The following is a 57671-nucleotide window of genomic DNA, read 5'->3' on the forward strand; positions in this document are numbered from 1 at the left end:
AGTCTTCACAAATAATGGTTTCTAAAAGTATAATTATTACCTTATTTGTGATATTACTATCTTATTCCTGTAAACGTAACGAGGAAGCAACCAATCGCCTTTTTGTTGAAAACGCTACAACTGATACAATCTTTTTGGCGAATAAGTCACACACTGGCTATGTTCTTTTTTCTCCATCCGAATGTAAGGAATTTGCCAGTTCATATCAGCATTCAATATCGGAAATTATAGCCCAATATTACGATGGTGTAAAAGTCTACAAACTTGCTAACCCCACTTCCGACAGCATATTAATTTATGATGAGGGAGGAGTACATCAATACTATATTGAGGCTATGCCAAAAGTTACATGGTCACCACCATTAGTTTCATTACCACACGAAAACCATAGTTTCTTTAATATAAATTCTTGGGTCATTACAAAAGGAGGACTTGATGATGAATGGGATATTGCAACTTTTACTATAACTGAAGATGATTTTAAATAAAACTTTCAAAATCAGCTTTCTTGCGTATAGGTAAGTCATTACTAATTACACAAGTGGAATGCCTTATTCCGGTAGTGGTACACAGAAAACTTATTTATGAATAGAGAAATGAAAACACCTAATTTTGTACATCAAAAAAACCGATGAATCTAAACTCATCGGTTTTTATATAATTCAGTCAACTTATTTCAGGACACGACATCTATTTCTTTCTTTTCTTACTTCTATCATCTCCCTTTTTCTTATCGCCTTTATCTTTCTTCTTTTCTTTATTGTGATTTACCATCGAGTCTCCCACGTATTCAATATGATATCTATTGTCATGCCTGTGGTCAAAAGCATCAAAAACCTGATCCAAGTATTTTGATTCGATTTCAACAAAAGAAAAATTATCCATAATATCAATATGCCCGATTCTCATATCCCTGTTTTTAACGGTATCATTTAATACACCGATAATTCTTTGCGGCACAGTACCGGTTTTTCTTCCTAAGTTTATTTTAATAGTTGAGAAAGTTCCGGAATATTGTTTGTTGTTTTTGTCTCTGTCTCTGTCTCTGTCTCTGTCTCTGTCTCTGTCTCTGTCTGGTTTCTTTCTATCTCTATTGTCTTTTCTTGATTTATCAGAAGATCTTGACCTTCTATCCGAAGAATCTTCTTTCTCATCTACATTCAAATCGGGAGCATTTCTATAGTAATCTAAGAACCTGTTAAATTCAACAGAAACAAATCTTTGAATTAATTCTTCTTTGGAAAGCCATTCCAATCTTTTGTAAATTTCAGGTAAAAACGGAGCAATCTCCTCTTCATTAGACATATCAACATTTTCCATCTTGTTGATTATTTGGAAAAGTTGCTTTTGACAAACTTCTTTACCATTAGGAATTCTTGCTTTTACAAATTGGGTTCCGATGATTTTTTCAATTTGCTTGATCTTATGTTTTTCTTTCAGATTGATGATCGCTATTGATATACCGTTCTTATCGGCTCTTCCGGTTCTTCCGCTGCGATGAATATATTGCTCGGTTTCATCCGGCAAGTTGTAATTAATAACGTGGCTGAGGTTAAAAACATCCAATCCGCGTGCTGCAACATCAGTTGCAACAAGCATTTGAATATTTTTATTTCTGAATTTGTTCATTACATGATCTCGTTGAGCCTGTGATAAATCACCATGTAAGGCGTCTGCATTGTAACCGTCCTTAATTAAAGCATCTGCAACTTCCTGAGTTTCTATCTTCGTTCTGCAGAAAACAATTGCGTAAATGTTAGGATAATAGTCGGCAATTCGTTTCAATGCGAGGTAACGATTTTTAGCATGAACTAAATAGTAAAAATGCTTAACATTTTCCGCCCCTGAGTTTCGTGTTCCTATTGTAATAATTTCGGGATTCATCATGAAACTGCGGGCGATTCTTTCAACCTCCGAAGGCATTGTAGCGGAAAATAACCAGATATTTTTATTTTCGGGAGTTTCTGCGAGAATTGCATTTAAATCTTCCTGAAATCCCATGCTGAGCATTTCGTCGGCTTCGTCAAGAACAACATATTTTACTTTCGAAATGTCAATAACTCTGCGTCTTAATAAGTCTAACATTCTGCCTGGAGTTGCAACTATTATTTTGGCAGCTTTATGTATTGCTTTAATCTGATTTTCGATACTTGCACCGCCATAAACCGGAACAATGCTGGCATTATCAATATATTTCGAATAATTGATGAGGTCATTTGTTATTTGAACGCATAATTCGCGTGTAGGGCATAGAATAATAGCTTCTGTATTTTTAGTGGAAAAGTCTAATTTTTCCACTAATGGTATTCCGAAAGTAGCGGTTTTACCGGTTCCTGTTTGTGCAAGGGCAACAATATCAAGTTCGTTTTCTAGAAGTATAGGCAGGACTTTAGCTTGTACAGGCATAAGCTTTTCGAAGCCTAGATCGTATATTGCCTGCAATATTTCATCTTTGATGCCTAATTGGTTGAATGAATTCATAAACGGCTGCAAAGATAGCAAAATTTATGATTTAAAGCATTCTAAATATTTTATTGTCTCTTTGATATCATTTATAGTTAGGTCAATCGTATGACCCGCCATAATTTTCTTTGGGTTGAGTTTTATATAATATTTTAAACTTTCGATATAGGCGTTAACATTAGGAGATTCAATAAAAATCTGTGGTTTTTCAAGATTATCGCCGGCGAATAAGATTTTTTCTTCGGTATCAAAAACCGAAATGCAATCATCCGTATGCCCCGGACTATAAAAAATAATTATATTATCTTCCGGAAAATAGAGTTTATTTTCAAAAGTTGTGTTAGGTAAGACTTTTACTAATTTACCCAAAATATACTCTTTATTTTCTTCATACATTTCATCCCATTTTTCCTCGATTAATTCGGAACAAAGTTTATGGGCAACAATTTTGCTTTTCTCAAAAGCAGAATTACCCCAAATATGATCCCAATGGAAATGGGTATTTATGATTATGTTTTCATTTGAGTTTCTATTTGAAATGTCGTTGATGATCTCAGTCATATAATCTTTACCACAAAATGTATCAATAATAAAGTTATGTTTCGGTGCAAAGATTATATATACATAGGTTAAAAAATCCGGAATTTCATCAAAGACATAGGCAGTAATTTTTGTTGAAATAATTTTTTGTTGCATATCTAGAATCTTTTTTTGTGATAATCGAATTCTTGATTGTTGCGAAAAAGATTAATTTTATCAGCAAGATTAATTATATTAATATATCCATTTTCGAGAAGCAATTTTCGAGCATCATTTTTATCATTACAACAATCTACAAGCATTACTTCAATATCAAATCCGAATTTCAACAACCAACCCCGGGCCTTATCGTCATTATCAATAGCATAATCCAAAGCCGAAAGTTCCGGATAACCGTTTTTTAAAAGCCAATCGTTTGCTTGGGTGCTTCCGCGAATTGCACTTGAAAAGGCTGCTAATTCCGGATAACCATTATTAAGTAACCATTCGTAAATTTTATCATTTCCTGCAATAGTTTCGGCTAATGCTATAATAATTCTGTTTTCGTAAAATATTATTGATTTATTATTCATAAGAATATTCGTTTAAGAGAAACAAACACTTACAAAGATAATAAAAATTGATTATTATTAATGGTTTTTATTTTGTCGGGAGCTTTTATGAATAATTCTTATTTTTGAATTTAAGATTAAGTGTATTATATTTTTAATTACATTTCTATGGCCTTACTTTCTAAGTTTAAAAACTCTTAATCTTCAGTTCTCAACTCTTAATTAATTTATTATCTTTGCAACGTGTTCGGTTCTTATTGATTAAAAGGGAATTTGGTGAAATGCCGAAACTATCCCCGTAGCTGTAAGTTCTTCATAATGAATAGCCAAAATGCCACTGTGTAAATGGGAAGGCGGTTAATTCAGGAACGAGTCAGAAAACCTGCCGAGTATAAATTTCTTAGCTTTCGGGTGAAAGGCGCCGGAATATTCTTCACGAGTATTCTCCATCTTTCCTCTTAAAATGCTAAATAATCAGTTTAATTTAAAATTGAGCATTTTTATGAGTATTAAAAAAAACATTTATTTTCTGATTGTATTATGTTCTTTTGTTTTTACTACAAAATCACAGGCACAATTTATCAGTGAAGTCCTGGAGTATTATCCTGCTCCCGGACAATTTATCAATTCTTCACCTTGGGGAACTCCGCAGTCCGCTAACTCAATTATCGGAACTATTAACGGCTCTCTTAGTCTGGGCGCTTTCGGCGGCTATGTCGTTTTCAAATTCGAAAATCCGGTTCGGAATCATCCTGAAAATCCTTACGGAGTTGATTTTACAATCTTTGGTAATCCTTCTAATAATTGGTCAGAACCAGGAATAGTGTATGTTATGAAGGATGAAAATGAGAACGGATTGCCCGATGATACTTGGTATGAGCTTGCGGGCAGCGATTATTTTTTTTCAACAACGAAAAAAGATTATCAGGTAAATTATTTTAATCCGTATTCTTCGACTGCTGCAGATGTTATGTGGACGGATAATTATGGTTATACCGGTACGATTTATACAAACGGAATTAATCTTCAACCGTATTATCCGATGAGTGATTTATTCCCTTTTATTGATAATGATAATTATATTTTAAACGGTACTGTAATTGAAGGTAAATTAGATTTAACTAATTCGTCCAATTTGAAATCTTTTAAACGAGCTTTCGGTTATGCGGATAATCAGTTCAGAGGAACTGCTCCATATACCTTACCGGATAATCCTTATACAAATGAAAAGGAAAATGCCGGCGGCGATGCATTTGATATTGATTGGGCTGTGGATGAAAACGGAAATTATGTTGAACTTGATTTTATACACTTTGTGAAAGTGCAAACTGCGATGGCAACAAATGCCGGCAGGTTAGGTGAATTATCAACGGAAATTACAGGTGCGGTTATAGTTGAACCGAACAGTTCTGTTACAGGATTATTAGAATTAGTAGTAATCAAAGATTTACCCGACACAATAACTGAATATAATTATCCTCTTGAAGCTTTTGCCTTCTATAAAGGCAGGCTTCAACCGAACAAGGATATTATTTGGTCGTGTTCATCACCGGAAGTAAATATTGTCGATAATAAATTAGTTTTCGGCGTTTGTGGTAAATTACCCGTCACTCTTACTGCTTCGCTGAAAGATAATCCTGAAATATCCGCAACTGCTTCTACTGTAATTCATAAAGATTGTGGCGGGATAAATTCTGTAGATAACAAACAATTAGCTATATATCCTAATCCTGCAAAAGATTTCATCAGAATAAATATTGAAGACCAGGCAAAAATAATTATTTATGATATTTATGGAAAAATCGTTTTGGAACAGAATAATTATTATCAAAACAATAATATTAATATCAAAGATTTTTCATCCGGATTGTATGTTGTTGTTGCTGTTCAAAATAATAAAGTATTTAGAAACAAATTAATTGTTACTAAGTAAAAAGCCGAATGCGAAAAAATATTCATATTCCTTTATTTTGCTTTTATAAGAAAGAAATTATAACAGTATTTCTAATATTTTTTATTTGTATCCGAAATGTTGATGCGCAAAATATTCCGGATACTATTTATCTTCCGGAGTTCGAAGTTATTACTAATTATATTCAGGAAAAAGAAACCGCCGGAATGAAAAAAAGCAAAGTAGATTCTATTGTTATGAAGGAGAAAATAAATGTTTCTCTTTCCGAACTTTTGTCTGAAAATACAACGGTTTTTATTAAAAATCACGGAAGAGGTGCACTTGCAACTGCTTCGTTCAGAGGAACTGCCGCTTCTCACACTCAAGTTACATGGAACGGTATGAATATTAATTCGCCAATGACCGGAATGGTGGATTTTTCTTTAATTCCTGTTTATCTTATTGATGATTTGAATTTAAAATACGGCGCTGCTTCAATTACTGACAATAGCGGAGGGCTCGGCGGTTCAATTAATATTTCAAATACTGCGGATTGGAATAATCGCTTTAATTTAAAGTATCTTCAAGGACTCGGAAGTTATTCAACTTTCGACGAATTTTTGCATATAGGATGGGGTAAAAGTAATATTCAATTAAAAACACGCATTTATCACAATTATTCGAAGAATAATTATACATATTTAAATAGAAGTATTATTAATTATAATCCCGAAACCAATACTTACGAAAATCCTATCGATACGAATAATAATGCGGATTATACCCGTTACGGACTTTTGCAGGAAATTTATTTCAAGCCGAATGAAAGAAACGTTATTTCTGTAAAATATTGGTTTCAAGATGCCGATAGAACTATTCCGCGTGCGACAAGCTATGAAGGGCCGGATAATTCAAATCTTAATAATCAGAATGATATACATCATAAAGTTGTTTCCGATTGGTCGCGTTATGGTGAAAAATCGAAATTGCATCTTCAAAGCGGTTATTATTATCAGAACCTTTTGTACAATTTAATAAATAATGTTATAGGTGTCGGGTACATTCCTGCAATATATTCAAAAAGTCACCAGCAAGGATTTGTAAATAAAGTTTCATATAATTATGATTTCCGTGAGGATTTTTCTATTGAAGCCGTATTAAATGCTAATTATTTTACCGTTAATTCCATAGATACGGTTAAAAATATAGGTTACGAAGGCGACCGTGCAGAATTTTCCGCATTAATAGGACTTAGAAAATCGTTTTGGAAAAGATTAAATTTGAATTTGATTTTAAAGCAGGAAATTGTTGATTCTAAATTCAGTCCTTTTGTACCGTTTTTCGGGTTTAATTATAAGTTGCTGAAAAATAAAACCTTATTTATAAAAGGAAATATTTCACGGAATTATCACCTTCCAAGTCTAAACGATCTTTACTGGCAACCCGGAGGTAATCCTGATTTGCTTCCCGAAAATGGTTTCTCTTTTGAATTAGGAGTCGAACTTATTTCACATCATTCGGAAAAAATCAAAATACAATCGGAAATCACATATTTCAGAAATGATATCAACAATTGGATAATCTGGTTGCCAAGCTACCGCGGTTATTGGGAGCCGATGAATATAAGTAAAGTGCTTTCACAGGGATTTGAAGTCGATCTTAAAGTTACAGGTAAACTTAGAAAGTTGAATTATAAAATAACCGGCTCTTATGCTTATACAAGCTCAAAGAATTATGGCGATGCCTTGGTATGGGGCGATGAATCTTACGGTAAGCAACTTGTTTATATTCCTTTACATTCAGGAAATGTGCTCGTTAATTTTGAGTATAGAGGTTTTTACATAACGTATCAACATAATTCTTATAGTGAAAGATTTACAACATCAAGTAATGATGTAAGCAAAAGAGATTGGCTTTATCCGTACTTTATGAATGATTTATTCTTCGGAAAAGATTTTTCATGGGATAAAATAAGCCTGTCGATTGAGTTTAAAATTTATAATTTGTTTAATGAAACTTATCATTCAATACTTTACCGCCCGATGCCGAAAAGAAATTATATGTTGCAGATTTTATTTAAATATAATTAAAAGTTGAAAAATTATGATAAATAAAAAGGTAAAAGCAAATTTGTATAATGGTTTAGAAAATAATAGAGTAGAGGAATATTTGATTCTGAAATTTAGAATTGGAAATATACCTTTATCTTTACTCTTTATCATCTTAATTTTGTTTTTCCAGTCTTGTATGGATGACGATTCTCTTTGGAACAATACCGGAACCGATTATTTACATCCGTATAGCGGTGTTTTTATTGTTAATGAAGGAAATATGATGTATGACAATGCTTCTTTATCGTATTATGATTACGAAACTAAAGAAGTTGTAAATAATTTCTTTTATGTGGCTAATAATCTTCCGCTCGGCGATGTGGCGCAATCAATGACAATTCGCGATAGTCTCGGATATATTGTTATCAATAATAGTGGAAAAGTTTATGTCATAAATATATATACCGGAAAATATGTGGGGAAAATTACGGGTTTGACTTCACCTCGTTATATTCATTTTATTAATGATGAAAAAGCATATATTACGGATATTTATGCAAAAGCAATCACGGTTGTAAACCCTAAAACCTTTGAGATTATAGGTTATATTGATGTTAATAATTTCGAAACTCAATTTTATCAACATTCTACAGAACAAATGGTTCAATATGGCAAATATGTTTTTACAAATTGTTGGAGTTATGATAATATGATTTTGGTGATTGATACTGAAACCGATAAATTAATTGATTCAATTCAAGTTAAGAAACAACCGACATCTTTGGTAATTGATAAATATAACAAAATCTGGACTATAACTGATGGTTGTTTTCCCGGAAGTTCTTACGGACAAGAACTGCCTGCTCTAATCAGAATTGATGCCGCAAGTAGGGAAATAGAAATGTTATATGAATTTGAATTTGGGGATTTTCCTTCGGAGTTATGTATTAACGGCACCAAAGATACATTGTATTTTATCAATAAACATATTTACAGATGTGCGATTGATTCTTACGAAGAACCTGAAATTTTCATTGAAAGCCAGTACCAGAGTGTGATTAACGGTTTTTACGGATTAGGGGTTGATCCTGTAACTTCCGAAGTTTTCGTCGCCGATGCTATAGATCAGGTTCAATCTGGAGTTATATATAGATACGATGCCTTGGGAGATTTATTAGATAGTTTTAAGGTAGGAATAAATCCCGGAGCTTTTTGCTTTAAAAAGTAATCAAATAGTTTTATACAAAAAAGTGCGAAAGCATAATTTACTCTCGCACCTTAAAGTTTTGCACATTGATTTTAATATCCGACCGAATGAGCTACAACAAACTGATGATTGTTTCCCAAACCTAAGACTTTTAATAATTCAGCATCCTGAGCGCCGCCTCTAACTACGGATTTTAATCCTTCCGATGCACAATATAAGTAAATATTTTCTGTACAATGACCGGCATCAAGAGCTGCTAAATACAACTGTTTTTCTTGCGGGATTTTTCTGTTGCCGTTATATCTGTCATAATTTGCAATAAATATAATATTTACCGGTGCAGTTTTTACAAAATCTTGTAATCCGGCTAATTTACGAAAATCGCCTTCAATAATAGCTTCTAATTCGTGTTTTTCAGGATTATAAAAATATATCCCGTTAGATAAAATTACATAAGTATCGAGAGGGTAGAGGGCTAAAGCCGAAGGAACGGTTCTTCTGTGTTCTGCGGGACGATTTAGTCCGTTTGCAACCCATAATACCTCCGACAAATGTTTTAGAGATAAATTCTTTTCGGCAAATTCACGGTACGATTTACGTGCTTGCATACATTTCATTAGTGCATCGCCGCTTTCTATGTTCGGTGCTAATAATTTAATGTTTTCAAATTTTGTTAATTCCATAGGTTCGGTTTTTTCCGGAGTGTAAATTCCTTTAGTGTTTGTTGTAACATCATTTTGTGTGTTTTTATCACAGTTGCAAGATGTTAAGATAATTGTAATAATGCTGAGGATTGGGATAATTTGTTTCATATAACTATTATTTAGATTTTTTGTGCAAATATAATTATTTATACCAAGAATTATAAAAAATTATTAATTGCCATATATGCTAATGCCAAATTCAATTTATAAGATTAACGGTTTAATTGCATTTATAAGACTTATAAATATTTATAGTAACTTTGAAATTTTTAAAATTGTTTTTTATTTAAACTTTGTAATAAATAAAATATTTTTTTTCTTTATTTGCAACTTTTTCGACTTTCATACCGTCTAATACATAAAAACCATTAAAATTATATTTATATGAAAAAAGTATTTTTAGTTTGTATGCTGGCTTTTATCAGCCTTTTAAGTTTCGGACAATCACAAAACCCTTTTGATTTTTTAACAAATCATATATTCTTAGAAAGTTTTACAGGTATAGTGGCTATAGCAAGTATTATTGGCTTACCAATTTTAATTATTTATATTGTGTATAGATATAAAATCAATAAAAAAGAAATCGAATTGGTTGAGAAATGTATTGAAGATGGTAAGGATATTCCGGACGATTATTTTAAAAAGAAAATCGAATCAAAAAATAATACATTTGGAAAAGCTATGACATATTTAAGCGTAGGTATAGGTTTGGCAATAATCTTTTGGGTTTTATTTGATATCAGATTTGCTACTATCGGATTGTTATTTATCCTTATAGGTATCGGACGTTTAGTCACATATTTTATGGAAAAATCGGAAAAATCTATTTCATAAAACAACATTAATATACCATATTTTAATGAATCACAATGATGAATTATCACTTATTGCTAAAATAGTAGTTGAAAAGGATAACAGAGCTTTCGAAGGATTGGTAAAAAAATACCAGTCGCAGATAAGAAGATACTTTCTGAATCAAACTCTCGGCAATAAAGATTTGAGCGATGATTTAGCACAAGAAACATTCATCAAAGCGTATTTAAACCTGGCAAGTTTCAAAAACTTGTCGGGTTTTTCTACTTGGTTGTATAAAATTGCTTTCAATACCTTGTGTGACTACTTACGAAAGAATAAAATTCCGAATAATGTTATCGCTATCGGATATGTTAATTCACAATCTGAAAAAATACATAATAATATAGATATTTATAATGCAATGAAGATTTTAAAAGAGGATGAAAGATCTTGTATTTCGCTGTTCTACATAGATGATCTTAGTATTGAGACAATATCGTCAGTTATGGAAATTCCTGAAGGTACTGTAAAATCTCATCTCTCGCGTGGAAAATCAAAAATGGCACAATGGTTAAAAAATAACGGATATGAATAAAGATGATCAATTAATTTATAATTTCTTTAAAGAAAATAAAATCGAAATAGAGGATAAAGATTTTTCAAAGAATCTTATGCGGCAGATAGCCAGAAAGAAGAGTAAGCGATTTGCTAAAATCTGGAATATATGCTGCCTCATAATAGGTGTTTTGATATTTATCTTTCTGTTCTATTCCTTCAATAACTATATTGTTGATTTTTTTGTAGTTGCTAAAAATTATCTTTTTAAAACTTTCTCTATGTTTAGATTATCTGCAGACGGATTTTTATTAAAAGATTCGTTTTTACCATTAATATATGTTTGTTTAGGAGTACCTTGGCTATATTCTATTTTTGTTGCAATAAGAAATATTAGGACGTAATTTTCAACTTCTGCAAAAATTCTTCATCTACACCCAAGATTTCCGCTATTCTTATCGCCTCGTGCGGAACCTCGGTTTCTTCTGTCTCAACCAAAGAATAATCAATAAAATCGTTGATATTATCTTTATTGATATTTGCCGAATCATCTTTTAAACCTTTTACCCTCAATCTACGGGTTCTGTAATTAATGTCGCTGTAATGTGTTGTGATTAAGCTGCGAACATGATACTTGTCCAGAATTTCCAGCACAGCATTGACAATTGCGCTACCTTCAACCGGATTAGTCGTCTTTGCAAGCTCATCTATCAGAACCAGAACATCGGAATTCTTTTTTATTTCTTGAATTATATAATTTACCTCAAGTATTTCGGCGGCAAACGACGATAATCCTTTCAATTCGTTTTGCTTGTCATCTATACATAACATAATTTTATCTACAAGACATATTTTAGCTTCTTGTGCCGGAATATAAAATCCGAATTGTAATAGATATTGTGCCATAGCAACAGTTTTGAGCAATACGGTTTTTCCAGACATGTTGGCGCCGGTTATTAAGCATGGCGATTTGTGAATATCAATATCAATAGCTTGATATTTTTTTCCTTTAGATTTCAAATTTTCACTTATTTGAGGATTGATAAGCGATTTGTAGGATGTTGTACTTCGGCTAATTTCCGGTTTGCATAAATTCATTTCTATAACTTGTATAGACTTAGAAAGTAAAATGTCCAACTTTGCTATTCTTTCCAAAGCAATTTGTATTTTATCAACATTAGCAAAAAGATCGGCAGAAATACTTTGCCTGATAGAATCTTCGATTTTTTCCGCTTGAAATCTCAATTCTTCAATTTTTTCCGCATTTTCTTTTCCCAATGATTTTATTTTCTTTCTAAGTTTATGCAGTTCTTCGGAATAAATGTCATAAACATAGAAGGTAGGGACTTTATTGCCTTCAGGATCAAGAACATCAATAACTTGTTGCAGGTGCGGGATTTCTATGATATGAATTTTGTATTCATCGCAGAGTAATCTTATTTCTTCGGCCAGAATGCAAAAACTCTTTATTTCAAAAAGTTCAATATCATCCAAAGTATTTTGTCCTTTAAGATTATCCAAACTTCCTCTTATATCCTTTATTCTATATAACTTAATATTGAAATCTTCAACCAATTTAGTGTTTTCTTCAATTTTATTTTTTAATAATGATATTGAGTCAAACTCATTAATCAATTCATCTTTATCCGTGCAAAACACTTGATTTAATAAAATACGTTTTCCTATGTTCGATTGAAGTTTTAAATTTTCAATAATAAATTTTAATGACGATGAAATTTCTATTGCGGATTTAAGTTTCATGTTAGTGTTGATTGTTTATTGATTACTATTTCTCAATTGTTTTGATATCATAGATAGGAACATTAATTTGTTTTGCCAATTCATTTTTTAATTCACCGGAATTCAATATATAACCCGAAGGAGATACGGGATTAATTGTTATTGCTATTAAATTCGGCTTGTTTACGACCATTATTTTTCCTTCTTTTTTAATGAAAGAATAGAATGTTTCCGGATTGGCGAACATTTTTGTAAAATCTTTGATAATGATAATTTTATCTTTTGTGTTTTTTTGCAGTTTAAAGAGATTAAGTACTTTGTCGCTTATTGCGCCCGGAATATAAATTATGTTTCCATGCTGGAAAATATTCTGAGAGCTATCCAATGAAAAAACAGAATCAATTTGTAAATCGATTATTTCATCTTCTGATAAAGATTTGACGACTTTTATTCCTGAATTTATCGAACTTAATATCCCTTTTAATTTTTTAGGAATTTCCGGTAGCTGAATTAAATCATAAACATATTTTGTTTTTCTTACGAGTTCGGGAATATTCGCGGAAAGCGCTGCCCCTGTTGCAAGTACCATAGATTCTGTAATATTAGGGGAGGCGAGGCTTAGTCTAGAAAGTGCTCCGTCAACTATAGTAATGTCAACATTATATAAATTAAGATGGTCTATGAGATTTTTCAGATTAGTCGTATCGGGTGGGCCGGATAACTTGATTTTTCCGGTATCCTTAGCCTTTGCAATTATCAATCGTCCTAAACTCGTATTAATATTACTTACTTCAAGTATTTCCGAAGTAATTTTTTTTTCACGATAATGTTTTTCGGATGTGATAAATAACATGTTTTCATAAACTGTAATTTCCGGTTTATGAGTATTGGTTACACTGTCGGTACTTTCACCGTCAACGCCAATTGATGTTATTGCGATAACTTTGTTTTTGTCTTTAAGATGAGAAAGTATATAGTTCAGACTTTCGGTTTTTCCTGTGTTTTTTTCCAGTCCGACAATTGAAACACTTTTGTACTTTAAAATATCATCGATAAAAGACATTGAATGTTAATGTTTTTTGACTCTTTGCTTACGAGCAAGCGATTCCGGTTCGAGAGACATTTCATTGCCTTCGAGTAATCCTGCAACGCCTTCGCTTTTAGTCTTTTCACAATCGGGACAATGACAAACATCTTCATATTCGTCGGGTTCTGTGTAAGTTGTTATGACGCCCTCGAAATTACGAAGTATAACTTTTTTCGGACTTTGCGAAATTACGTAAGTAGGCATTACCGGCGTTTTTCCGCCTCCACCGGGAGCATCAACCACGAAGGTAGGAACTGCATAACCGGAAGTATGTCCGCGCAAGCTTTCAATAATTTCGATTCCTTTAGAAACAGGTGTGCGGAAATGTTCCAAACCCATTGATAAATCACATTGATATATATAATATGGTCTAACTCTTATCTTTACGAGATTATGAACTAATTTTTTCATAATGTGGGTACAATCGTTTACACCACGTAATAAAACAGATTGGTTGCCGAGCGGAATACCTGCATTTGCCAGCTTGGCACAAGCATCGGCAGCTTCAGGAGTAATTTCGTTGGAATGATTGAAATGAGTATTTACCCATATCGGATGGTATTTCTTCAACATGTTAACCAAATTATCTGTAATTCGTTGAGGACAAACAACTGGAGTTCTTGTTCCTATACGTATAATTTCAACATGCGGAATTTCTCTTAATCTTTTGATAATAGATTCTAGCATATCATCACTAACCATGAGTGCATCTCCGCCGGATAAAAGAACATCTCTTACGACAGGCGTACGAGCAATGTAATCAATAGCTTTCTGGATTCTTGATGATGGTGACTCACTATCTGTTTGTCCGGCAAATCTTCTTCTGGTACAATGACGGCAGTACATGGAGCACATATCTGTAATCAAAAATAAAACTCTGTCGGGATATCTATGTGTCAGTCCCGGAACAGGAGAATCCTCATCTTCATGTAACGGATCTAATAAATCTGCAGCCGAAATGTGAGTTTCCGCACCGGTAGGAATTGCTTGTTTACGAACAGGGCAATTCGGGTCATCAGGGTCAATTAGACTTAAATAATAAGGAGTAATAGCCATTCTGAGGGTTTCCAGAGATTTCTTCACGCCTTCTTCCTCTTCGGCGGTTAAGGAAATATACTTTTTTAATTCTTCAAGAGTTTCTATACGATTTTTAACTTGCCATTTCCAATCGTTCCATTGTTCATCGGAAACGTTTGGAAATATTTGTTTTCGTCTGTTTACTATCATAACTTTTTACGTTTTAAACTAATTGCAAAGATAGTTTTTTTAGATGAAAGATGAAAGATGATTGATGAAAGATTTTTTGCGAAGGAGTATCGTTGTGGCAGTACGGCCAAGACGCAATTTGAATTAAAAACCGAGTCCTATTTTAAGTCCGAATGTAAACGTAATATAATTTAAACGCTTAATAAAACCATGATGGTATTGTATTTCAGCGTCATTTCCTTTGCCTAAACCGGCACCGGCAAATACGTCGAAAACTAAAATATTTTTTGCCCATTGATAACCTGTACACATCATCAATGTTCCCATACATGATCTTCCTCTGGTAATAAAATCTTTCTTAGAGTACTTTGAATAAATATACTTTTGATCTTCACAATTATATCCGAAATCGGAATAAGCAAATTCCGGTTTAAGATAAAAGCCCGTTAAGGTATTATTTGCATTGTTGGAAATAATAAATTTGTAGGCTAATCGAAATAGCCCTCCTTTAGGTTGAATTTTAAAAGAGTCGTAACCAACACCAATGTAACCTACAGTAATTTCAATACTTTGCTTATTAAACAATGCTCTTTCATAAGTTAATTTTGCCGAACCGGTATAAAGAGATAAAAATGTTGTTTTAAAGTTGTTCTTAGGGTTTCGTTCAATAGAATATGCTGAAAATGACAGGATGATTCCACAAAGTAATGCGATTATATATTTCTTTTGAACGCTAAAAATCATAAAAAGTTATAAGATTTGAACTCACGTTTAATTAACGTAAAACAAGTATATAATTATTTTGTAATGTTGAATATTTTTATATTAATTGCTTGTTAATTAATTAACGAGGAATCTTAAGTTTATTTTTGTAGTATTAAACAAAAAACAATTTCTTTATTAGTGCTTGTAGAATGTTTAAATATATTTTATTATTATTTACAAATACAATTTATTTTGTACTTTTGCATCATCATTTTGTAAACAAGAAAATTTTCTATACAAACAGTAAATCAATTAATTATAAACACAATATTTTACACAAATGAAGCAAGCAGATATCAATAAAATAGTAAAATACTCCGGAATAGCAATTTCAATTCTTGTATTTATCCTTTTAGTGTGGAAATTTACATTCATTGTTTGGTATATCGTTGCCGCTGCTGTTATATCCTTTATCGGCGCCCCTCTCGTCAAACTATTTAAGAAGATTAAATTCGGAAAGAAAAAGAAAGTATTTCCAAGTTGGCTTGCGGCTGCCTTAAGTTTGTTAATTATTATTATTGTTGCAGCTTCGCTTATAGCCGTCTTTGTACCTGTAATAATTAAGCAGGCTAATGTTATTGCTTCTATCGATTTTAATCAGGTAAAACATTATATTGAAGAACCTGTTTCAGAATTTTTACATCAATATAATATAATTGATAAAAATGAGTCAATAATTACAGTTATAGAAAATAGATTTAAGAGTTTTATTGATATTGCTTCACTTTCTCATTTAGCTTCGAGTTTTATCGGCAGATTGGGAAAAATAATAATGGGTGTTTTCTCAACTATTTTCATTGCTTTTTTCTTTTTGAAAGACGATACCCTTTTTCAAAAAATGATTATGATTTTTGTTCCGCAGAAATATAATGAAAAAGTTCATCATGCTCTTAATAATATCAAACGTTTTCTAACAAGATATTTTATCGGATTGATTTGCCAGATGTTTATCATGTTTACTTTGGAAAGTATAGGAATGTTTGCTATAGGCGTAAAAGGAGCTCTCCTTATTGGTGCTGTCGGCGGCTTTTGTAATATGATTCCTTATCTCGGACCTATTTTAGGAGGAGCTTTCGGCGTTATTGTATGTACCATCCAACTTATCAGTATTGGTGCTTACGATCAAATATTATTACAAGCAATTCTTGTTGTAGCGGTATTTGCGCTTTGTAATTTTATTGACAATACTGTTTTACAACCTGTTATTTATTCAAATAGTGTTAATGCCCATCCACTAGAAATATTTCTTGTGCTTTTAGTATTCGGAAGCGTAGGCGGAATATTTGCAATGTTTCTTGCCGTACCTGGATACACTGTGCTGAAAGTTATTGCTAAAGAATTTCTTTCCAAATTTGAAATTGCTCGAAAGTGGACTTCGCAATTGGAAATAGAATGATATTAGCTTAAAAATGAAAGAAACCCTACCATATATTGCTACAACATTATCGGGATTAGAAGAAGTTCTGGAAACAGAATTGCAAAATCTCGGTGCAACTCGTACTATCAAACTTAATCGCGCCGTATCTTTCGACGGTACGCCTGATTTAATATATCTTACTAATCTATGGAGTAGAACCGCTCTTCAAGTTTTGGTTAATATTAAAACGGAAGAAATAAATTCGCCGCAAGACCTTTATGATGTAGCTTACTCTATAGCTTGGGAAGATTATTTTAATTCTTCGGATACTTTTATGATCAATGCGGTTGTAAATAATAATCACTTTATAAATAATTCTCTTTTTGCTTCATTAAAAACGAAAGACGCAATTGTAGATAGAATTCGTAATAAATTCGGTTCAAGACCTTCTGTTGATAGGGAAAATCCTAATATTATAATAAATGTTCATATTTCGAAAAATATTTATAGTATTTCACTAAACTCAACCGGAATTCCGCTTTTTAAAAGAGGTTATAAAATTGCTGCAGTGCAATCGCCTTTAAATGAAGTGCTTGCTGCCGGAATTATTTCACTTTCGGGTTGGGATATGAAAACCCCGCTTTTCGATCCGTTTTGCGGCTCGGGAACTATTCTGATTGAAGCTGCAATGTTGGCCGCAAATCTTGCCCCAGGATTGTATCGTAATGATTTTACATTCTTAAATTGGAAAAATTTCGACAGAAATAAGTGGAACAAGATTGTTGATGAAGCGAAAAATAAAATGAAGTTCGAAATTCCATTGATTTTTGGTTCGGATATTTCTGCAAGAGCAATTTCAATTGCTGAAAAAAATATCGAAAATGCCGGATTTTCTGATTTTATAACTTTGAAAAAAGCTGCATTCGGCGATTTCATCCCTCCGGTTCAAAATGGTACCATAATTACTAATCCGCCTTACGGAGTAAGAACAGACGATACAAATATCCTTGAACTTTACGATAGGATTGGAAATAGCTTAAAACATAAATTTAAAGGATATTCTTGCTGGATAATTTCTTCCGACAATGAAGCTATTAATAAAATAGGATTACATGCTTCTACAAAAAAGAAATTATTCAACGGATCACTCGAATGTAAATTAATGGGTTATAAAATGTATTAGAATGTTGGGAGATTTTGTAGACACGGTAAAATTTTGTGTTGAAGTTATTCTTCCGCTACCGCTGAAAGGTAGTTTTACGTACTTATTGCCCGATGAGTTCAGTGATGTTGCAGTTGGCGAACGAGTTATAGTTCCGTTCGGAAATAGAAAATTTTATTCGGGAATTATTGTCAATATTATTGAAAGAGAAAAAGTTAAAACTAATTTCGAACTGAAAGAAGTTATTGCCGTTCTTGATAATCGACAGATTGTTCTTGAGAAACAACTTGAGTTGTGGAAATGGATGTCGTCGTATTATTTTGCAACTTTGGGTGAAGTTATGAATAACGCCCTTCCCGCGATGTTTAAAATTACCAGCGAAACGTTTATTTCATTGCATCCCGAATTTTCCGGAGAGATTTCTTCTCTTAGTGAAGCAGAAGTTGGTCTTACCAATGCCCTGATGAACAATGATAAACTGTCAATTAAGCAAGCTGCTGAAATTCTCAATGTTAAACCTGCAAATATTTACAAATATATCCGACAGTTGATAGGGGATTGTATTGTTGAGTTGCAGGAAGAAGTTAAAAATCCATATCGGCCGGTATATCGTGATTATATTCAGATTGCAGAAAATTTTAGAAGTGATGAAAAAATGAATGAAGTGTTCAGAAGCCTTGAAAAACGCTCTTTCAAACAATTAAAAATTCTTCTTTCATATTTTAAGCACGCTGCAAATTATCAGGACGAATATCCGGAAATTCCCAAAAAACTAATTCTTGACGATACCGATGCAAATCATTCCACTCTGAATTCATTGGTTGAAAAAGGAATAATTGATATAAATAAACATAAAATTTCCCGCTTGGAACTTGTAGAAGCCACATCAAAACCGGAGAATATTATTCTAACTGATAAACAAAGGCAAGCTTTAATTGATATTCATAAATCTTTTGAAAATCATGATATTACTCTTCTGCATGGTGTTACATCAAGTGGTAAAACAGAGATTTATTTTAAATTAATAGAAGAAACTATTGCACAGGGTAAACAGGTTTTATTTCTCTTGCCGGAAATAGCTCTCACTACACAGATTGTGGAACGAACCGTGAAATATTTTGGAGAACAGGTCGGTGTTTATCATTCCAAATTTAATCATAACGAACGTGTAGAAATTTGGAATGCGGTTTTTGATAATAATAAGAATTTTTCGAGGGGATATAATATTGTAATCGGCGCGCGCTCTTCGATTTTCTTACCTTTTGATAATCTCGGATTAATTATTATTGATGAAGAGCATGATTACTCTTATAAGCAGAATGACATTGCACCAAGATATAACGGTCGTGATTCCGCAATTTTTCTTGCAAATCTTTTCAACTCTAAAGTAGTTCTGGGTTCTGCAACTCCTTCAATAGAATCATATTATAATGCGCTGAACGGTAAATATGCTTTGGTGGAAATTTCCGAAAGATATGGAGGATTCCTTCTTCCCGAAACTACCGTTATTGATATGAAACGAAAAGCAGATAAGAATAATATTTCTCATTTTTCAAATGAACTTATTAAGGAAATCAAAAATGTGCTCGAAAATAAGAAACAGATTCTTATTTATCATAATAGAAGAGGGTTTTCTTTGCGACTCGAATGTGAGGTCTGCGGTTGGGTACCCGAATGTATTCATTGCGATGTTTCACTAATATATCATAAAACATTTCATCAATTAAGATGTCATTATTGCGGATACAACAAACATGTTCCGTCGCATTGCCCTAATTGTCATAGCGATAGAATTTTTATGAAAGGTTTTGGAACCGAATTGATAGAAGAAGAATTGGAATTGCTTTTTCCGCAAGCAGTTATAAAACGAATGGATTTAGATACGACTAAAAGGAAAAATGCTTTTACAAAATTGATTACCGAATTTTCTTCGGGAGAGATAGATATTCTCGTCGGAACACAAATGATAACTAAAGGATTGGATTTCGAGAACGTTGCTCTGGTAGGAATTATTAATGCCGATAATATGCTTTATTTTCCTGATTTCAGATCGTTTGAAAGAAGTTTCCAGCAAATTTGTCAAGTTAGCGGCAGAGCCGGACGAAAGAACGAAAGAGGAAAAGTTTTTATACAAACATTTTCTCCGGATCATAAAGCAATAAAATATGCGATTAATAATGATTACAGAGGAATGTACGATAACCAAACTATTGAACGCAGGCAGTTTAATTATCCGCCTTTTGTTAGATTGATCGATGTAAAATTACGACATAAAGATTCGAATATTCTGGATAAAGCCGCTGAAGTTTTTGCTGAAATGTTAAGGAAATCACTTGGGAAACGAGTTCTTGGCCCCGAATATCATTATATCCCAAGATTGAACAATCAATATATAAAAAGTATTCTGGTAAAAATTGATCGTACATCCGATTTTCCGGTTTTAAAAAACGAATTTCGCCGTATTTATGAAACATTTAGTGAAAATCCGCAATTCAAATCAGTCAGAATTATTGTTGATGTTGATCCTTATTAGAATTGAGAATTGTTTTATTTCCATAGTTTTTCTGCTCAATATTTTATACATAAAAAAAGGTGCCTCTTTAGAAGCACCTAATTATCTTTTTATTAAATAGCAATACTTTAATCCTGTTTCTCTATCAAATACACTTCTTCATTTTCATTTTTCATCTGATAAGTTTCACGTGCGTAACGTTCACGAAACTCGGCATCTTTGCGCATTTTATCTAAAAAAACACTATCATCGGCATATTCTTTTTCCAGACGTTTAATTTCTTTTTTCAAAGATTTTGTTTGCTTATTCATCTTTCTTATTCTAAAAAGATTATCAGAATCGAAAAAAAGAATAATAGCTGCAAAGATTATTGTTGCAATAAAGAATTTATTTAAGAAAATTCTTCGCCAATTGATATTTTTAAAATTAACTTTCATAATAGTGTATTGTTGAATAGTATCTTACCAGGCAAAAAGCGGGAATTGACTCATCAAGTGATTAACTTGATCGCGTACTTCCAAAATAATTTTTTCGTCTTCAATATTGCTGATAACTCTGTCTATAAAATCAACAATAACAGGAATCTGATTTTCTTTCAGTCCGCGTGTGGTAATAGCCGGAGTTCCGACTCTTAATCCAGAAGTTGTGAAAGGAGTACGGGAATCAAAGGGAACCATATTTTTATTAACGGTTATATCTGCTTGAACCAAAGTGTTTTCTACTTGTTTTCCTGTAATTTCAGGGAATTTGGAACGAAGATCAATAAGCATTAAGTGGTTATCTGTTCCACCTGAAACAACATTATAGCCTTTCTTAATAAACTCGTCTGACATTACTTTTGCATTCTTCTTAACTTGTTTTATATAATCCAAATAACCGTCGCTTAAAGCTTCGTTGAAAGCAACAGCTTTCGAAGCAATAACGTGTTCGAGCGGTCCGCCCTGAATACCAGGGAATACAGCAGAATCAAGTAATGAAGACATCTTACGGATGATTCCTTTTTTTGTTACCTTTCCATAAGGATTATCAAAATCTTTACCTATTAAAATCAATCCGCCGCGTGGTCCGCGTAATGTTTTATGAGTTGTTGTAGTAACAATGTGACAATAAGGCATAGGATCATTCAATAATTTTCTTGCAATCAATCCCGAAGGATGCGAAATATCTGCCATCAAAATAGCACCAATTTTATCAGCTATTTCTCTCATACGTTTGTAATCCCAATCGCGAGAATAGGCGGATGCGCCTGCAATTATGAGCTTCGGTTTGTTTTTCAAAGCTATTTCTTCCATAGTATCATAATTAACAGTTCCAGTTTCTTGATCGACTCCGTAAGCAACAGGTTTGTACAGAATTCCTGAAGAGTTCACCGGAGAACCGTGAGATAAATGTCCGCCATGAGAAAGATCAAGACCCATGAACGTATCGCCGGGTTCAAGACAAGTTAAAAGAACGGCCATGTTTGCTTGTGCTCCGCTGTGCGGTTGAACATTTGCCCATTCGGCACCGAAAAGTTCTTTAGCCCTGTCAATAGCAAGTTGTTCGGTTTCGTCAACAAACTGACAACCGCCGTAATATCTTGCACCGGGATAACCTTCCGCGTACTTGTTTGTCATTACGGAACCCATAGCCTCCATTACCTCGTCACTGACAAAATTTTCAGAAGCAATAAGTTCTATACCATGCATTTGTCTCTCTTTCTCTTTTTGAATGATATCAAAAACTTTTTGATCACGTACCATGTTTATTTTTATTTAAATTGTTTAATAATTTGAAAGTGCAAAGTTAATATTTTTTACTACATTTGCAAAATATAAAATTACAATATTGTGAATGATAAGTTAGTAATAATTCCAACATATAACGAGAAAGAAAATATTGAAAATATCATCCGCTATATTATGAAATTGGATGGTAATTTTCATGTGCTTATTGTTGAGGATAATTCTCCCGACGGAACGGCAGATATTGTGAAAGGTCTTATTAGGGAATTTCCGGGTCGACTTTATATTGAGGAAAGAAAAGGGAAGTTAGGTTTAGGAACCGCTTATATTCATGGATTTAAATGGGCTCTCGATAAGAATTATCAGTATATTTTTGAAATGGATGCCGATTTTTCGCATAACCCCGAAGACCTTCATAAGTTATATGAAGCAGTTGAAGCCGGCGCAGACCTTGCTATTGGGTCCCGCTATATTACCGGTGTGAATGTTGTTAACTGGCCTATGGGAAGAGTGATAATGTCTTATTATGCTTCTGCTTATGTGAGATTTATAACTGGATTACCTGTCAGAGACACAACAGCAGGATTCAAATGTTACGCACGCCATACTTTGCAGGCTCTGAATTTTGATAATATAAAATTTACCGGCTATGCGTTTCAAATTGAAATGAAATATACTGTTTGGAAACTTGGCGGCAAAATTGTAGAAGTCCCGATTATTTTTACCGATAGAACTGCCGGCGAATCCAAAATGAATAAAAGCATCTTCGGCGAAGCGGTATTTGGCGTTATTAACCTTGTTTTCAGAAAAACAAAAAAACTTCACAATGAAATACATCCTTCGAAACGCTAATGTAATTAATGAAGGTAAGTCTTTTTTCGCAGACATTCTATTAAATAATAGTATTATAGAACGCATTGATAATTCAATTAACATTGTCGGTAATTATAATGAAATTATTTGTGAAGGTTTATATCTTTTACCGGGATTAATTGATGATCAGGTACATTTTCGCGAACCGGGTTTAACACACAAAGCTGAAATCTACACTGAAAGTATGGCGGCGGTTGCAGGTGGAATAACTTCTTATATGGAGATGCCGAATACTAAACCGCAAACAGTTACAGTTGAATTACTTGAAGAAAAATATCAATTAGCTAAGGGTCGTTCTTTCGCTAATTATTCTTTTTACATTGGTGCAACCAATGATAATTTGGATGAGTTGAAAAAGGTTGATCCGAAAACCGTTCCCGGAGCCAAAGTTTTTATGGGTTCATCAACAGGTAATATGCTTGTGGATGATAATGAAATTCTTGAAAAGATTTTTTCTCAAGTTCCGTTGCTTATTGCAATTCATGCGGAAGATGAGTCTATAATTAAGAGAAATACAAAAATCATTAGAGAAAAGTATGGAGATAATCCGCCGTTTAGTATCCATCCCTTAATAAGAACAGATGAAGCTTGTTTTGAATGTACTTCAAAAGCTGTTAATTTAGCTAAGAAATATAATACCCGGTTGCATATTTTACATTTGACAACTGCTCTTGAAGTTGAATTACTTTCTAAGTTGAAAAATGAAAATTTCAGCAATATTACTTCCGAAGTTTGCACTCAACATCTTTGGTTTACTGATAAAGATTACGAAAAGAAACAGCAATTTATTAAGTGGAATCCTGCAATAAAAACCGAAAGCGATAGAAATGCACTTCGTGAAGCATTAAAAAATAATATAATAGATGTTATAGCTACAGATCACGCGCCTCATACTTTAGAGGAAAAAAATAATAGTTATTATTCTTGTCCTTCTGGCGGACCAATGGTACAACATTCGCTTTTGGTTTTGCTGGAAATGGTGAGAGACGGCGTTTTCGATTTGATTGATATTCCTAAATGGACGGCTCATAATCCCGCTAAATACTTCGGATTAAAAAACAGAGGGTTTGTAAGAGAAGGTTTTGCCGGCGATATCGTTGTTGTTGATCCTAATGATATTACAAAAGTTACAAATTCAAATACTTTGTATAAATGCAAATGGTCGCCATTTGATAACCTTACTTTCAATTCAAAAATAAAATATACTTTTGTAAATTCGAATCTTGTCTATAATGATGGTGAAATTATGGATGAAGCAAAAGGTGAAAGATTATTTTTTAATACTTAATTTTATATTTGATTGCGAGTTAATTATATTTCTTGCTGTGATTTGAAAATAAGTAATTTAAATAGATAAAATAATAGATAAAAAATTATTTATATGAATATAAAAAGATTAATTACATTTTCTATAGTTGTTTTTGCATTTATAGCGTGTAATAAAACTACAGTTGTTATTATTGAAGAGTACGAAAACGGTGATCCGAAGATAGTTAGAGAATATGTTAAGAATGATACTGCTAACTATCTTGAAACCAAATATTATTCCGCAAATATTAAAATGATTGAAGGTGCATATGTTGACGGCAAACGTGAAGGTACATGGAAGGCTTGGTATCAAGACGGAACACTGTGGAGCGAAGGTGACTTCAAAGAAGGAAAGAATAATGGCAATCATGTTAATTATTATGAAAATGGTGCTCAAAGAATTTCAGGAAAATATATAGACGGCGTGCGCACAGGAGCCTGGACTTTTTATGATACTCTTGGAAATGTTCTTCAGGTTATAGAATATTAAAAATATTTTTGCCCAGTTGTGTAATGGTAGCACTCCAGATTCTGGCTCTGTCAGTGAGGGTTCGAGTCCTTCCTGGGCAACAATCAATCTTGTTAATGAGGCGATTGCGTTTATTACACTCTATTTTACACCCAAAAAGTGTTATTTTGGATTGTTTCCGTTTCCTCTTTAATTTTTTTTAATTACCCAACATCTTCGCAATTATATCATCAAAGTCATGAGGTTCATCTGTGCTATTTTCTTTTTCAGCAAAATAAATATAAAGTCCTGCAGCCTCGATATAATCGAAAAAAGTGTCTATTGTGTAATTTGTTTCGCCCTTTTCGACAATTCCCGCTTGCGAACTTACAATTGTCCCGCTTTCTTTTGCCATTTGGTAGAGGGTAAGTCCTCGACTTTCCCTGAATTCTTTTAACAGGTCGCCGATAATTTTACGACGACCTAAATTTTTACTTACACTCATGATTTATCTTTTAAGTTTAAGAGCCGTCCTGCGACGGCTCAAGATTAGTTTAACTATACGCCGTAAAATTCGACGCCTTTAAGTTTTGAGAAAAGCCATGTTGGCAGCTCGAAGTATCTGCTTTCGATTCCTTCGCCAAATTCTTCACCGCCTTTCGAGTTTTCCAAAAATTTAACTTGTGACTTTGGGACAAACTCAAATTGGTTGTTCGCAAAATAAAATTTGTAAGCTTTTTCTGAATAATCTTCGCTGAAAGCACTGATTGTGATTGTTTCTGTTGTTTTCATTTTGTTTAATTTTTAAATGTTATTACAATACAAAGATACAACATTATTTTAATATACCAAATATTTAGACTATTTATTTTGTTAAAATAATGTTAAATATTTAGTAAATAGATTAAGTAATTGATTTATAAGCACAAAAAAAAGAGCCCCTAAAAAGAGGCTCCCTGTAATAACAACTGAAAAATAAACTTCAATTGAGAATAATTCAATATTTAGTTGCAAAAATAATATTAATTACGATATTCTCGTAGTTTATCGCAATTTTTATTTATTTTTTTTGTAATGCCTTTCAACAAGGTATTTCATTAAGAAAATTAATATAAAGAAAATCAATAAAGGCAATACCGAAAGCAGATTAGCTCCGAAACTGGGTTTTGATTTCGTTTCTTCGTCTTGCTGAATCTTTGCATTCGAATTATCGTTTTTTTCATCTTCCTTTTCGTTGATGTTTTCAGTTAACCCTTTTTGTTCGGTTTCATCTGTTTTTGTGGTTTGCTCAATAGAAGTTACATCAACATCGGGCGGAATAATTATATTTCCTTTCGGCGTAATAATGATAGGTTCTTTTGGTTTAACCTCATTTGCCGAATTATTCTCCTCTTTAGGTTTAATATTAATCTTTGTAGTGGTGATAGTCGTTTTATCTGTGCGTGTTGTATCGACAACGGTTATATTGATTTCTTTTGAAACTTCCTTAATATCATTCTGAACTTCAATATTAGTAGTTAATTTCTTTTGCGTATTACAGGAAAAGAAAAGTAGTGCAATTAAGATGTATAGTAGTTTTTTCATAATCTTTCTCCCTTATAGCTTGAATTATATAATACTTGATGGCGGTTACGCCGTTTCATCGTAAAAGATAGATGAACGAATGACGGATAAGCAATCATCTGGTCGAATTCGAGTTTTAATTCATTAACTTTCTTCATCACCTGAATTGTAGATATAAAAACTGTCCTTCCGTTTTCCTTGATATAAAACTTGCAATCCGCAGCCTCTGCCGTTGTATGTTGCGACATATCAGCTCCGCCAACTTTGCGGTTAAGCCTATCACAGCGATACCCTGACGATATCAAACAGCTCCAACCTGTATTATCGCATAATGGTTGCAATAGGTTGTTGACTAGCGCAACAATATTTTCTCTTAAATTTGCAGGCATAGCATTATCAATCCCATAAGCTAAAGCGGTTTCGCTTTTTTCAAATTCTTCTAATGTGAAATTATTACTTATTTTCATTTCTCGACCTTTCATAATTTTCTTCTTCAATCTTCTTTTGCATTGCCAATACTGGGCATTCGTTTTTATTCTTACAGCCTTTAGCTTGAATGATTATTATTTTCTTTTCATGATATTTAATGTTTTGCTCTTTATTGGCAGCCTCGAGGGCTGATATAACACCGTCGCGCTCCCCAAGCAATCTGTATAAGTCTGTAATTTGCTTGCCCTGCAACTCAATTTGTGATTTCATTGTTTCAAATTCAGATGTAGAGGCTTCTGCATTTTTTAATCTTTTGTTTTGTTTAAAGAATAAAAAAGTTGATAAAAGAGAAATCCCCCCCGAGCTTACAACAATTGCAATAATATTCGTCCAATCCATAGATATATCTTTATTTATTCATTAGTATTAGTATTTATTTTCCACTCATCAGAATTAAGAATCTGCCTTAATTCCGGATTGTCATAATTATATTCTTCCAATTTGTCTTCGTCCGTTAAAACAGGTTCAACAAACTCTTTATGGAGCAGCATTTTCTCGCCGTCAAGGCTTTTTCTTGCGTTTTGTGGCTCGGCAATTCCTTTGCTTTCAAGCCATTGAATTGTAACTATTATAAATTTCATATTAATTAAATTAAAGTATTATTTTTCATTCTATTATATACATTCACACACTGTTCGTAGTTCATGTTTATTCCGTTCCAAACTGAAAGGGAGCGAATTGCAAGTGCGCCATAGTCGCCGCTTAAATCATTTGCCAATCGCAACGCTCCGGCGGCATCGTTTTGCGCTGGGTTAACCAGGTATTTATTTCCTAAAAAATCAATTGCGCCGCTTCCTGTTATTGCAAGCGGCATATTAGGGAAGGTTTTATTAGCTCCTATATTCGATTGCTGCCACAAATTAGAAGAAAGACGATATAATTCTATTCCGTTTCTTCTGAGTATTGGGCTTGTTGTTCCGGTATTTAATGTTTCAAAATCGAATACAAAAGTGTAGTTATTGTTTGCAAAAGCCGGCAAACTAATAATAGATTGCGCAAAATCGTCAATGCCGTCAGTTACAATGGCGTTTGGATATTCAGCGATTTGCTGAAAGGTTGTATTAACATTCATTGTTCCAGCTCCTATTACTGCGAATGAAATAGCTATAAGAGTATTACCTTCATTAGAACTGAATTCATAAATTCCTTCAGAAGTAATGTTTTGAGTTTTTGCCACTCCGCCTGTGGCTGTTTGAAAAAACCACATTGGTGTTCCATTATACATTATATCTCCTGAAACACGAACTTTGATTGTCTCAACGGCACTAATTGTTTTTGAAAGTAAAGTAATCCTTACTGTATCAGATGTAATTACTGCTGTCGAAGTAAAACTATTATCGTTTTTTGTTGAAGTTGTCAAACGTGATGAAAAATTCCATTCATTAAAATTTTGCAAATAACCATTCCATCCGCTTAACCCCCCAAAAACAAAGTTATTTAATTGTAGATCGTAACCATTGTTCGTTAAATCGCTCCATAGATCTCTATTCGAATCCTGATTAGTTCTGCTGGCGGCGTTATAATATGCTAAAAGCGTAGACTTATCGTATTCATTATTGAACACCTCTTTCCCTTTCGATTTCCAAAGGTTAATATTTCTTCCTTTGGAAACAATCTCGGATATTACTTTCCTTTTAGTTTGCATAATTATTCTTTGTAAATTAAATAATTGCGGTAGATACTGTTTTGCTCCTCTGGGGTTAAATTATCAAAATCCTCTTTCTTTATAACCCTATCAAATAAAAATTCTTCTTTCCCTGTAGGAGTGTCAATTGTTATGTTATCCTTTGTGTTTAAATTAACATGTTCCGACTCAGATGCTATTTCTAACCGTTCCTCAGGATTTACCTTTGTGCGAGTAAAATCCCAACCATCTGACGCCGACACCGGAAACTGATTTACCTCGGTAACTGCCGCGTCAAACGGTATTGTCACATTGTCAACAAGCCATTTCCCTGTGTCAAATGAATAAACCTCAGTCATCCATGAGAAGTCATTATTATAAAGTACAATGCCACCCGAGTCAACATCAATTCTAAACCAACTGTTACCGTCAGAACTTGTGAAATCAATATTACCGGTATTTGCAAGCTCATCAGGGTCTGGCAATAAATTTGTGTCTTGAAACAAGATTTTTTGTCCTGCCTTTACAGTGTCTCCAATTTTGAGTTCTGATACTTTCGCGCCATATTCACCAATGAACATGCCTACCGCTTGGGTACCATCTTGTTTTTCGAATAATAATTTTTTGCCATTCTTGAATGCAAGATCAGAATTAATTAGTTGTGTTTGGATACTTTCCTTCAAAATAACATTGTCCTTAAGATTGGAAACAATATCATTAACGTTTTCGATTAACGTATATAATTCCGACATTGCATAACCGGTGTACCACACGCCAAGCAATGTCGTTTGAACGATTGAATACACCGGCGGGTCAGATTCATTGGGTTCCATTATCACACCGATCGCATCGCCTTGCTTGCCGTCATTGTTGGCGAAAACGCTAATTGTGGCAAATCGAACACCGCTCATCTGTGTAACTTTTACTTGAACGGAATTGTACTCCACGTTAACATCGTCTTCGCCAAGCCAACCTCGCAATTGTAGCCTTAAGGTGTTGTATGTGTCCTGGTATGCTTGGCTCCCCTCGCCCGTGAACGCAGGTATAACCATTGCGCCTTTAACTTTATAATTTCCAACAGCAAGGTTTAGCACATTAATTGGGCTCGCATTTTTACCCATTAAGTACTGCCACTCGGTGTAATCCACCCAAAAAGATACATCCGACCAATTGTCGAGGCTCACTCCTATATACTGCTTGTTTTGCCATGTGTCAGCATTTATCTGGTATGCCATAATCATACCGGGCTTACGAACGCCAACCGGAACTGCAGCTATAGCTGTGTCTAAAGTATAATATCCTTCTGATAATGGAGTATGTACAGTTACATTATATATATCCGGATTAATTTCTATATCTGAACCACCTCTTACTTTTCCGCCTTTAAAAATGGAACGATGAAGCCCAACGCCAGATTCATAATAAAACCCTGAATAGTTAAATGTATCTCCTGTGGCTGCCAAAGCATCACGGTCGATTATCATATAAGAATTGCCGTTAATCCCTTTCCAATAATTGCCGTTTTCATCTTTAGTACAATCGAATAATATTATACTCTGGGCATTTGAATCGTCGAATGGTAAATTGGGCAACATACGAGCTATATTTATTCTTATTATCTTTATATTATTTTCAACAACCCCATCAACAGAAGTTATGAAATACTTATATGTTGCATCTCTATCAATATCAAGGTAAATATCAAGTAGAAACTTGTTCATTCCATATCCGACAATCTCCCATGTAAAAGGGTAATCATCATCATAAGGATACTTATCTAAGCGGCTTACTTCGTTTAAAGTATTCCGATAAAGATTAAATCGCACATCAATACTTGGATTTAATGAGAACCTAACTATGATATCTGTATTATCAATATTTGCAAGTGAAGCCATACAGACAACGTATTTAGTTCCGGAAGGCACAGCCGTTTGTGTTCCATTCTGGGTAACCGTATAGCTTATTTGACGAAAATTTGAATCAAAAAAAGCTATCTGTGTCAAGTTATTAAAATAACAAATTGTACTGCCGGATGATACTTCGATAAAATCACTTATAGCATATGAAGCACTAACGACAGGTCTTTGAGGAACGCCACTCCACGCCCAACCTCTTTTCCAAGCACTGGGAGAAAGAAGATTGTTCTGATTCTTATTAATTAAATCATCAGTATAAGGAAATTTTCCACCCTTATACTCATTGTAAGCAATGGGAATATCAACAGCCTGCCAACCTGTCGCCGTGTTGATTATTGCCGAAAGCCCGTTTGTCGTGATATTTCCATGATTGGGAAATGTCGCTGCTACCGATGTAAGGTAAAAAACATTGTTGTCAAAACTTTCAGCCGCCATATTGGGCGTTATAATTCCCTTGAAAGTCCTGTCGTTGCCTATTGCGTTGATAATAGACAAAAGAACCTGTTGCATTAGGTTTCCGGTTATTTCCTGATTGCCGTTCTGTTTTATCAGCTCCTGAATAGAAGCTATTAGATTGATATTATTTGCCATTTTATTATTAATTTTTAATTTTCTACAAAAAAGTCGTTGTTAAAGTCGTTGTTAAAGTCGCCTTTTTCTCCCGGTGTTGGTGGGTCGGGGATAACAGGCGGCGGAAGTGGTGATGCTGTGCTGTTTATTTTCTTTGCTATCGCCTGGCAATGAAACTCTACTTCTATGTTCGCAATATCCGCAACCGTTCCCCATGAAGGAGTGATAAGAATTTCATCACTTCTGTAAGTGCGTGAAAACTCTCTATCGTGAATATAGACGTTATCGCTTAACCTAACCAGTCTTAAACAGTCACACAGGTATTCGGGAGCACCAAAAACAAACCTGAATATTTTCTCTGCAATCTGTTTTATGGGGTAAAAATATCCGTCCAATGTCTCTGCCTCGTCGGTAAATTCATATTCGGGTCTTCTTATATCAGCACATAGATATAGCCTGTTAGAGAAATTACCATCATAAAACATTATTTGGTCGTCCTCGAAATAAAAGCTATCACCGTCAAACCATTCAAGGCATACCATCTTGGAAGCGTTACACCAATTAAATATATCGCTGTACCAAGTTTCGATACCGTCGGAAATGATTAAGTAATATTGCCCGTTTGGATTATTCAGACCTAAATACCAACCCCTGCATATTATTACATCAATATCATAGTCGTTAAGATATTTAATCTCCAATCCGCCGTAACTAATTGCATTGCCTGTTATATTAACCTGCTGTCCTGTGATGTAATCTACGAGAATAACAGAGGTAATAAGATTTGACCTATGCTCTCTGTTAATCTGAAATGTAGGAAGCATATCATTTGGAGTAGCTAAATTAAAGGCACGACCATAGGCATAAAAATTCTTAGGACTTTGCTCGTTCAGCGACTTATAAAAAGGCAATATGCTGTAATTGTTATTCGGTGTCATATCTTAATGTGGCTCTGACAAGCCTGCTGTCTAATGAAATTGTATAACTGTCTATCTGTCCGTTACCTAAATCCGTTGTTACTAATTTAGTTGTGTCTAAATCGTATAGACTCGGAAAACTTACTTCTTGTGTCTTGTTCTTCGATACTCCTATGGTCTCAACCTCTTGATTATTGATAAGAAGTTTTTTACTCGGTTTATCGAATTTATGATAATTGATAGCAAGGAAATAAATACTTAACGTACCGTTTTGGAGTACTAATTTATCTTTTGTTCCGTCGTTAAGTGTAACGTATCTTACGCTATAATCATCACCGTTTTTATCGCATGAAAACAGAGTGAAACCGTCTTTATTTATATCTTCAGGAGAAACAAGAGCAAAATCAATGTCGGTGTCGCATTCTATACTAAGAGTTGTTATTGCTCCGTCTTTTGCATAAGCTGCGAGAATCTCAATCGGATAACCCTCGAATATTGTTGACTGTTTATCTTGCAACTTAAGCACTATTTGAGCTGATATATTAGATAAATCATATTTGTATTTATTTCGGCAATAAGCCCAATCTTTACCCGAACGTTGAAAGATTTCTTTTAACGAAAATCCTACTTCCGGCTCTGAATAACTAAACCCATTTCTGAAATAATAGACATGTTCAATCCTTAACCTGTTTTGCTCGTCGATATACCAACCCAGATTGTAAGCATTACAAATGGTATCTAATAACTTTCTTAATGTTATGGTTAATTTCTGTGCCGGCTGCGTATATTCTCCGTGCAGGATATTCGTGTTCTGTGTCAAAAACAAATGTCCTACATTAGGAAACAAGCTAAGGGACGAATATAATACCATGCTATACTCAGGCGTTGCCTCGTGTGTTATTCCTGTGCCTAATTTTTGCAGTATAACGTTTATACTGTCGGCGAATGAATAAGCATCGTTTAGCGTTCTATTAGCTCTTGCCTGTTCTTCCAATTGAAAGATTTCATCGGAGAAAGTAAACCATAATGAAAATGCTCTCCATGATTGTTTACCGACTGCAAAGAAAGTTTTATCTTCAATATCAGGGGGTAAATAGTAATCCACTTGCGAATTATAGAGTAGTCCCCATTGTGTGGGTGTTTTTGTGTTGTTTCCTATTAAATAGATTAAATCTTTTAATTGGTTTATGTCTGTTGGATAGCATTTAGAATAATTTCTGTTTTCGCTTGAAATATCTTCTTGAGGAATATCAAAAGTATCATTTCCTTGAAAGGTATCGACGTCTAAGAGCCAACGAGCATATAATTTTGTTTCTGAAAATTCATTTGCATTAGCTGCAATAACTCCAGTATTCCCAACATCTACTTGAAAAGGTTTTAAATCCCCATAGTTTTCACCCTCTATCCAATTTTGAAACATATAAGGAATACCACCACTGCATTCTATTATAATATCATTATTGCCATTTGTTTGATCTATGAACATCCAATACCATACCCCACCTTCCATATAACCCTGTAATAGGTAATCATTATTCTGTGTATTTCTAAATTGCACATCTGAACCAAATACTATAGTGTCGATTCGATTAGTTGGAATTCTAAAAGAATATTCTCCTGAATATTTTTCATATTCATTCAAGAATTTTATATTATACGTTATTATTCTTGCAGCAATCGCAAAATGCAATTCTTCCATCTGTTCACCACTATCAATAGTATTACATGCCTGTTCCCAATTATTACCCGCCATAAAGTTCTGTAATGATGTTTCACCGAGTGCATACATCTGCAAGCATGGTCTAATATCGTAATTAATACGTTTTATCACAGGCGCAAACTCAATCAAATTAAACTCCCTGTCAATATCAGTAAGGAATTGAGAGTAACCGTCAAACTCCTTAACCGAAAAGGCAACATTATAATCATCCTTATTAAAATAGCAATCGGTATAAAAAAACTTACCCCTTGCATAAGGTTGCCAAGAACGTCCCCTGTCATAAGAGATATGACAGTTAAGAATAATTTCTTCATCAAAACTGAAATTCTTCTGTAAAACACGAACGTCACCTTTTAACAGCACTATCGAGCCGTTTAGTTTGGTTCTGTAGAAATAACTTCCTTCCTGACGTGATACTCCTTTTGAAACATCACCGTTGAAGATTGCTTTTACTGCGAATGTATCGCCTTGTTGGTTTTCCAACTCAAATTTGTAGATCGGACTAATTTGCATAATTTATTGTTGTTAAATTTTTATATTTGGTAATTTTCCTATTATTCTGGTAAGTTACTGTTTTTCTCTCAGAAGCTCTCCTTATTGCCCCAACATCGCCCTCTAACCGTCTAAGGTTAACGCTTGGACTTCTATCACTATGAATATCAACCCTGTTAACATCGAAGCTATTCAAGTACTGTTTTTCAAAAGTCCCGTTTCTAAAAGCCTTCATAACAGAAGGAAAAACATTTTTATATCTACGTGAATTTCTTTTGTCAAGAACGGCGAAATATTCTCCGCCTTCTGCCCTGCGACGTGTGCCGTCAGGTTTTACGCCCAAGTCAATATCGTTACCGCTATCATGACTTCCGCCCTCTAACAGTTCAACATGACCTTTTCCGTAGCTCTCTGTTTTAGTCGCTGTTTTTGCTTTTGCCTTTGCAGCAAAAAACAATCCCCACATTGTGGCTATCGTGATACCTGCCAATATTGGATTTGCTGCCATTTGTCCCAATATCTTTGCCGTTCCTGTAACAAGGCTTGATGTCTGCTGAATACTCTCTATTGCCTGTTGTTGTTTTGCTGCCGCTTCCTGATCTCTTAAAGCCTGTTTTTGAGCTTTCTTTGCATCGTTAAGCTCTTTCTCTCTTAAATCTGCTTTATTGGCATATCCCTGATCTTGAAGACTTTTTTCCTTATCATATTCGGACTGTAATTCTGAAACCCTATTATTGGCTTCTTCTAAGGCTTGATTTGCCACATCAAGCTGTTTGTCATAAATCTCCTGTAGCTGCTCTTTTATAAAATCATAAGCCGATGTAAGACTTTCTTTGGTTTCGTCGGTTAATTTAAAGCCCAGAAAATCAAAAATATCCGTATATCCGGTCTTATTACTTTTAATATCCTGATTTATTTTTTCAATAGTATTCTCGACTACTGCAATCTCATCGGCTGACATCTTATGCGAATACTTATCGTTCAAGTCTAATATATCTTGCCAACGTTTCTTTTCAGCCTCAAGCCTTAATCGTGTTTTCTCTTTCTCCGAAGTCTTTAATATATCTATCTCGGACATCACCCTATCATAAGTAGAATTGATTAAGTTTAAATCTATTTGCTTTTTATCCTGCTCGTCCTGTAGCCTGTATTTCTCCTTTATATCATTTTCATCAACTTGGTATTTTTCAACCAACATTTTATTCTGCAATAATTCTATTTCCAACTCTTTCGCAGATAATTCCCCTTGAAGTTGATTTCTTTTCTCCGGGTCTGTTTCGTTATTTAATCGAAGTTCAAGAACCTTCTTTTGAAGTTCAAGCTCTTTTAACAGCCGCATATTGTTAATATCATCAATATCTTTTTCATAAATATCTTTGTAAATATCCAACCGTTTCTCTAATTCATCAATTTCTTCTTGACTTAACTCATTTCTTTTTTGTTCAATAGTTGTTTTTATATCTTCAACCTGACGTGTATATTTAGCCTCAACAGTCGCAAGCTGCCTGTCTATATCATCAGGAATTAATGTTATTGCCAGGTCTTCCGTTTGTCTCTGGGTATTAAGAATAGCTTTCTGTCTTTCCTGTTCAATCTTAATCAATTCAGATGATAAGTTTCTTTCAAGTTGAGCAATAGTATCATTAATATATTTTCTTGTCGCAACTTCTTTTTCAGAAGTGTTTTTTAATTGTTTTTCAAGTTCTCTTTTTTGTTGAGCAAATGAATTCTTTAATGATATAGCTTGTTTGTCATAATTGTTTTTTACGGCGGTTGTCTTTGCGTTCTGGTATTGCAAAAAGGCTTGATATTCGGATTCCTGTGCAGCAATTAATTCCTGTGCATTCTTAACTCCCTCATTTGTATCAACGGTTGCAAGTTCTTTTATGGCATCTCTTGCCACATTTACGGATTTAGTTAAAGTTTCAACAACAGGTTCTAATTTTTTTATCTGGTCTTTTACTTTAACAAATTGCTGTGTGTCTACATCAAATATTAGTTTAGAACCTGCTTTCTGATATAATCTTGCAGCTTCAAGCGCTTCATTATATTTATTTAATTTAATAATATTTGCATCCAAGTTGGTAATTTCATCTTTGGCTGCTTTTACTTGTTCGTTAGCTGCTTTTCTCCTTTCGTCAGCAATTTGTTGTTCAATTGCAAGAATCTCATCTTTACCTTTTTTCTCTGCTTGTGCGAGTTTTAACTCATTTTCAAGACTATTAACAACAATCTCACTTTCCTCTTTAATTCTTGCTGCTCTTTGATTTAAGTTTTCTAAAGATTGTTGCTGTAAATCGTTTAATTTTTTTTGTTCTTTTGCTGCCTTATCTGTGTTTTGGGAAAATAAAACTAATGCGCCGACAACGGTAAGCATAGCTATTGCTAAAAGAACATAGGGATTTGCATTTGCAACGGCATTAAATATTCTTTGTTGAGCGGTTGCGAAAATGGTCGCTTTACCACTTGCCGTTGTTGCTTTTTCCTGTAATAAGGTGGCTTTCGTTAATGCTTTAGATTGGATAGTTCCTATCCCTATCATCAAGTTGCTTTGGCTCTGTAATTGTTTTTGAACCGCCGTTGCTCCGGTTACTAAGGCGATAGAAGCCTGCAATTTTCTTTGTGCTTCTTGTGCATCATCGCTCTCAATACCAAGTATATTTAAAGCTCCAAGATAGGCACTAAACGCTCCGCCTGCTGCTGTTGCAGCTCCCATAACGGTATTTAAGGCGGTTGTTCCCGAAGCCATATTTTTTACCTCATTTGTGGCTTCGGCAAGATTTTTTTGTAAAACTGCTGTCTCTTGTGCGAGCTGCTGATACTCAACCGTGCCTTTCTTTCCTTCATCTATCATTGAGGCTAAAGCCTCTTTGTTCAGGCGAATTTGTGTGGATAATCTGACTATTGCTCCACTCGCATCATCCGAAACGGTTGTTAATTGTTGTGTCTGCTCTAATCCTTCTTTTCGTTTTCTGTTTAAATCATCATATTGATCATCTAACTTAATGGTCAAATCGCTAACTTTCTGGCTTGCAGCAGCATATTCTTGTTGTGAAATAGCACCTACTTTCAGTAAATCATTGAGTTCCAATTGGCGGCTATCAAGATTTGTTAAATTTCTTGACGTTTCATTCAATGCAGAACTGTAATCTTTCGTTGTTCCCTCCGCCTTAACAAAGTTTTCAGGGTTAAATTGACTAATCCTGTCTAACTTCTCTAAAACCTGATCGTAAGTTGGCAAAACGTCATTCTGGATAACATTAATCTGTGCTTTTTCTTCCTCTGTAATTTTATTTATCTTATCGGCACGTTCGGAGTAAACAGATAGTATTGCTTCTTCCGCCTTCCTTTGCTCTTCTAATGTACTTGCGCCGCTCTTGAATGTTTGATTGAGAATTTTAATGCTATCGGATAATTCTCCGTTTTCCTTGATGAGTTGCGTCGCACGTTCGGAGTTTTTTAATTCTTCCTCACTAAATTTACTTAATTCTAATTGATTAAGCTTTAATTGAGCTTTCATCCTCTCCAAGCTGCCAATAGCAAGTTCATTTATCTTTGCCTGCTTGTTAGTAATTTCAATTCTTGATCTTTCAGCTGCCGTTGAATTATTTAACTCATTTGCAAGCTCTTTTTCTTTTTTAGTCCTTTCGGTTACCTTTATGTTTAACTGAACTATCTGATCTGAATTTTCTTTGTAACTATTCTTTAAATTAAGCATTGATTTCATTAAATCATTAGCTACTTTAGAAAACTCCTCAAGGGTCATGATTCCGCTTTTATAGGCTTTTATCGTCTCCTCTGCCTCTTTACGAATACCCTTCATAGATGTCTCGTATGACTTGTTTAAGTCTGAAAGCAACTCTATAAGTTCGGATATTGAATTATCCGGAGTAACAAGCTCTTTATATTTAATCGGATTGTCTGCCATTGGATAGTCGTTTCTTTAAGTGTTCAAAAGCGTTGTAAAATGTTAGGGTTGTCGTCTTTTTTGGTTCAATTATATTTAGTTGCTCGGTAAGATTAAGGCACATTGTTTCGAATTGTTTATCATAAGCTATTTCGGCATTATCAGAACCAAAGAATTTCATAGGGTCAGCGAACGTCAAAAGCATGTTGTTTATCCTTTCTATCTGCGATTGTTTTTCTTCTATATTGTCATTGATAATACCTTCAATTATCATCTCTGCACGCCTTGACATATATGAATGATATTCGATCATTGAATTATCAGCGAATTGTTGCGGAAAATACAAAACCAACTCATCTGTCAACTTTTTTTTTATTGTGTCTACGCTATCAGTTACTTGTTTATGCGTTAACTCCGATACGGATTTTAACACATCCTTAATACCTTCATCGGTTAGATCATTGCAGGGCTTGCCGTCGATACTTTTAACCATTACGGCAAAAGCGTTATATTTTGGATTCAGTTCTGTCAGAACGAAATAAATATTCTGCCTTAGATTTTCAGCCTCTAACGCTAATTTCTCCCTGTCTCCGTCACTGTTATAGACCAACATCCTATCTATATGAGTATTAATATCTGAAATATCGCTTCCGATACCGCTATCAATTAATAGATACTTGTTGAATTTCTGAAATCTTTCTATCAACAAAGTTTCGATACTGTCGAATAATTCAATCTTTTTATCTTTATTCAAAATTTTCATAACAAGTTTCATTAATATTTAATGAACATTCAAATCTTAATCCGCCAAAAGGGTGCATCAAGAATTGATTATTAGCCTCGTCAAGCGTATAGCCTTTATAAATGTTTTCCGATCTTTCGTATATCTTATTTACCATCAAAGAGCCAAAAGAATACATTAACCGTCCATTTAGAATTTTTAAAATTTGCTGTTTTACGTTTTCGATATCCCTTTCGTTCTCTAATTTTAATCTCCTGAAATCAAACCAAAACACAATACCGCATTGGCAAGTAATAGTATTTTCTACATACATATTATCTTGTTGATATACTTGAGGGTCTAAAAAATCAAACCAACAAAAATTACCTATATTATCATTAGGAGAAACTTCAAGATAATCTTTACCGCCTGCATAGACAGTAGGTAGCAATAACCTTTTGCCGTTAGGATAGACTTTTGTTATCCTCTGTGCTTTTCCGAATGCGTAATCAAGCCAATTCAAACTGGATTTTAATCCCGTCTGGATTTCTCCAACCGCCCTGTCTATCAATTGCGGATTCTCTAATATTGGTGTCTTATACTTCAAATTCATTTCTTATCCTCTCGTTTAACATCGGAAAAATATATTGCCTTATCAATATTTCAAGATTTTCATCAGTTAATCCCAAAATCTGTCTTCCGTATTTCTTTATAAGGGAATCCGTTTTTTCATCAGACGCCTTTATCTCGAACTGCGTATCATCTACTTTTATATAAAAAGACCTGTGGAATTCGCCTGTATCCCTTAGCGTTACCCTGTTATATGGCTGATTTTTAAATTGTTTAAACTCAATCGTTATAGGGCGGTATGGTGCGTAATCCATAATCGACACGCCGACACGGTCAATGCCTTCTTCAAATAACTGTTCTTGTGTATTTGCATTAAGGATAAAAAAAGTAACTTCACTGTCTTCAATAATTTCTTTAATAAATAATCCGCTGTCAAGTCCATCTTGAATCTTCTTTGCTTTATCTATCAAGCCGTTAACTAATCCGGTAGCGTATGATGTATCGAACATATCAAAAAACACTTTTATAAGTTACTCCCTCGTCCTTGCATCCAAGACAAATTCTATCCATTTTATCGGTATTAATATCAAGGGCGGCGTATGCCTTTTTTAAATCATAACCAAGTCCGCCGGGTCTTCCTGCCGTATTTCCGTCAATTTCATAGAGAATATCCAAACGTGAAACATTAAGAGCGTTAGGGTTTGGTCTTACAGCCGGATTCATTGATATGGTTCTTAGAACGGTAGCGGAAACCTGTTTGGCAACAACATCAGCGAAAACACTTCTTTGGCTTATTATAAAATCAGTCAGATCACATCCAACAGTTATTTGAAAATTTACTCCATAGCTTGTCGAAAGAGTGTACATGTTATTTGAAATATCCCACATAATGGGAAATTCTGAATTCACAGGCACTCTAAACGGTGTCACTTTAAGATACTTTGATATAAGCTTCCAAATATTGTTGTTCCTTTGATTACAACCTCCGCATGGGTCAACACTCCAATCTTTAGGAAAATTAACAGCAAACATCCCTTCTGGTAATTCGTCTTGATTATAGCATAAATACCACGTCCCACCTGAATTGATGTCATCGGAAATATAAGGAAGATACCAATCAGCATCAAACCAAGCGAAATCACCATCGGTTTTTATCTCGCATTCAATTGTTTCTATCGGCTCAATCCTTGAACTGTGATAGAGATATAATTTAACCTTTCCTAAAGCTCCGGCAAACTGTAAGCCTATCTTTTCAATCCTTACCGTTACGCCCATACTTCTGACTGGATTTATCTCAAAGCCTACAATAGATTGACGATTTTTGATAATATCAAATCTACGTCCGGCTCCTTCATATAAAGTCCTTCGTTCTAATAAATCTTTAGTCTGAACACTTATTTTTTTATCATCAAGAAACTTTGAAACGGCTTTTTTAATTCCTGATTTAGTTTGGAAAGTCAAATAATCGGATAAGAAATTATACCCCTCCCAATTATCATTGGCAATAGCAAAATCTTCATTATAATCATTATTAAAATCACCGAGTTTAGGTTCTATATTCTGATTATCCTGTTTCGCAATAAACACTTCGTCGTTATATCTTACCTTATCACCTTTTTTATAAATGGTTATCATGTTCCATTTGGGATATTGAAGCGTAAAATCAAGCGGGATTACCGAGCGTATGTTTTCTAATGTTACAAGTGGATGTTCTTCCTGAAAAAACCTTCCACTCTCCGAAATAGTTAAATCATCGTTAATCTTTTCAGCAGGATTAAACGCCTGTTGCCAACCTACCAAGTGAATCAAACTATCTTCTATCTCCTTTAATCTTATCATAACTTTTGCATTAAAAAAGGGATATGGGTATTTCACCCATACCCCCAAAATCAAAGAAATATAAAAATTTAAGGAGCTGTGACAGCTTGAGTATATAGAGGATTAGTTTGGCTTGAACCTGCACCGCATACGGTTTTTACAGGTGCTGCCATCCAGTTATCACAGTCAGAGTTAAGAACCTCGAATTTGATTATCGGATTAGCTACAATATCAGGGTCGCTATTGTATTTCACAATAAAAGCAACGTCTATCCAGAATCCAAAATGTTCGGTAATAACGCAGTTCATATCTGATGATGCTTCACCTGCAAGGGTTGATTTATCGCCCTTATCTGTGTAGTAATAAGTATCAACAGGCATGTTTAGAATTGGCATATTCACAATATCCCATTCAGTATCATTACTCCTTGTACGTGCAAGGTTTTCACGTCCTGAACGTGTTAAATATCCAAGTTGGTTTCCCCTGACTGCAAAGGCAGTCGCAAAGACACTATCCTCATTAGTTAGGTTGTTGGTGAAATGGAAAAACTTATCTGCATATTGGAGTTGTTTGTTTTGCGAGTTGTTCGCTCCCCATTCAGCCATTTTGCGAATATTGCTTTCAATACCGGAGTTAGATACCAAATGAATGTCTCCAAACGAATAATCATTTGCATTGAAAAGAACAGGAATGTCACCCATGAAGTTTTCACGGTAATCCCATTTAACGCCGAGAGTGTTTGCGCTTTCATCATAGAAAAGTTTATCGCCAAAGACTTGTGTCTTATTAGTCTCTAACGCCGCTATTGCTGCAACGTCTAACGTTTTTGCCAATGCTGAAATATGTGCCGTCATTTTGGCGTTAAAGTCTCTTGCATAACCTATGTCATTATTATGATAAAGTACCGGAGTTTGGGTAAATCCTACAGCGTAAGTTGCAAAAACCACACGATATAAAGCCGATGTGTTTTCGGCATCTTCTATAGTACAACTACGAACGTTACTTACTGTAACATTTCCGTTATAATCGATAACAGGGATGTCGATATTTGTCCCTATACTTTGAATAGCTCTATTTCTCAATTCAGGCGTTATAAATGAATCGGCTGCCTCTGTTTGAGAAACGAACAAGTCCAAAGCTCCATATGTACCTACTCGGTGCATATTTTCATCAAATTTTGGCACTTGTATGCGCCAATCTTGAATTCTTGTTGCTATTAAACTCATTGTTATAAAATTTTATTTGTTAATAAATCTCAGACAGCCCCTTTGCCTGTTTTGTTAATTACTTTTTATTTAAGTGGTAAAGTTTTTATATGATTTTCATTTTCCTTGTAAATCTTGTTAAATTCAGTCTGATACTCTGGATTTTCTCTAAGAAAACCTTTCTGCGATAGTATGCCGTGAATTATATCCGTTACTTCGTCTCGGCTTTTTGCTCCGGATATTTCAACTGTTGGTTGCGGGTCTGCTGCCGTAATGTGACCACCATTCCCGCCTGCACCCTTAACAACCCGACCTTTATCCAAGATGCCGATAATTTCCAACTCTTTAGCGAGGATTTCACTAACCGAATACGGTTTAAGCCCGTTTTCGGGATTGTTCATCGTTGCACCTTCATTAGTACGGAAAACTAATTGCTTTCCTCCTTCACCGTTATCTATAAAATCAGGATTATAACCCTTTACTTTAGAGATAACCTGTCTTACTAATTCCTTTTTCGCTGCTTCCGGAATTTCTTTTTTGTATTTCATGGCTTTTTCAGCTTCCGAAATCTCAAACTCTACTTTCAACCCGAATAACTCTTTTTTATGAGTTTCTTCAAGTTTTTGTTTTTCTTCGTTAAGTGCATTAAACAAGTTTTTTGTCTGGTCTAATTCGGCTTTTGTATTCGAAAGGAGTGTTTTTGTCTCCTCGTCGCTTCCACTGGTTTTAATAACGTTTTCAAGCCTTGCTTTTTCCTCTTCCAACATTGCTATCTTACTGCTTAACTCTTGTGAATTTTCAGACTTTGACTTTAGTGTTTCAATAACTCTTTTTGCATAGTCATAAGTTTTTTCTTCAGGATGATTTTTCTCTATTCCGGATGTTTTCAAATCTCCATCAATTCTATTGTAAATCTCTCGAGTCTTAGCAGCAATTACATTGTTTTCATCATTTTTACTCATTTCAACGATTGTTGAAATTGCTTCCGGAGCTAACTCCTCTAACGCCTTATTGGCTCTTAATACTTCTTCTGTTAACATAACTATTTTGTTTTTGTAGATTTTTCAGGTTCTTTAGTAGATTCCGTTGTCTCCTTAGGTGGTTCAACGACTTTTTCAGGTTCTGGATTTACACCATTGTTCTTAAATTCTTCAAGTAATTCAGCTCGTAATTCTTCAATCAATTTTTTACGGTCTAATGCGGCTCTTTCTTCCGATTTTAAAGCATTTTCTTCATCTAATTTCTTTTGAGCTTCAAAATTTAGTGCATCGGCTTTTTCTTTATCCTCTGCTTGTTTTTTCGCAATTGCTTCCGCATACTCGATAGGATTAAATAGAACTTCAATAGTGTAGCCTTGTTTTACAAGGTCGGTTTTTACAGTGTTCCATGTTCTTGGAGGATACTTTTGAACAAATGCTTTAGATTTCCTCTCTCCGGTTTTACTGTCAAATTCAACCATCTCTAATTTTACATGATAAGCCCTAAGGTCTTTTACCATCACTTTGTAATTTTCTTTTGTGATTTCTTCTTTAACTTTCTGTGACATAATTTTTTAATTTATCGTTAATAATATTTATCTTTTTATTAAAATCTAATAAGCTTCCGAACTCGATAATGTTTAAATTCTCGCGTTCAAATCTTTTTATCAGGTCTGAAAAATTTAATTTAATCTTTAGTGTTTGCTCATCAATAAACCCTTTTTGAAAAAGGTCTATTACTTCATTTCTCGTATAGTGTCTGAATGGTTCTAATTCCGAAAGAATCAATATTCTTTGTAGTTGAGTAGCATCGTTTTTATATTCAGCATAAAATATTCTCTCTTGAAGCATATCTAACTCTGCTTCACTTGCTCCGCTATCCTTTGCCGACTTATATTGTAGTCTTAGCTGTTCACCTGTGAAGTTATAAAACACAGTACCAAGACTTATATTCACTGACACCACTGTATCATTTCCATAGCGCAGTCTTGCAACCGTCTCGTCAACAAATTGCTGTGCCTGTTCAAATCCTCGTTTTACTTTATTCCTCACCGTTGATCTGCTTTCATAAACTGCATTTACTTGTTGCTCGTTAACAGCTTGCGAGTTTACAAGATTATCATCAACACCAACTGTGCTGTCTATTATACTTTTTATTAATCGTTGCTCTTCTTCTACATTGTATCTAAGGCTTGCCTCATTGATTTCTATAATCCCGACAGGTTCACGCATATCTCCATTTTTCTCACTCGGTGGTGGAACGGATAATAAAGAGCCCGCACCTGTTAACCTATTAGCCTCACAAACAGGACACCTCGCAATATGTCCATTGCTGTCAAGCATATGATTTTTATGTTTATCAACAAGAAATCCGCCGTCACATTCGTAACCTTTATCAGCATTCATATAGTTACAATTTTGCTTGTAGCTCCATAAAATAGGATAAGCACTATAAAGGTCTAATTGTTTCTTATTGATGTGAAAAAATTCCAACCAATCGAATTGATTAAGCTCTTTACTTATTAGTGAAGCTTTTATATCGGGTTGCGATAGGTTTAATGGTTCGTTCCAAAAGAATTTAGCAGGACAATAGCCCAAATCATGAGGATTATTTGATATTTCATCCCCAATCTTATCATTCTTGTATTCGTATGTTTTATAACTTTCGTCGTCAACTACGGTTAAAACACTATCAGTTTGTTTAAAAATTACATACTCCATCATTCCCGACAATGGGTCTGTAGTCTCGTAATCAATAACATTACTCATTTTCAGCCAATAAAAATATGGTTCCGGAAGCTCAGTCGTTTGTTCAATGGGTAAGTCAACAACCAAAATACTGTTAAACTCTGTCTTGTAGTATTCCCAGCCTACCCGATACCATATCTCCGGCTCTTTTAGTACCTCCTGCCTGTAATATTCAAAGTCATCTTTATATTCGGTCGTCAGGAATTGATAATTAAATGATTGGTTTTGTCCGTCAAAAATGTTACTCATTTTATCGAAAATAGTGCCAACTACTTCCGAAGTTTTCATCGGCACTCTGAATTGAATTAGAAAAGCCCTGTATTTATCCTTAGGTAATAGACTTTCAGCATACGCCAAGAAATCCCTCGTCGGAGTAGTACTCGATTGAGCGACTTTGGTTTCTGCATGGAATTTTACGCGGTTTTGATGTGCGATAATTCTATTTATCGTCTCCGCCTTTTTCCTCTCCAGAACTTTCTTTTCTATTTGCTCTCTTGACAATCCCATTTTCAGTTAATTCATACTTTGAGTTTTCCGGTAATTTCCAACTTCCATTCTTAATGCTTAGAAGACGATTGGCTTGTTCGAGGCTAAATGCCTTTGAATACCTCCCACATGTCAATTCAATTTCTGTCTTTTTCATAACAAATTAGTTTTCAACGACAGGAATTAAATCTCTTACAGGGAAGAAATCAGATGCTTTAAGTATCACGGTGTTATCAGACCAATTTGGATAGAAACTCCATTGTATGGTGTTGAAATCAGAAGCTCCAAAAATACCGGATGTTACATCGCTAACTCCAAAGGCTGTGATTGGAATAAATTCGTAGTATGGATTGCCTTCGGTATCAACATCGCCTGTATCGATAAGGCGCATTTGACCCCATCCATCAAAAAGTACTACTCCGATTTCTTCACACATTAAGTCTTTTAGTGGTTTTATAACCTCTTTTTGGTTGGCTTTCTTTACCGTAGCTGTGAATGTTGTAGGGTTATAACCCTCTACTTCCTCGATACCGTCGGGAGAATCATTTCCTCCGCCACTTGTAAGCACATCGCCTGCTGTCATTGTCGGCGAATAAAGTATAGGAGTTAATACAACAAGAGAATCATCATAAGAAGTTAAAAGTTCTTCCCATGTTGCTTTCAATTCAGGTAACGTCATTTGGTTTTTTGTTCCGTCGCTTTTATAAAGTCTTTGAAAAGCAGCTCTTTGGATTTGCCCGAAATTAACCGGACAATTTTGTTTTGGGACTATTGGCAAATTTGCCCCGCGTGGACATTTACAAATCATAATTAATATTTTTTGGTGAAACAATTATGACAGCCCCTTTGTCATGATTAATACAGTGCAAATATAAATAGGAGTTTTTTAGAATAATGACTTTTGCACCTCGAGTTTTTGACAAACATTTTACCAATTCTTTTGGCGATGATTTATTTGTTTATCTTTGCAATACGTTCTTTCTTAATGTAAACTTACAGGAGATTTTGACGGTAGTAATCGCTACCGTCTTTATTTTAAGCACAAATTTTTATTTCATTATACTCTATTTTGTTTTTTAAGGTTATGTTTTTATGGGCGGCGCGTTAATACGTGCCGCTTTTTTGTACAGAAATAGAAATGTGTAGAATCTTAACAAACTGACCATCTCGGATGATCAAATTCTCCGGAATACTCTGGTCAATTTTATCAGAATCTACATATAGTAACCTATAGTAACTTTTTTTACAAAATACGACTTTTAGAACAATTAATTTTGTCTTTATACGGGAATTTTTGAGACTTATAGAGAAAAATAGGAAATTTAGGACAATTTTAATATTCCTTAATTTTCTCTTGTAACTCCCCTGGGTATATCTTCGGCATAATCAAAATAAGCACGCATTAAAAGCACATCACGCCAATCGGGCGACCGACCGATACTTTTTTTTATTTCTTCTTTAGGCTTGATTCTTAATTTACCATCACTATCAACTTTCCAAGTTTGAAGTTCTCCTAAATCTCCTGTAAGGATTTCTTTTTCTTTTTCCGATATTTCACAAACAAAGCTAACAAGATAATTATTTATACTTTCTGCAAGCTTATACCCGCATTGACTTTGTAAATTATAATAATTTTCTCCATAAAATGGACTTGAACCATTTTTAAATCCTTTTATTCCACAATTATCAATTACTCCACCGCCTACACCGTCTTCATCGGCAATACAATTATCTTTAATAATTCGATACTTAAATCTTAAGTGGTTTATTGCGTCCTGAATATCGGTTGTCTTACTTGTATTCATAATCAAAAAATCGACTATCTGCCAACCTTTCCAAACTACAATAATTGCCCTGTCACTTCCAAATCTCGCTACATCTGCCGTTAAGTAATAAATATTTGATTTTTCGTCAAAATCATTATTAAATATATACATAATCACTTCGTGACTGCATAAACGATTGGGGTTATCGTCATAATCCCATATGCCAAGTAAAAGGCGTTCTCTTGTAGCTTTTGTAGATATTGACTCAAGTGCCTTTCTATATCCCTTCTCATTAAAAGGATTGTCCTCTTCAAGTGCAGGAATAAAGGCTTGGTTAGGCTTTAAAGTTCTGTTTACTGATGGAGCATAGAACTCATCATACAACCAATTCTTTTGAGGATTACAAGTTATAAATAATTTGCTCAGTAAACCATATTCATCATTCCTGTGCCTACCTACACGGGATTTTAAAGTATCAAAAGCAGCAAAATGAACCTCTCCTGCCTCTTCTATCCATCCGCCTGTGTATTCCTTTGAGCCTAACTTCTTATATTCGGGGTCAGTAGGCATAAAAAATAGACCTAAAAAGTCTATCCGGCTACCATTAGAAAATAAAATATATCTTCGTTCCCTTATAAACCAATCTCGGTTTTCTTCTAATCCATACTTTAAAAATACTTTCCTAAATGTCTGAAATGTAGAGTCCCTAACATCTACTATATTATTTCTACCAACAAACCATTTAGTTAATGGATAACTTAAACAAGACCAAGTTAGCCATTCGCAGCCCGTCCATGACTTCGCACCTCCACCAGCCCCGCCATACAATATTTCAGTATGGATATTATCAGTAAGTATATGCAACGCTTCATCTTGCTTATCGTGGCGCTTGCCATCAAACTCAACGATGAAGTCAAATTTGCCACGCTTAAATAAATCAATACAAGATTGAACATAGGCATCATATCTTACTTCTTTACTTGCCACGCAATTTACGCTGTATTTTATTAAACTCTAATAATTCATCATCACTCAATTTATCAAAGTTTAATACTTCACTATTTATAGTTTCTCCATTTGAAGTTATATCTTGACTTTCAACATAGCCTCTTTTCTTACCAATTGTTCTCAATACAAATTCTTGGTTTCTTGTTTTTCCATTAATAGCATCTTGGATATATTTACTCTCAATCACATCAATAAGATTATCACGGAGACCCTCAATATAATCAGTCAAATCATATATTTTTATCCATTCATAGACAGTAGCTCTCACTACATCATAAGCTTGGGCAACTGGATAAACTATCCCCGAACTATCTTCAAGTGCCCTCATTAAAGCTTCTTTACTTGGGCGTTTTCTTTTTCTATTCATAATGTAAGGTTCAATCATTTTTCTTCTTTGGTTTCCACCCCTTTGAGTATTCATGATTTTGAATATCAAGCACTTCAAAAACATCTTTTTTAGCCAATAAGTCGATTTCTTGCTTTGAAGCCCCAATCTCTTCAGCTATCTTTTTAGGAGATATGTTATAATCATGTATTAACTTATAGACTATTTCGTGCATTTTGAAAGCAATATGATTGCCCTTAGCCCTATTAATTCTAATTGTTAATAACATTCTATCCACTATCGGTAAATCCAATTTTACTACTGGTACGAGATAACCAAATTGTTCGACAATTTTACTACTGGTACGAGATAACCAATAACGATGAAAGCCGTCTATTATCTCTAAATCCTGAGTTACTAAAATTGGCTGTACCCAGCCTTGTCTCAAAATGGAAAACTCAAGAAGTTTCATTTCTTGAGTTAATACCACATTTGGATTATAGTCATTCGCCTTTAAATCTCGGCAATCTAACCATTCTACATTTGATATTGGTTGTTTATCTATCATTTTTTATATCGTTTAATTATCCCATGTTCACGGGCTAAAATTGAAAAATCATGTTTAAATACAGGCGGATATTTTGCCCCATCTTTTATACTCCTAAAATAAGAATTTACAGCACTCATATTAATATGCTGTGAATGATACATCATGTGACATCTCCAACATATTTCATGCATTACTTTTTTTACTTCGAGTATTTCTTCATCAGTTGCCGAACCTATTAACATCTTTGGGACAATAGACAAAGTAACATCATAGTTAGAATTATGATGATGTAAAATCCCCTCTGTCTGCCCACATATTTCACATTTAGTAGGATTATAAATTAATCCCAAACGCTTAGCTCTATTCGTGAGAGTTAAACTTTTTTGCCTATCAGCGGCACTCCATTTTTCAAAATCTCTCATATTACCATCTTTTAACAAAACTTATTCCGTTTTTTTTTACATTATGAATTTCAAACTTATTCTTGAGAAACATACCTAAACTAAATTCTGTGCAAAAAGCACTCGTTTCTGAACACTTATTTTGTATTTCTCTTAATTCCCATAACTTAGTATAAATGCCTTTTTTCCGATATTCAGGCAAAACAAAATCAATCTTGTATCTCATTGTTTCTCCTATTCTTTGAAATCCAACACAACCTACTAATTTATTTTCATCAAAAGCAGCTATGTATTTACAACCATCATTTAACCGAAACGCAATCCGACTATTTCTGAATTGTTTACCTAAACGACTATACAACTCATCAGCAGAAACAAAATCAAATGTTATATTCAAGTCCTTCATAATCATAATATTTTTTAGTAACATCTTCATTATGTAATGCAGGTATCATTCTCTTATATCTACCGTTAGCAATTACATTAAAAACATACAATATAGGAAATCCCCCTAACGGTCTATGTGTTTCATGTTTTTCTCTATATCTTTTACATTGCATAATCTTATTTAAAACATCTTCAATAAATTCATCAGCAACAATATCTTTTGCAAACTTAATTACTCCCTCCCAACTCACAGGATAATTAGAATAATCATTTCTCTTTGGTTTGTAATCTTTTGAATATCTAACTTGTAATTCAACTTCGGGAAATACAGCAAGCATTTGATTATATAAAACTGGGTCTTTTGTTTTCATAGTCAATAATGCTGATTGTGCTGCCTCTGCATGTAAAGGAGTAGAAACCCTTAATTTATCTCTATTAAATATTTGATAATCGTATGTTTCACAATATTTAATCTTGTATTCATAAAAGAACTTGAATACATCTTTTTCTTTCCAATCATAAATGGGTTTAACAACTGTAGCATTTCTTTCCTCTGTATTCATATAACAATGAATATTGCGAGTAGCAAATATAGCTTTTCTTCTATTTATACTCTCATCGGCACGGAGACCAAGAACAACCGCTATTTTACCTTTTAAGTCTTTAGTATATTCCAAATATGCTTTATCCTGATACCTAACGCCATCACAAGTTAAAGCCCAACTTGGAATAGGTCTAATATGAGGTCGATTAATATCCCACTGAATATATTTCTCTTTATTACCTAAAATATACTTTTCACTCTCAAGTTGCATACACCACCATTGGAAATTATATTTTCCACTATTCATTATTTCTTCACAGAATTTTATAACTCGGCTATCAACTAATTCCTCATCATAAAAAACAACATCAAGTTTCTTTTCTATACCATGTGCTTTACGATATAATTCAAATAGTTTTAAACAAACCAAACTATCTTTACCGCCTGAAAAGGAAATAAAGATATGGTCAAACAATGAATGAATAGTATGTATTCTTTCCATTGCAGCATCAAAAACATTCATTTCTGAATATTCATATTCAAGCTTATCAAAACTATAATTCTCCTTTGAACTTGTCATAATCTTTTGCCTTTTCTTTTTTACTATCTTTTTGAGAAACTTTAATCAATTTTAGTATTAATTCACTATCAGTATATTGTTTATTCTCTTGGTATAATTCTTCTACCCATAACAACAACCGAGAACTAACCATTTCTACACCTGAAAATCTATTTCTTAAATGAGTTAGAAAATCATAAAACAAATTTTGTTCCTCAATAGATGAAAATAAAATAGTATAATTTTGAATTACATTTGCTCTTGGTTTACTTCCTCCACTTGTAGCATCTAAAATCTTCTTTGGAATTTCAATACCTATTGAGGGTTTATTTATTAGAATTTCTTGCCAATTTTTCATCTCAATAGTAGCCCAATCAAATTTACCAAAGCCATCAGCATTATCCTTTAACATTATTCTTACCTCATCTGATTCGGTAAGTCCTTCCATTATATAGACAGGAACTTCATTTATACCATTAATTTTAGAAGCCTTTAATCTTTGATTTCCTGCAATAACAATTAACTTTCCGGTTCTGTTTGAGGCAATTATTGGTCTCGCATTAAACAAATCCTTATCCTCTTTTAAGGATTCCGACAACAAAGTTAATTTCTCTTTGGTTATTAATCGTGGATTATCAGGATGTTCGATTAAATCATTAACACTTATTAATTGAGTATTCATTTCTTTTTACTTTCGTTAATCATTCTTGTAACTGTGTTTATCATGCTGTTATTAAGTGGAAACGGCAATTTTGAAGTGCCAACCTCTTTTTCTGCCTCAATTCACTCTTTGACCTTATCTAACTCTTTTATTTCTTCATCTGTTTTAGTTTTTAATATTTCATTTACTTTCTTAACTAATTCTCTGAATTTGCGGTTATACTTAACCTCGTCGTCATATTTTTTCTGCATTACCAAGATATTAGAACGCGTCCTGTTGATTAGTAATGAGAGGAAATAACTCGACACTCTTGGGAGCAAAGAAACAAAAATCATTCGGCAATAAACCGATTCCATCCTTTGAGTTTTTGACAAATATTTGTCTCTTGGTATTCCGCTTGCTTGCTCTATGGCTTGATGTATGTGTTCGGATGCGTTAATGTATGCCTTTAATTGACACACAACGTTGAGACCCTCACTTGTAGCTCCAATCTGAGCTAATTCTGTTGTATTGATTCTATATCCACTTTTACTTTCGCGTAGTGTTTTTAACGCTCCGCAGTTGTTTTTCTGCGGACAAAGGTTGCAGTTGTTTTTCGTAAAATTTTTCTGATTAGGAACTGTAACATAATATGGTCTGTAACGATCGTATTTACGTTTTTTTTCTCTCTGTGTTAATTTGCTGTTCATCTTTCAATAACTTTTTCATGGTCTTTCTTCCGCACTCCATACCAATTTCACGGATATAATTACGTTGTGATGATGATAGAGTAGGAGTGTTTCTCTCAAGAACATTTTTAAACGTCTCAATGAATTTATCTATCTGAAAATATCCTTCGTCGCATAGACTATCTATCGGATGAGCTTTTAAACACAATCCCTTTCTATACGCTTTATCTCTCGCATCTTTCCTTGTTTTGACTAGGTCTTTTAGTTTATTCTTAGTTATATTTATAAACCCCTCATTCCGGAAAAGTTCATTAACCGTCATTTCTTGTAGTGGTTTCATCGTTTTTAAATTCTTTAAATCCTCGTACTGTTAATTCTGCTACTATCTTAGGTTCTAATGAACGTACTTTAGCGCATTCAATAGCTTGTTTTTCCATTGCAAAAATTGAGGTTAATATGTCATTATCATCGCCGACAAGCATTATATCGAAATTCAGCCATTCAAATTCTAATTCTCTTGAATGTAGGTTAATGTTTAAAGCAGGGATAATTGCGAAAAATCTTTTATCCCAAATAACGTTTATAAAAAAGCGGATTTGCTTAATTCTATTACTTTTGTTTTCTTTCATCATCTCTAATGTAAGAGGTTCTAAAGGATAATGAGTATTATCATCCTTTATTAAAGGTTCATAATACCTTATGCTACGGTTATAGATATAATCTTTCATAATTATTAAATTTATTATAATTTATATTATCTATATTCTTCATCAAACTCCCGATCAAGCCTATCACAACAACTTTGGCAAACATCTAAATTGCCATACTTTGTTACTGCAGGTTTTTGGTTGCATTGGTTACACATAGGTATACCTTCTTTATCGCACAATACAAATTCATAAACCCAAACAAAAGGGTTTTCTTCCCAAATGTCTTTTTTACTGATATGATTTATAAGATAAGAAAATGCCTCTATAGCAGTTTCATGAAATCCAAAATAATTGTCATACTTAAAAATATCTTTAGAAGCATCTTCGGGAGATAACAACATTTTATCTATCCCTTCTTTAAAACAATCTTCCTCACTAATATCCTGCAGCTTTTCAATTTTTACATCTGTAATTTTTACAAAATATCTTGCGGCACTTGTAGGCATGAAAAGTTTGTTTTTCCAAAACCATGGAAATGACATTTTTTCCTCTAATCCATCCGATTTTAATTCTTCAATATCTTTTTTATCATATTTATAATATGTATCAAGAAAAATCTCATAATATGGCTCTTTAAGATACAAAACCTCTCCAAGTTTGTAGCGCGGTTTTATAAATCCTTTTTCTCCGATCGGATTTCCTATAAATCCATTTCCCGACAATCCTTCAAATGACATAGGTTGTTCTTTCACTACTCTCCTCGTCATTGTTTTCCTTTTTTCCACAACTGCAATAAATAGCGGTTCTATAAAGCATATTCCGTTCATGGTTTAACTATTAATTGGTTCATATCCTAATTCTTCCAAATCTTGGTAAACTTGTGGTGTGTGTTCGTTGCTTTTATCAACAAATAACATTAACATTTTTTCTAATTCATCTAATCTTTCCTTAAATTCAGAAGATTCGTAAAGAAAATATTGCGAGTAAAGAGGCTTTTCTCTAATGACATGAACTTTGTGCCTAACTCTACCGTTTAGACGCCTTTCTGCCTCCAAATTTAATGTAACCGTAATGATAAACAGTTCATTTTTGTATTCAAATACCTTTTTAAAAATTTCTTCTTTCATAATAATATATTTCTTTATTTATTATCATTCCAACAATATTTCTGTGTGCCTTGATTAGTCCATCCGTATTGATCAAGGTTGCTGCTCATGATATACTCATCGGCAGCTTCCCATGAATCAAATTCAACAATCAAAACTTCTCCATTGTTATCGCGGATAAAATCCCTTAATCCACGATCAATAAAACTAAATTCTAACATAGCTATTCTATTATTTCTGAATATATGTCAAAATCATCAAGTTTACCATTCATATCATAATCTGCAATCAGATTAATTGGGCTATCAATATCAATTTGTTCTCCGTTATCAAAATAATATTGTTTTTGTCCATTACGTTTAATTTGCCCAAGAACTTCCATATCTTCGTCTGTTCCATATCTGCCGATGTTTAAAGCTATATTTTCTGCCAATTCTTTATAATTGGCTTCTCCGTAAAATTGATTATAAACTTCAAACAGTTCCTTGAACTCTTTAGAATTTTCGTCAAATTCTATTATTACTTCCGTTGTTAATTCTACTTTAATTCTCATGTTTTTATTTTTATAAAAGTTCTATAATTGTTGCATAACATTTTTTAATCTCTTCAATATGCTCGTTTACATATTTATCAAAAGAACCACCAAATATCTCATCAAGTCTTTCAGATATTTGCCCGAATGGATTAAGCCAAGAATCATTTTTGATTATTTCTTTTGGTTCATAAAGTGCAACTAAATGACTACTTGTGTTAAAATGCACTATCATAGTAGCATAGGAAGTTAGTTTATTTTCCGCCTCGAGCGAGTATCGTGAGCTGATAGCCCCATATTCAAATCTTATCATATTATCTCCTTTCTATTTTGTTTGCTAATTAATTCTATATTGTCATGGACATTTCCTATTATTTTAAACTTATGAATGTCAAAATTTTTAAATAACGGGAAATAATAGGAGCTATTTTCAAGAAAAGAATGTCTATAAAATGTTAACTCGGATTCGTTAAAATAAACTCTTGATAGACACAAATTAGCAGTGCCCGATTTTAAAATATCCCCTTCGAAAATATTTATTCCGTTTATATCGATCAATCCTGTAAATTGTCCAATTGATTCAGGAAATACTTCTACTATAGATTGATTTTCAGGAGACATAAACCCACAAGTTCCGTCCCATTCAACCCATCTTATGATACAAGCCACTAATGGGAGCTGGTCTTCTTTGCATTCATTAATAATATATGGAGCTCCAAAAACCCATTTATTATTTTTCATGCTTTTTCCTCTATAAAATACATTTCTCATAACTATTTCCTTTCTATTGGTCGCCAATATTTAACATTTTCAATCATAACATCGGTATGAAAAGGGACAACATACCAAGCATTATGTTCCCATACTGCCGTATAGACATTATCTCCCATATCCTTAACCAATATTACTTCATCGGGATTATCAGGCAATTCCTCTTCAACACTTATCCATTGTTGAGCGAATTCAGCGCCTGCTTTAAAAGCTAAATATGAATTTAAAACAAAACCACGTACAGGATTTGTTTTTTCTTTTGCATATTCTTCTGCAAATTCTTTAATTGTTGTCATGGTTTATATTTTTTAGTTTTTTGATTTGTTTAATTCTTCTTCAAATTTGGCTTTATCTTTTTTCCAAATTTTATCAAGTCTTTTCATTTCTTTATTAAAAGTCTGATAATTTTCATGAGATAACATTCCGTATTTATCTTGCAAGGCATCAAATACATATCCTCTCATTTCAATCCATTTATCTAAGCAATAATCACATATTGCTGATGAAAAAGGGGTCTCATCTCCACATCTAACACATTTACTCATTTCGTTTTTTTTAATTGATTTATTTTTTAAATCCTTAATAAAATCTTCTACTAATGGACTTGTATCATCTTTACACTTTTACTTCAAATGGTCTCATTTATTCGATAGCTATTTGAATATTATATTGAAATTCTTTTAGTAATGCCTCTATTGGGGGGGGCAATTCATTGTCGGATTGCTCCGGTGTGATAAGGACTTCTCTTGTTCTTGCGTTAAGAGGATAGCCGGCTTTTCTTACCTCACCGTGAAGATAATATCGGCGATTGTTTTGTTTTTTCGTGTATGCCATGTTTTTATTTCTTATAAGTTATTCTATGATACTTCTCTACTTTGTAAATTGAAACTTCTTTTGCCGCCTGATCTTCTTTGAACATTTTTTTTTGCTACTTTGTCAATAACATCAAAATCCATGTTCTCTTTTATCTCGGTAACTTCAACGGTTCCATCGTTTTTCGTTAATTCTATCGTGAAATATATCTGTACTTCCATGATTCTTTAATTTCTGTTTTTAATGGTTTCTTTAATCATATTGATTGTGTTTTGTGTACAAAGGTCATTGGGCTGCACTCTTAATAGTAGCCAACCTTGCATTGCTGCTGTATTGTACTTCTCCATATCAAGAAGAAAACCCGATGCCCTGTTATGTCTGCCGTATTTCCAAATTCCGCCCTCGACTTCAATGGCAATCTTATGTTCTGTAATAGCATAATCAAATTTCCATCTGCGTATCTGGTCGAAACGATGTTCTTTAACTACGTTTAGCCCTTGATCTCTTGCATAGACTTTAAACAGGTCAAAATCAGGTTGCATACGGATTTGTCTATTTGCTCTCATTGTCAATGTAGATTTTAAGTATTAATTTCCCGTTGGCAAAGTCATATTTTATCGCCTTTAGCTTATGGATTTCATCTTGAAATTTCATTGTAGCTACTTGAGTTCTACGCTTTGGAGATAGTTTTTCAAAACCATCAGGCATTGTTTCGGTAAGGTTGATAATTTTACTGAAAATAGCATTGTTCTTTATAGCGTTTAAACTTAGATTGTGATTTTCTATCACTATTTCTTTTGTTTTCTCTATCAGCAAGCTATTTTCTTTCCTTAAGTTGCTGTTAGTCATTATCAATCCGATTACTCCGAGTAATAATCCTACGATGATGATAATTAGAATAATTGTTGTCATGGTGCTTAATTTTTAATTTAAAATTTATTAATTCAATAATTTTTTTTCATCAATCAAATAAAGTTCTTGATTATTGAAAATTTTCATATAATTTTCAGTATTCCCGCAGAATTCTTTCACAACTTCCTTTTCTTCATTATTCATATCCCCAAATGGTTTACGTCCGAAATTTGGTGGCAACCAGCTTTTTTGTTGGCTTCCGAAAAGATTAAACTTTTCTAAAAGTTCAAGGTCTCTAAAAACTATATGACATGTGCCTTTTTTATAAAAAGTTACGGTAATATGAGTTAATTGAATGTCCTTTAAAATCCCACTTTTCCAACTCGATTCAAGATTTTGCCGAGTATTATAATTA

67 protein-coding genes, 1 tRNA gene and 1 riboswitch (1 of these 69 running past the window's edge) are annotated in these 57671 nt (G+C 33.7%); of the genes, 14 read left to right on the plus strand and 54 right to left on the minus strand.

Going from position 1 to position 57671, the window contains the following annotated elements:
- On the plus strand, positions 1-488 hold a 488-nt coding region (locus LBP67_04820), incomplete at its 5' end, for a hypothetical protein (GenBank protein ID MDR2084298.1).
- A 202-nt stretch (positions 489-690) separates the two neighbouring features.
- On the opposite strand, the gene LBP67_04825 is transcribed toward LBP67_04820, so the two are convergent.
- From LBP67_04825 to LBP67_04835, 3 genes are read right to left on the minus strand one after another with little or no spacing between them, the layout of a single operon-like run.
- Positions 691-2481 carry a DEAD/DEAH box helicase gene (locus LBP67_04825; GenBank protein MDR2084299.1) on the minus strand — a complete coding sequence of 597 codons (1791 nt, stop codon included), beginning with the start codon at positions 2479-2481 and terminating at the stop codon, positions 691-693.
- A 24-nt stretch (positions 2482-2505) separates the two neighbouring features.
- The gene (locus LBP67_04830) at positions 2506-3159 is read right to left on the minus strand and encodes an MBL fold metallo-hydrolase (protein MDR2084300.1); all 654 of its coding nucleotides are present in this window, start codon (positions 3157-3159) and stop codon (positions 2506-2508) included.
- A gap of 2 nt (positions 3160-3161) precedes the next feature.
- The gene (locus LBP67_04835) at positions 3162-3575 is read right to left on the minus strand and encodes a hypothetical protein (protein ID MDR2084301.1); all 414 of its coding nucleotides are present in this window, start codon (positions 3573-3575) and stop codon (positions 3162-3164) included.
- A gap of 210 nt (positions 3576-3785) precedes the next feature.
- Positions 3786-3959: riboswitch (cobalamin riboswitch) on the plus strand.
- Positions 3960-4056: 97 nt separating this feature from the next.
- Here LBP67_04835 and LBP67_04840 point away from each other — a divergent pair.
- The 3 genes from LBP67_04840 to LBP67_04850 are packed head-to-tail and all read left to right on the plus strand — an operon-like array spanning position 4057 to position 8724.
- Positions 4057-5487: a T9SS type A sorting domain-containing protein gene (locus LBP67_04840; GenBank protein ID MDR2084302.1), complete on the plus strand. Its 1431-nt coding sequence runs from the start codon at positions 4057-4059 to the stop codon at positions 5485-5487.
- A gap of 8 nt (positions 5488-5495) precedes the next feature.
- On the plus strand, positions 5496-7535 hold the full coding sequence (locus tag LBP67_04845; protein ID MDR2084303.1) for a TonB-dependent receptor plug domain-containing protein: 2040 nt from the start codon (positions 5496-5498) through the stop codon (positions 7533-7535).
- A gap of 13 nt (positions 7536-7548) precedes the next feature.
- Positions 7549-8724: a YncE family protein gene (locus LBP67_04850; GenBank protein ID MDR2084304.1), complete on the plus strand. Its 1176-nt coding sequence runs from the start codon at positions 7549-7551 to the stop codon at positions 8722-8724.
- A gap of 71 nt (positions 8725-8795) precedes the next feature.
- Here LBP67_04850 and LBP67_04855 read toward each other — a convergent pair whose 3' ends face one another.
- Positions 8796-9515 carry a SagB/ThcOx family dehydrogenase gene (locus LBP67_04855; GenBank protein ID MDR2084305.1) on the minus strand — a complete coding sequence of 240 codons (720 nt, stop codon included), beginning with the start codon at positions 9513-9515 and terminating at the stop codon, positions 8796-8798.
- Between the two features lie 276 nt (positions 9516-9791).
- Between LBP67_04855 and LBP67_04860 the strand changes: the two genes are divergently transcribed.
- Genes LBP67_04860 through LBP67_04870 form a run of 3 tightly spaced genes read left to right on the plus strand, consistent with a single transcriptional unit; the run spans position 9792 to position 11161 of the window.
- A complete protein-coding gene (locus LBP67_04860; GenBank protein ID MDR2084306.1) occupies positions 9792-10241 on the plus strand; it encodes a DUF6249 domain-containing protein in 450 nt (149 codons plus the stop codon).
- A gap of 25 nt (positions 10242-10266) precedes the next feature.
- Positions 10267-10797 carry an RNA polymerase sigma factor gene (locus LBP67_04865; protein MDR2084307.1) on the plus strand — a complete coding sequence of 177 codons (531 nt, stop codon included), beginning with the start codon at positions 10267-10269 and terminating at the stop codon, positions 10795-10797.
- The gene (locus tag LBP67_04870; protein ID MDR2084308.1) at positions 10790-11161 is read left to right on the plus strand and encodes a DUF5056 domain-containing protein; all 372 of its coding nucleotides are present in this window, start codon (positions 10790-10792) and stop codon (positions 11159-11161) included. The genes LBP67_04865 and LBP67_04870 overlap by 8 nt, the downstream gene beginning before the upstream one ends.
- On the opposite strand, the gene LBP67_04875 is transcribed toward LBP67_04870, so the two are convergent.
- The 4 genes from LBP67_04875 to LBP67_04890 form a co-directional block, all read right to left on the minus strand.
- Entirely contained in the window at positions 11151-12518 is a 1368-nt protein-coding gene (locus LBP67_04875) for a DNA mismatch repair protein MutS (GenBank protein ID MDR2084309.1), read from the minus strand. The genes LBP67_04870 and LBP67_04875 overlap by 11 nt on opposite strands.
- Before the next feature lie 25 nt (positions 12519-12543).
- Complete coding sequence (locus LBP67_04880; protein ID MDR2084310.1) at positions 12544-13560, minus strand: hypothetical protein; 1017 nt, start codon at positions 13558-13560, stop codon at positions 12544-12546.
- A 6-nt stretch (positions 13561-13566) separates the two neighbouring features.
- Positions 13567-14811 carry a lysine 2,3-aminomutase gene (gene ablA / locus LBP67_04885; GenBank protein ID MDR2084311.1) on the minus strand — a complete coding sequence of 415 codons (1245 nt, stop codon included), beginning with the start codon at positions 14809-14811 and terminating at the stop codon, positions 13567-13569.
- Between the two features lie 123 nt (positions 14812-14934).
- Positions 14935-15534 (minus strand): hypothetical protein, encoded by a 600-nt coding sequence (locus LBP67_04890; protein MDR2084312.1) that lies wholly within the window; start codon positions 15532-15534, stop codon positions 14935-14937.
- 301 nt (positions 15535-15835) lie between these two features.
- Here LBP67_04890 and LBP67_04895 point away from each other — a divergent pair, with 301 nt between their 5' ends.
- From LBP67_04895 to priA, 3 genes are read left to right on the plus strand one after another with little or no spacing between them, the layout of a single operon-like run.
- On the plus strand, positions 15836-16951 hold the full coding sequence (locus tag LBP67_04895; GenBank protein ID MDR2084313.1) for an AI-2E family transporter: 1116 nt from the start codon (positions 15836-15838) through the stop codon (positions 16949-16951).
- 13 nt (positions 16952-16964) lie between these two features.
- Complete coding sequence (locus LBP67_04900) at positions 16965-18095, plus strand: THUMP domain-containing protein (GenBank protein ID MDR2084314.1); 1131 nt, start codon at positions 16965-16967, stop codon at positions 18093-18095.
- 1 nt (position 18096) lies between these two features.
- A complete protein-coding gene (gene priA / locus LBP67_04905; protein MDR2084315.1) occupies positions 18097-20607 on the plus strand; it encodes a primosomal protein N' in 2511 nt (836 codons plus the stop codon).
- Between the two features lie 107 nt (positions 20608-20714).
- On the opposite strand, the gene LBP67_04910 is transcribed toward priA, so the two are convergent.
- Both LBP67_04910 and LBP67_04915 read right to left on the minus strand, forming a co-directional pair.
- Positions 20715-21023, minus strand: a complete 309-nt coding sequence (locus tag LBP67_04910; GenBank protein MDR2084316.1) for a septum formation initiator family protein — start codon at positions 21021-21023, stop codon at positions 20715-20717.
- Positions 21024-21047: 24 nt separating this feature from the next.
- Positions 21048-22328, minus strand: coding sequence for a serine hydroxymethyltransferase (locus LBP67_04915; protein MDR2084317.1), 1281 nt, complete (start codon positions 22326-22328; stop codon positions 21048-21050).
- An 87-nt stretch (positions 22329-22415) separates the two neighbouring features.
- On the opposite strand from LBP67_04915, the gene LBP67_04920 reads away from it, so the two are divergent.
- The 4 genes from LBP67_04920 to LBP67_04935 all read left to right on the plus strand — a co-directional run bounded on the left by LBP67_04920 (position 22416) and on the right by LBP67_04935 (position 25061).
- Entirely contained in the window at positions 22416-23162 is a 747-nt protein-coding gene (locus tag LBP67_04920; GenBank protein MDR2084318.1) for a polyprenol monophosphomannose synthase, read from the plus strand.
- Positions 23137-24471 carry a dihydroorotase gene (locus tag LBP67_04925; GenBank protein ID MDR2084319.1) on the plus strand — a complete coding sequence of 445 codons (1335 nt, stop codon included), beginning with the start codon at positions 23137-23139 and terminating at the stop codon, positions 24469-24471. Before LBP67_04920 ends, LBP67_04925 begins: the two co-directional genes overlap by 26 nt.
- Before the next feature lie 93 nt (positions 24472-24564).
- Positions 24565-24981, plus strand: a complete 417-nt coding sequence (locus tag LBP67_04930; protein MDR2084320.1) for a hypothetical protein — start codon at positions 24565-24567, stop codon at positions 24979-24981.
- 9 nt (positions 24982-24990) lie between these two features.
- Positions 24991-25061 (plus strand) — tRNA-Gln (locus LBP67_04935).
- 98 nt (positions 25062-25159) lie between these two features.
- Here the strand turns inward: LBP67_04935 and LBP67_04940 are convergent.
- The 44 genes from LBP67_04940 to LBP67_05155 form a co-directional block, all read right to left on the minus strand.
- Positions 25160-25444 carry a helix-turn-helix domain-containing protein gene (locus LBP67_04940; GenBank protein MDR2084321.1) on the minus strand — a complete coding sequence of 95 codons (285 nt, stop codon included), beginning with the start codon at positions 25442-25444 and terminating at the stop codon, positions 25160-25162.
- 53 nt (positions 25445-25497) lie between these two features.
- Positions 25498-25731, minus strand: a complete 234-nt coding sequence (locus LBP67_04945; GenBank protein MDR2084322.1) for a hypothetical protein — start codon at positions 25729-25731, stop codon at positions 25498-25500.
- 264 nt (positions 25732-25995) lie between these two features.
- The gene (locus LBP67_04950; protein ID MDR2084323.1) at positions 25996-26523 is read right to left on the minus strand and encodes a hypothetical protein; all 528 of its coding nucleotides are present in this window, start codon (positions 26521-26523) and stop codon (positions 25996-25998) included.
- Entirely contained in the window at positions 26520-26984 is a 465-nt protein-coding gene (locus LBP67_04955; protein MDR2084324.1) for a peptidase M15, read from the minus strand. Before LBP67_04955 ends, LBP67_04950 begins: the two co-directional genes overlap by 4 nt.
- Positions 26956-27330, minus strand: coding sequence for a hypothetical protein (locus LBP67_04960; protein ID MDR2084325.1), 375 nt, complete (start codon positions 27328-27330; stop codon positions 26956-26958). The genes LBP67_04955 and LBP67_04960 overlap by 29 nt, the downstream gene beginning before the upstream one ends.
- Positions 27331-27344: 14 nt before the next feature.
- On the minus strand, positions 27345-27572 hold the full coding sequence (locus LBP67_04965) for a hypothetical protein (protein ID MDR2084326.1): 228 nt from the start codon (positions 27570-27572) through the stop codon (positions 27345-27347).
- Positions 27573-27577: 5 nt separating this feature from the next.
- Complete coding sequence (locus LBP67_04970) at positions 27578-28636, minus strand: hypothetical protein (GenBank protein MDR2084327.1); 1059 nt, start codon at positions 28634-28636, stop codon at positions 27578-27580.
- 2 nt (positions 28637-28638) lie between these two features.
- A complete protein-coding gene (locus LBP67_04975; GenBank protein MDR2084328.1) occupies positions 28639-31122 on the minus strand; it encodes a hypothetical protein in 2484 nt (827 codons plus the stop codon).
- Between the two features lie 14 nt (positions 31123-31136).
- Positions 31137-32039, minus strand: coding sequence for a hypothetical protein (locus LBP67_04980; GenBank protein ID MDR2084329.1), 903 nt, complete (start codon positions 32037-32039; stop codon positions 31137-31139).
- Positions 32026-34251, minus strand: coding sequence for a hypothetical protein (locus LBP67_04985; GenBank protein MDR2084330.1), 2226 nt, complete (start codon positions 34249-34251; stop codon positions 32026-32028). The genes LBP67_04980 and LBP67_04985 overlap by 14 nt, the downstream gene beginning before the upstream one ends.
- A complete protein-coding gene (locus tag LBP67_04990) occupies positions 34241-38158 on the minus strand; it encodes a hypothetical protein (protein ID MDR2084331.1) in 3918 nt (1305 codons plus the stop codon). The genes LBP67_04985 and LBP67_04990 overlap by 11 nt, the downstream gene beginning before the upstream one ends.
- Entirely contained in the window at positions 38139-38900 is a 762-nt protein-coding gene (locus LBP67_04995; protein ID MDR2084332.1) for a hypothetical protein, read from the minus strand. Before LBP67_04995 ends, LBP67_04990 begins: the two co-directional genes overlap by 20 nt.
- On the minus strand, positions 38884-39471 hold the full coding sequence (locus LBP67_05000) for a hypothetical protein (GenBank protein MDR2084333.1): 588 nt from the start codon (positions 39469-39471) through the stop codon (positions 38884-38886). The genes LBP67_04995 and LBP67_05000 overlap by 17 nt, the downstream gene beginning before the upstream one ends.
- Entirely contained in the window at positions 39455-39937 is a 483-nt protein-coding gene (locus LBP67_05005) for a hypothetical protein (protein MDR2084334.1), read from the minus strand. Before LBP67_05005 ends, LBP67_05000 begins: the two co-directional genes overlap by 17 nt.
- A gap of 1 nt (position 39938) precedes the next feature.
- Positions 39939-41267: a hypothetical protein gene (locus LBP67_05010; protein MDR2084335.1), complete on the minus strand. Its 1329-nt coding sequence runs from the start codon at positions 41265-41267 to the stop codon at positions 39939-39941.
- 68 nt (positions 41268-41335) lie between these two features.
- Positions 41336-42472, minus strand: a complete 1137-nt coding sequence (locus LBP67_05015) for a hypothetical protein (GenBank protein MDR2084336.1) — start codon at positions 42470-42472, stop codon at positions 41336-41338.
- Positions 42473-42537: 65 nt separating this feature from the next.
- The gene (locus LBP67_05020; GenBank protein MDR2084337.1) at positions 42538-43491 is read right to left on the minus strand and encodes a hypothetical protein; all 954 of its coding nucleotides are present in this window, start codon (positions 43489-43491) and stop codon (positions 42538-42540) included.
- A 2-nt stretch (positions 43492-43493) separates the two neighbouring features.
- Positions 43494-43997, minus strand: coding sequence for a hypothetical protein (locus LBP67_05025; GenBank protein MDR2084338.1), 504 nt, complete (start codon positions 43995-43997; stop codon positions 43494-43496).
- Complete coding sequence (locus LBP67_05030) at positions 43981-45684, minus strand: hypothetical protein (GenBank protein ID MDR2084339.1); 1704 nt, start codon at positions 45682-45684, stop codon at positions 43981-43983. The genes LBP67_05025 and LBP67_05030 overlap by 17 nt, the downstream gene beginning before the upstream one ends.
- The gene (locus LBP67_05035; protein MDR2084340.1) at positions 45617-45820 is read right to left on the minus strand and encodes a hypothetical protein; all 204 of its coding nucleotides are present in this window, start codon (positions 45818-45820) and stop codon (positions 45617-45619) included. The genes LBP67_05030 and LBP67_05035 overlap by 68 nt, the downstream gene beginning before the upstream one ends.
- Before the next feature lie 6 nt (positions 45821-45826).
- The gene (locus LBP67_05040; GenBank protein MDR2084341.1) at positions 45827-46471 is read right to left on the minus strand and encodes a hypothetical protein; all 645 of its coding nucleotides are present in this window, start codon (positions 46469-46471) and stop codon (positions 45827-45829) included.
- A 535-nt stretch (positions 46472-47006) separates the two neighbouring features.
- A complete protein-coding gene (locus LBP67_05045) occupies positions 47007-48416 on the minus strand; it encodes a phage terminase large subunit (GenBank protein MDR2084342.1) in 1410 nt (469 codons plus the stop codon).
- Positions 48406-48858 carry a hypothetical protein gene (locus LBP67_05050; GenBank protein ID MDR2084343.1) on the minus strand — a complete coding sequence of 151 codons (453 nt, stop codon included), beginning with the start codon at positions 48856-48858 and terminating at the stop codon, positions 48406-48408. Before LBP67_05050 ends, LBP67_05045 begins: the two co-directional genes overlap by 11 nt.
- The gene (locus tag LBP67_05055; protein MDR2084344.1) at positions 48815-49330 is read right to left on the minus strand and encodes a ParB N-terminal domain-containing protein; all 516 of its coding nucleotides are present in this window, start codon (positions 49328-49330) and stop codon (positions 48815-48817) included. Before LBP67_05055 ends, LBP67_05050 begins: the two co-directional genes overlap by 44 nt.
- The gene (locus LBP67_05060) at positions 49327-49734 is read right to left on the minus strand and encodes a hypothetical protein (GenBank protein MDR2084345.1); all 408 of its coding nucleotides are present in this window, start codon (positions 49732-49734) and stop codon (positions 49327-49329) included. The genes LBP67_05055 and LBP67_05060 overlap by 4 nt, the downstream gene beginning before the upstream one ends.
- Before the next feature lies 1 nt (position 49735).
- Positions 49736-50119, minus strand: a complete 384-nt coding sequence (locus LBP67_05065; GenBank protein MDR2084346.1) for a GNAT family N-acetyltransferase — start codon at positions 50117-50119, stop codon at positions 49736-49738.
- Entirely contained in the window at positions 50094-51224 is a 1131-nt protein-coding gene (locus LBP67_05070) for a phosphoadenosine phosphosulfate reductase family protein (protein ID MDR2084347.1), read from the minus strand. The genes LBP67_05065 and LBP67_05070 overlap by 26 nt, the downstream gene beginning before the upstream one ends.
- On the minus strand, positions 51199-51885 hold the full coding sequence (locus LBP67_05075; GenBank protein ID MDR2084348.1) for a ParB N-terminal domain-containing protein: 687 nt from the start codon (positions 51883-51885) through the stop codon (positions 51199-51201). The genes LBP67_05070 and LBP67_05075 overlap by 26 nt, the downstream gene beginning before the upstream one ends.
- 101 nt (positions 51886-51986) lie before the next feature.
- Positions 51987-52553, minus strand: a complete 567-nt coding sequence (locus LBP67_05080; protein ID MDR2084349.1) for a hypothetical protein — start codon at positions 52551-52553, stop codon at positions 51987-51989.
- Positions 52516-52872 (minus strand): hypothetical protein, encoded by a 357-nt coding sequence (locus tag LBP67_05085; protein ID MDR2084350.1) that lies wholly within the window; start codon positions 52870-52872, stop codon positions 52516-52518. Before LBP67_05085 ends, LBP67_05080 begins: the two co-directional genes overlap by 38 nt.
- The gene (locus tag LBP67_05090; protein ID MDR2084351.1) at positions 52844-53260 is read right to left on the minus strand and encodes a hypothetical protein; all 417 of its coding nucleotides are present in this window, start codon (positions 53258-53260) and stop codon (positions 52844-52846) included. Before LBP67_05090 ends, LBP67_05085 begins: the two co-directional genes overlap by 29 nt.
- A gap of 26 nt (positions 53261-53286) precedes the next feature.
- Positions 53287-54009: a hypothetical protein gene (locus LBP67_05095; protein MDR2084352.1), complete on the minus strand. Its 723-nt coding sequence runs from the start codon at positions 54007-54009 to the stop codon at positions 53287-53289.
- Between the two features lie 3 nt (positions 54010-54012).
- Entirely contained in the window at positions 54013-54309 is a 297-nt protein-coding gene (locus LBP67_05100) for a hypothetical protein (GenBank protein ID MDR2084353.1), read from the minus strand.
- A 14-nt stretch (positions 54310-54323) separates the two neighbouring features.
- Entirely contained in the window at positions 54324-54509 is a 186-nt protein-coding gene (locus tag LBP67_05105) for a hypothetical protein (protein ID MDR2084354.1), read from the minus strand.
- Positions 54510-54511: 2 nt separating this feature from the next.
- Positions 54512-54841, minus strand: a complete 330-nt coding sequence (locus LBP67_05110) for a hypothetical protein (GenBank protein ID MDR2084355.1) — start codon at positions 54839-54841, stop codon at positions 54512-54514.
- A 10-nt stretch (positions 54842-54851) separates the two neighbouring features.
- On the minus strand, positions 54852-55133 hold the full coding sequence (locus LBP67_05115; GenBank protein MDR2084356.1) for a hypothetical protein: 282 nt from the start codon (positions 55131-55133) through the stop codon (positions 54852-54854).
- A complete protein-coding gene (locus LBP67_05120; protein MDR2084357.1) occupies positions 55130-55591 on the minus strand; it encodes a YopX family protein in 462 nt (153 codons plus the stop codon). Before LBP67_05120 ends, LBP67_05115 begins: the two co-directional genes overlap by 4 nt.
- 2 nt (positions 55592-55593) lie before the next feature.
- Entirely contained in the window at positions 55594-55887 is a 294-nt protein-coding gene (locus LBP67_05125) for a hypothetical protein (GenBank protein ID MDR2084358.1), read from the minus strand.
- A gap of 12 nt (positions 55888-55899) precedes the next feature.
- The gene (locus tag LBP67_05130) at positions 55900-56136 is read right to left on the minus strand and encodes a hypothetical protein (protein ID MDR2084359.1); all 237 of its coding nucleotides are present in this window, start codon (positions 56134-56136) and stop codon (positions 55900-55902) included.
- Positions 56137-56233: 97 nt separating this feature from the next.
- Entirely contained in the window at positions 56234-56425 is a 192-nt protein-coding gene (locus LBP67_05135) for a hypothetical protein (GenBank protein ID MDR2084360.1), read from the minus strand.
- Between the two features lie 23 nt (positions 56426-56448).
- Positions 56449-56625, minus strand: coding sequence for a hypothetical protein (locus LBP67_05140; GenBank protein MDR2084361.1), 177 nt, complete (start codon positions 56623-56625; stop codon positions 56449-56451).
- A 6-nt stretch (positions 56626-56631) separates the two neighbouring features.
- A complete protein-coding gene (locus LBP67_05145; GenBank protein ID MDR2084362.1) occupies positions 56632-56970 on the minus strand; it encodes a hypothetical protein in 339 nt (112 codons plus the stop codon).
- Positions 56957-57316 carry a hypothetical protein gene (locus LBP67_05150; protein MDR2084363.1) on the minus strand — a complete coding sequence of 120 codons (360 nt, stop codon included), beginning with the start codon at positions 57314-57316 and terminating at the stop codon, positions 56957-56959. The genes LBP67_05145 and LBP67_05150 overlap by 14 nt, the downstream gene beginning before the upstream one ends.
- Before the next feature lie 27 nt (positions 57317-57343).
- On the minus strand, positions 57344-57671 hold the 3' portion of the coding sequence (locus LBP67_05155; protein ID MDR2084364.1) for a DUF4942 domain-containing protein. It continues 140 nt past the right edge of the window; only the last 328 of its 468 coding nucleotides appear in the window; the start codon falls outside the window, past its right edge; it ends in the stop codon at positions 57344-57346.

It is taken from the genome of Bacteroidales bacterium (assembly GCA_031276035.1).
In the GTDB taxonomy this organism is placed as follows: domain Bacteria; phylum Bacteroidota; class Bacteroidia; order Bacteroidales; family BM520; genus RGIG7150.

What these genes read in the sequence shown, in the direction of transcription:
- LBP67_04825 (MDR2084299.1), bottom strand. Translation starts at nt 2,481, where the DNA reads ATGAATTCATTCAACCAATTAGGCATCAAAGATGAAATATTGCAGGCA.
- LBP67_04830 (MDR2084300.1), bottom strand. Translation starts at nt 3,159, where the DNA reads ATGCAACAAAAAATTATTTCAACAAAAATTACTGCCTATGTCTTTGAT.
- LBP67_04835 (MDR2084301.1), bottom strand. Translation starts at nt 3,575, where the DNA reads ATGAATAATAAATCAATAATATTTTACGAAAACAGAATTATTATAGCA.
- LBP67_04840 (MDR2084302.1), top strand. Translation starts at nt 4,057, where the DNA reads ATGAGTATTAAAAAAAACATTTATTTTCTGATTGTATTATGTTCTTTT.
- LBP67_04845 (MDR2084303.1), top strand. Translation starts at nt 5,496, where the DNA reads ATGCGAAAAAATATTCATATTCCTTTATTTTGCTTTTATAAGAAAGAA.
- LBP67_04850 (MDR2084304.1), top strand. Translation starts at nt 7,549, where the DNA reads ATGATAAATAAAAAGGTAAAAGCAAATTTGTATAATGGTTTAGAAAAT.
- LBP67_04855 (MDR2084305.1), bottom strand. Translation starts at nt 9,515, where the DNA reads ATGAAACAAATTATCCCAATCCTCAGCATTATTACAATTATCTTAACA.
- LBP67_04860 (MDR2084306.1), top strand. Translation starts at nt 9,792, where the DNA reads ATGAAAAAAGTATTTTTAGTTTGTATGCTGGCTTTTATCAGCCTTTTA.
- LBP67_04865 (MDR2084307.1), top strand. Translation starts at nt 10,267, where the DNA reads ATGAATCACAATGATGAATTATCACTTATTGCTAAAATAGTAGTTGAA.
- LBP67_04870 (MDR2084308.1), top strand. Translation starts at nt 10,790, where the DNA reads ATGAATAAAGATGATCAATTAATTTATAATTTCTTTAAAGAAAATAAA.
- LBP67_04875 (MDR2084309.1), bottom strand. Translation starts at nt 12,518, where the DNA reads ATGAAACTTAAATCCGCAATAGAAATTTCATCGTCATTAAAATTTATT.
- LBP67_04880 (MDR2084310.1), bottom strand. Translation starts at nt 13,560, where the DNA reads ATGTCTTTTATCGATGATATTTTAAAGTACAAAAGTGTTTCAATTGTC.
- ablA (MDR2084311.1), bottom strand. Translation starts at nt 14,811, where the DNA reads ATGATAGTAAACAGACGAAAACAAATATTTCCAAACGTTTCCGATGAA.
- LBP67_04890 (MDR2084312.1), bottom strand. Translation starts at nt 15,534, where the DNA reads ATGATTTTTAGCGTTCAAAAGAAATATATAATCGCATTACTTTGTGGA.
- LBP67_04895 (MDR2084313.1), top strand. Translation starts at nt 15,836, where the DNA reads ATGAAGCAAGCAGATATCAATAAAATAGTAAAATACTCCGGAATAGCA.
- LBP67_04900 (MDR2084314.1), top strand. Translation starts at nt 16,965, where the DNA reads ATGAAAGAAACCCTACCATATATTGCTACAACATTATCGGGATTAGAA.
- priA (MDR2084315.1), top strand. Translation starts at nt 18,097, where the DNA reads ATGTTGGGAGATTTTGTAGACACGGTAAAATTTTGTGTTGAAGTTATT.
- LBP67_04910 (MDR2084316.1), bottom strand. Translation starts at nt 21,023, where the DNA reads ATGAAAGTTAATTTTAAAAATATCAATTGGCGAAGAATTTTCTTAAAT.
- LBP67_04915 (MDR2084317.1), bottom strand. Translation starts at nt 22,328, where the DNA reads ATGGTACGTGATCAAAAAGTTTTTGATATCATTCAAAAAGAGAAAGAG.
- LBP67_04925 (MDR2084319.1), top strand. Translation starts at nt 23,137, where the DNA reads ATGAAATACATCCTTCGAAACGCTAATGTAATTAATGAAGGTAAGTCT.
- LBP67_04930 (MDR2084320.1), top strand. Translation starts at nt 24,565, where the DNA reads ATGAATATAAAAAGATTAATTACATTTTCTATAGTTGTTTTTGCATTT.
- LBP67_04940 (MDR2084321.1), bottom strand. Translation starts at nt 25,444, where the DNA reads ATGAGTGTAAGTAAAAATTTAGGTCGTCGTAAAATTATCGGCGACCTG.
- LBP67_04945 (MDR2084322.1), bottom strand. Translation starts at nt 25,731, where the DNA reads ATGAAAACAACAGAAACAATCACAATCAGTGCTTTCAGCGAAGATTAT.
- LBP67_04950 (MDR2084323.1), bottom strand. Translation starts at nt 26,523, where the DNA reads ATGAAAAAACTACTATACATCTTAATTGCACTACTTTTCTTTTCCTGT.
- LBP67_04955 (MDR2084324.1), bottom strand. Translation starts at nt 26,984, where the DNA reads ATGAAAGGTCGAGAAATGAAAATAAGTAATAATTTCACATTAGAAGAA.
- LBP67_04960 (MDR2084325.1), bottom strand. Translation starts at nt 27,330, where the DNA reads ATGGATTGGACGAATATTATTGCAATTGTTGTAAGCTCGGGGGGGATT.
- LBP67_04965 (MDR2084326.1), bottom strand. Translation starts at nt 27,572, where the DNA reads ATGAAATTTATAATAGTTACAATTCAATGGCTTGAAAGCAAAGGAATT.
- LBP67_04970 (MDR2084327.1), bottom strand. Translation starts at nt 28,636, where the DNA reads ATGCAAACTAAAAGGAAAGTAATATCCGAGATTGTTTCCAAAGGAAGA.
- LBP67_04975 (MDR2084328.1), bottom strand. Translation starts at nt 31,122, where the DNA reads ATGGCAAATAATATCAATCTAATAGCTTCTATTCAGGAGCTGATAAAA.
- LBP67_04980 (MDR2084329.1), bottom strand. Translation starts at nt 32,039, where the DNA reads ATGACACCGAATAACAATTACAGCATATTGCCTTTTTATAAGTCGCTG.
- LBP67_04985 (MDR2084330.1), bottom strand. Translation starts at nt 34,251, where the DNA reads ATGCAAATTAGTCCGATCTACAAATTTGAGTTGGAAAACCAACAAGGC.
- LBP67_04990 (MDR2084331.1), bottom strand. Translation starts at nt 38,158, where the DNA reads ATGGCAGACAATCCGATTAAATATAAAGAGCTTGTTACTCCGGATAAT.
- LBP67_04995 (MDR2084332.1), bottom strand. Translation starts at nt 38,900, where the DNA reads ATGAAAATTTTGAATAAAGATAAAAAGATTGAATTATTCGACAGTATC.
- LBP67_05000 (MDR2084333.1), bottom strand. Translation starts at nt 39,471, where the DNA reads ATGAATTTGAAGTATAAGACACCAATATTAGAGAATCCGCAATTGATA.
- LBP67_05005 (MDR2084334.1), bottom strand. Translation starts at nt 39,937, where the DNA reads ATGTTCGATACATCATACGCTACCGGATTAGTTAACGGCTTGATAGAT.
- LBP67_05010 (MDR2084335.1), bottom strand. Translation starts at nt 41,267, where the DNA reads ATGATAAGATTAAAGGAGATAGAAGATAGTTTGATTCACTTGGTAGGT.
- LBP67_05015 (MDR2084336.1), bottom strand. Translation starts at nt 42,472, where the DNA reads ATGAGTTTAATAGCAACAAGAATTCAAGATTGGCGCATACAAGTGCCA.
- LBP67_05020 (MDR2084337.1), bottom strand. Translation starts at nt 43,491, where the DNA reads ATGTTAACAGAAGAAGTATTAAGAGCCAATAAGGCGTTAGAGGAGTTA.
- LBP67_05025 (MDR2084338.1), bottom strand. Translation starts at nt 43,997, where the DNA reads ATGTCACAGAAAGTTAAAGAAGAAATCACAAAAGAAAATTACAAAGTG.
- LBP67_05030 (MDR2084339.1), bottom strand. Translation starts at nt 45,684, where the DNA reads ATGGGATTGTCAAGAGAGCAAATAGAAAAGAAAGTTCTGGAGAGGAAA.
- LBP67_05035 (MDR2084340.1), bottom strand. Translation starts at nt 45,820, where the DNA reads ATGAAAAAGACAGAAATTGAATTGACATGTGGGAGGTATTCAAAGGCA.
- LBP67_05040 (MDR2084341.1), bottom strand. Translation starts at nt 46,471, where the DNA reads ATGATTTGTAAATGTCCACGCGGGGCAAATTTGCCAATAGTCCCAAAA.
- LBP67_05050 (MDR2084343.1), bottom strand. Translation starts at nt 48,858, where the DNA reads ATGAATACTCAAAGGGGTGGAAACCAAAGAAGAAAAATGATTGAACCT.
- LBP67_05055 (MDR2084344.1), bottom strand. Translation starts at nt 49,330, where the DNA reads ATGATAGATAAACAACCAATATCAAATGTAGAATGGTTAGATTGCCGA.
- LBP67_05060 (MDR2084345.1), bottom strand. Translation starts at nt 49,734, where the DNA reads ATGAGAGATTTTGAAAAATGGAGTGCCGCTGATAGGCAAAAAAGTTTA.
- LBP67_05065 (MDR2084346.1), bottom strand. Translation starts at nt 50,119, where the DNA reads ATGAAGGACTTGAATATAACATTTGATTTTGTTTCTGCTGATGAGTTG.
- LBP67_05070 (MDR2084347.1), bottom strand. Translation starts at nt 51,224, where the DNA reads ATGACAAGTTCAAAGGAGAATTATAGTTTTGATAAGCTTGAATATGAA.
- LBP67_05075 (MDR2084348.1), bottom strand. Translation starts at nt 51,885, where the DNA reads ATGAATACTCAATTAATAAGTGTTAATGATTTAATCGAACATCCTGAT.
- LBP67_05080 (MDR2084349.1), bottom strand. Translation starts at nt 52,553, where the DNA reads ATGAACAGCAAATTAACACAGAGAGAAAAAAAACGTAAATACGATCGT.
- LBP67_05085 (MDR2084350.1), bottom strand. Translation starts at nt 52,872, where the DNA reads ATGAAACCACTACAAGAAATGACGGTTAATGAACTTTTCCGGAATGAG.
- LBP67_05090 (MDR2084351.1), bottom strand. Translation starts at nt 53,260, where the DNA reads ATGAAAGATTATATCTATAACCGTAGCATAAGGTATTATGAACCTTTA.
- LBP67_05095 (MDR2084352.1), bottom strand. Translation starts at nt 54,009, where the DNA reads ATGAACGGAATATGCTTTATAGAACCGCTATTTATTGCAGTTGTGGAA.
- LBP67_05100 (MDR2084353.1), bottom strand. Translation starts at nt 54,309, where the DNA reads ATGAAAGAAGAAATTTTTAAAAAGGTATTTGAATACAAAAATGAACTG.
- LBP67_05105 (MDR2084354.1), bottom strand. Translation starts at nt 54,509, where the DNA reads ATGTTAGAATTTAGTTTTATTGATCGTGGATTAAGGGATTTTATCCGC.
- LBP67_05110 (MDR2084355.1), bottom strand. Translation starts at nt 54,841, where the DNA reads ATGAGAATTAAAGTAGAATTAACAACGGAAGTAATAATAGAATTTGAC.
- LBP67_05115 (MDR2084356.1), bottom strand. Translation starts at nt 55,133, where the DNA reads ATGATAAGATTTGAATATGGGGCTATCAGCTCACGATACTCGCTCGAG.
- LBP67_05120 (MDR2084357.1), bottom strand. Translation starts at nt 55,591, where the DNA reads ATGAGAAATGTATTTTATAGAGGAAAAAGCATGAAAAATAATAAATGG.
- LBP67_05125 (MDR2084358.1), bottom strand. Translation starts at nt 55,887, where the DNA reads ATGACAACAATTAAAGAATTTGCAGAAGAATATGCAAAAGAAAAAACA.
- LBP67_05130 (MDR2084359.1), bottom strand. Translation starts at nt 56,136, where the DNA reads ATGAGTAAATGTGTTAGATGTGGAGATGAGACCCCTTTTTCATCAGCA.
- LBP67_05135 (MDR2084360.1), bottom strand. Translation starts at nt 56,425, where the DNA reads ATGGCATACACGAAAAAACAAAACAATCGCCGATATTATCTTCACGGT.
- LBP67_05140 (MDR2084361.1), bottom strand. Translation starts at nt 56,625, where the DNA reads ATGGAAGTACAGATATATTTCACGATAGAATTAACGAAAAACGATGGA.
- LBP67_05145 (MDR2084362.1), bottom strand. Translation starts at nt 56,970, where the DNA reads ATGAGAGCAAATAGACAAATCCGTATGCAACCTGATTTTGACCTGTTT.
- LBP67_05150 (MDR2084363.1), bottom strand. Translation starts at nt 57,316, where the DNA reads ATGACAACAATTATTCTAATTATCATCATCGTAGGATTATTACTCGGA.